Annotated in this window: 49 protein-coding genes and 1 tRNA gene (2 of these 50 cut by a window edge); 21 read left to right on the top strand and 29 right to left on the bottom strand. The window is 69.5% G+C overall.

All coding sequences use genetic code 11. From position 1 onward, the window contains the following. Both B116_RS0105560 and prmC read right to left on the bottom strand, forming a co-directional pair. Nucleotides 1-168 carry the start of an L-threonylcarbamoyladenylate synthase gene (locus B116_RS0105560; RefSeq protein ID WP_018720413.1) on the bottom strand. Its footprint begins 477 nt before the window's first position, so the window shows 168 of its 645 coding nt (coding positions 1-168); it begins with the start codon at nucleotides 166-168; the stop codon falls past the left edge of the window. A 107-nt stretch (nucleotides 169-275) separates the two neighbouring features. Then, nucleotides 276-1,214: a peptide chain release factor N(5)-glutamine methyltransferase gene (gene prmC / locus B116_RS0105555; RefSeq protein ID WP_027659431.1), complete on the bottom strand. Its 939-nt coding sequence runs from the start codon at nucleotides 1,212-1,214 to the stop codon at nucleotides 276-278. 73 nt (nucleotides 1,215-1,287) lie between these two features. Between prmC and B116_RS0105550 the strand changes: the two genes are divergently transcribed. Continuing rightward, nucleotides 1,288-2,838, top strand: coding sequence for a GGDEF domain-containing protein (locus B116_RS0105550; protein ID WP_027659430.1), 1,551 nt, complete (start codon nucleotides 1,288-1,290; stop codon nucleotides 2,836-2,838). 40 nt (nucleotides 2,839-2,878) lie between these two features. On the opposite strand, the gene prfA is transcribed toward B116_RS0105550, so the two are convergent. The 10 genes from prfA to argS form a co-directional block, all read right to left on the bottom strand. Continuing rightward, complete coding sequence (prfA, locus tag B116_RS0105545; protein WP_027659429.1) at nucleotides 2,879-3,967, bottom strand: peptide chain release factor 1; 1,089 nt, start codon at nucleotides 3,965-3,967, stop codon at nucleotides 2,879-2,881. A gap of 112 nt (nucleotides 3,968-4,079) precedes the next feature. Next, nucleotides 4,080-4,304 (bottom strand): 50S ribosomal protein L31, encoded by a 225-nt coding sequence (gene rpmE / locus B116_RS0105540; protein WP_018720417.1) that lies wholly within the window; start codon nucleotides 4,302-4,304, stop codon nucleotides 4,080-4,082. Nucleotides 4,305-4,625: 321 nt separating this feature from the next. After that, complete coding sequence (gene rho / locus B116_RS0105530; RefSeq protein ID WP_033667305.1) at nucleotides 4,626-6,611, bottom strand: transcription termination factor Rho; 1,986 nt, start codon at nucleotides 6,609-6,611, stop codon at nucleotides 4,626-4,628. 292 nt (nucleotides 6,612-6,903) lie between these two features. Continuing rightward, nucleotides 6,904-7,848, bottom strand: coding sequence for a homoserine kinase (gene thrB, locus B116_RS0105525; protein ID WP_027659427.1), 945 nt, complete (start codon nucleotides 7,846-7,848; stop codon nucleotides 6,904-6,906). Nucleotides 7,849-7,932: 84 nt separating this feature from the next. Further along, on the bottom strand, nucleotides 7,933-9,174 hold the full coding sequence (locus B116_RS0105520) for an MFS transporter (RefSeq protein WP_018720420.1): 1,242 nt from the start codon (nucleotides 9,172-9,174) through the stop codon (nucleotides 7,933-7,935). A 113-nt stretch (nucleotides 9,175-9,287) separates the two neighbouring features. Further along, a complete protein-coding gene (locus tag B116_RS0105515) occupies nucleotides 9,288-12,620 on the bottom strand; it encodes an efflux RND transporter permease subunit (RefSeq protein WP_027659426.1) in 3,333 nt (1,110 codons plus the stop codon). 144 nt (nucleotides 12,621-12,764) lie between these two features. Next, nucleotides 12,765-13,814 carry a threonine synthase gene (gene thrC, locus B116_RS0105510; RefSeq protein ID WP_018720422.1) on the bottom strand — a complete coding sequence of 350 codons (1,050 nt, stop codon included), beginning with the start codon at nucleotides 13,812-13,814 and terminating at the stop codon, nucleotides 12,765-12,767. Nucleotides 13,815-13,996: 182 nt separating this feature from the next. Next, entirely contained in the window at nucleotides 13,997-15,310 is a 1,314-nt protein-coding gene (locus B116_RS0105505; RefSeq protein ID WP_018720423.1) for a homoserine dehydrogenase, read from the bottom strand. Nucleotides 15,311-15,318: 8 nt separating this feature from the next. After that, complete coding sequence (lysA, locus tag B116_RS0105500) at nucleotides 15,319-16,731, bottom strand: diaminopimelate decarboxylase (protein WP_018720424.1); 1,413 nt, start codon at nucleotides 16,729-16,731, stop codon at nucleotides 15,319-15,321. A gap of 114 nt (nucleotides 16,732-16,845) precedes the next feature. Further along, entirely contained in the window at nucleotides 16,846-18,510 is a 1,665-nt protein-coding gene (argS, locus tag B116_RS0105495; RefSeq protein WP_018720425.1) for an arginine--tRNA ligase, read from the bottom strand. 100 nt (nucleotides 18,511-18,610) lie between these two features. On the opposite strand from argS, the gene B116_RS0105490 reads away from it, so the two are divergent. The 4 genes from B116_RS0105490 to B116_RS0105475 all read left to right on the top strand — a co-directional run bounded on the left by B116_RS0105490 (nucleotide 18,611) and on the right by B116_RS0105475 (nucleotide 21,260). Further along, the gene (locus B116_RS0105490; protein WP_026321388.1) at nucleotides 18,611-19,462 is read left to right on the top strand and encodes a DUF3105 domain-containing protein; all 852 of its coding nucleotides are present in this window, start codon (nucleotides 18,611-18,613) and stop codon (nucleotides 19,460-19,462) included. Between the two features lie 13 nt (nucleotides 19,463-19,475). Beyond that, nucleotides 19,476-20,144, top strand: a complete 669-nt coding sequence (locus B116_RS0105485) for a DUF305 domain-containing protein (protein WP_018720428.1) — start codon at nucleotides 19,476-19,478, stop codon at nucleotides 20,142-20,144. Between the two features lie 255 nt (nucleotides 20,145-20,399). Further along, the gene (locus B116_RS0105480; protein WP_033665160.1) at nucleotides 20,400-21,092 is read left to right on the top strand and encodes a winged helix-turn-helix domain-containing protein; all 693 of its coding nucleotides are present in this window, start codon (nucleotides 20,400-20,402) and stop codon (nucleotides 21,090-21,092) included. A 96-nt stretch (nucleotides 21,093-21,188) separates the two neighbouring features. Continuing rightward, nucleotides 21,189-21,260, top strand: a tRNA-Arg gene (locus B116_RS0105475). An 895-nt stretch (nucleotides 21,261-22,155) separates the two neighbouring features. On the opposite strand, the gene B116_RS28100 is transcribed toward B116_RS0105475, so the two are convergent. Continuing rightward, the gene (locus tag B116_RS28100) at nucleotides 22,156-22,362 is read right to left on the bottom strand and encodes a glycine zipper domain-containing protein (RefSeq protein ID WP_223874506.1); all 207 of its coding nucleotides are present in this window, start codon (nucleotides 22,360-22,362) and stop codon (nucleotides 22,156-22,158) included. A gap of 618 nt (nucleotides 22,363-22,980) precedes the next feature. Here B116_RS28100 and B116_RS25890 point away from each other — a divergent pair. Beyond that, nucleotides 22,981-23,196 carry a hypothetical protein gene (locus B116_RS25890; protein WP_027659425.1) on the top strand — a complete coding sequence of 72 codons (216 nt, stop codon included), beginning with the start codon at nucleotides 22,981-22,983 and terminating at the stop codon, nucleotides 23,194-23,196. Between the two features lie 183 nt (nucleotides 23,197-23,379). Here B116_RS25890 and B116_RS0105460 read toward each other — a convergent pair whose 3' ends face one another. Beyond that, on the bottom strand, nucleotides 23,380-24,351 hold the full coding sequence (locus B116_RS0105460) for a helix-turn-helix transcriptional regulator (RefSeq protein WP_027659424.1): 972 nt from the start codon (nucleotides 24,349-24,351) through the stop codon (nucleotides 23,380-23,382). A gap of 77 nt (nucleotides 24,352-24,428) precedes the next feature. Between B116_RS0105460 and B116_RS0105455 the strand changes: the two genes are divergently transcribed. Continuing rightward, nucleotides 24,429-25,163 (top strand): alpha/beta fold hydrolase, encoded by a 735-nt coding sequence (locus B116_RS0105455; RefSeq protein WP_027659423.1) that lies wholly within the window; start codon nucleotides 24,429-24,431, stop codon nucleotides 25,161-25,163. 179 nt (nucleotides 25,164-25,342) lie between these two features. Here the strand turns inward: B116_RS0105455 and B116_RS0105450 are convergent, their stop codons facing one another. Continuing rightward, complete coding sequence (locus B116_RS0105450) at nucleotides 25,343-26,302, bottom strand: non-homologous end-joining DNA ligase LigD (protein ID WP_223874505.1); 960 nt, start codon at nucleotides 26,300-26,302, stop codon at nucleotides 25,343-25,345. A 229-nt stretch (nucleotides 26,303-26,531) separates the two neighbouring features. Here B116_RS0105450 and B116_RS0105445 point away from each other — a divergent pair, with 229 nt between their 5' ends. Beyond that, on the top strand, nucleotides 26,532-27,080 hold the full coding sequence (locus B116_RS0105445) for a TetR/AcrR family transcriptional regulator (protein WP_027659421.1): 549 nt from the start codon (nucleotides 26,532-26,534) through the stop codon (nucleotides 27,078-27,080). A gap of 31 nt (nucleotides 27,081-27,111) precedes the next feature. Continuing rightward, nucleotides 27,112-29,310 carry an MMPL family transporter gene (locus B116_RS0105440; protein ID WP_018720435.1) on the top strand — a complete coding sequence of 733 codons (2,199 nt, stop codon included), beginning with the start codon at nucleotides 27,112-27,114 and terminating at the stop codon, nucleotides 29,308-29,310. A 166-nt stretch (nucleotides 29,311-29,476) separates the two neighbouring features. Here B116_RS0105440 and B116_RS0105435 read toward each other — a convergent pair whose 3' ends face one another. Beyond that, nucleotides 29,477-30,733, bottom strand: a complete 1,257-nt coding sequence (locus tag B116_RS0105435) for an erythromycin esterase family protein (protein ID WP_027659420.1) — start codon at nucleotides 30,731-30,733, stop codon at nucleotides 29,477-29,479. A 69-nt stretch (nucleotides 30,734-30,802) separates the two neighbouring features. Here B116_RS0105435 and B116_RS0105430 point away from each other — a divergent pair, with 69 nt between their 5' ends. Beyond that, nucleotides 30,803-30,991, top strand: coding sequence for a DUF2795 domain-containing protein (locus B116_RS0105430; RefSeq protein WP_018720437.1), 189 nt, complete (start codon nucleotides 30,803-30,805; stop codon nucleotides 30,989-30,991). Here the strand turns inward: B116_RS0105430 and erm are convergent. Continuing rightward, entirely contained in the window at nucleotides 30,988-31,782 is a 795-nt protein-coding gene (erm, locus tag B116_RS0105425) for an ErmE/ErmH/ErmO/ErmR family 23S rRNA (adenine(2058)-N(6))-methyltransferase (protein ID WP_027659419.1), read from the bottom strand. The genes B116_RS0105430 and erm overlap by 4 nt on opposite strands. 340 nt (nucleotides 31,783-32,122) lie before the next feature. Further along, on the bottom strand, nucleotides 32,123-33,028 hold the full coding sequence (locus B116_RS0105420; protein WP_027659418.1) for a Gfo/Idh/MocA family protein: 906 nt from the start codon (nucleotides 33,026-33,028) through the stop codon (nucleotides 32,123-32,125). Between the two features lie 104 nt (nucleotides 33,029-33,132). Here B116_RS0105420 and B116_RS0105415 point away from each other — a divergent pair, with 104 nt between their 5' ends. Beyond that, the gene (locus tag B116_RS0105415; RefSeq protein WP_018720440.1) at nucleotides 33,133-33,549 is read left to right on the top strand and encodes a hypothetical protein; all 417 of its coding nucleotides are present in this window, start codon (nucleotides 33,133-33,135) and stop codon (nucleotides 33,547-33,549) included. 121 nt (nucleotides 33,550-33,670) lie between these two features. Beyond that, nucleotides 33,671-34,102: a hypothetical protein gene (locus B116_RS0105410; protein ID WP_050591831.1), complete on the top strand. Its 432-nt coding sequence runs from the start codon at nucleotides 33,671-33,673 to the stop codon at nucleotides 34,100-34,102. On the opposite strand, the gene fabG is transcribed toward B116_RS0105410, so the two are convergent. Both fabG and B116_RS0105400 read right to left on the bottom strand, forming a co-directional pair. Further along, complete coding sequence (gene fabG / locus B116_RS0105405) at nucleotides 34,075-34,830, bottom strand: 3-oxoacyl-ACP reductase FabG (RefSeq protein ID WP_027659416.1); 756 nt, start codon at nucleotides 34,828-34,830, stop codon at nucleotides 34,075-34,077. The genes B116_RS0105410 and fabG overlap by 28 nt on opposite strands. A gap of 210 nt (nucleotides 34,831-35,040) precedes the next feature. After that, a complete protein-coding gene (locus B116_RS0105400; RefSeq protein WP_026321390.1) occupies nucleotides 35,041-36,480 on the bottom strand; it encodes a carbohydrate-binding protein in 1,440 nt (479 codons plus the stop codon). Nucleotides 36,481-36,619: 139 nt separating this feature from the next. On the opposite strand from B116_RS0105400, the gene B116_RS0105395 reads away from it, so the two are divergent. The 3 genes from B116_RS0105395 to rocD all read left to right on the top strand — a co-directional run bounded on the left by B116_RS0105395 (nucleotide 36,620) and on the right by rocD (nucleotide 40,271). Beyond that, entirely contained in the window at nucleotides 36,620-37,990 is a 1,371-nt protein-coding gene (locus B116_RS0105395; RefSeq protein ID WP_027659415.1) for an FAD-dependent oxidoreductase, read from the top strand. Nucleotides 37,991-38,246: 256 nt separating this feature from the next. Further along, entirely contained in the window at nucleotides 38,247-39,056 is an 810-nt protein-coding gene (gene ddaH, locus B116_RS0105390) for a dimethylargininase (protein WP_027659414.1), read from the top strand. Then, nucleotides 39,057-40,271 carry an ornithine--oxo-acid transaminase gene (gene rocD, locus B116_RS0105385; RefSeq protein WP_018720446.1) on the top strand — a complete coding sequence of 405 codons (1,215 nt, stop codon included), beginning with the start codon at nucleotides 39,057-39,059 and terminating at the stop codon, nucleotides 40,269-40,271. A gap of 51 nt (nucleotides 40,272-40,322) precedes the next feature. On the opposite strand, the gene B116_RS0105380 is transcribed toward rocD, so the two are convergent. The 9 genes from B116_RS0105380 to B116_RS0105340 all read right to left on the bottom strand — a co-directional run bounded on the left by B116_RS0105380 (nucleotide 40,323) and on the right by B116_RS0105340 (nucleotide 50,371). Continuing rightward, on the bottom strand, nucleotides 40,323-41,474 hold the full coding sequence (locus tag B116_RS0105380; protein WP_027659413.1) for an FHA domain-containing protein: 1,152 nt from the start codon (nucleotides 41,472-41,474) through the stop codon (nucleotides 40,323-40,325). A gap of 130 nt (nucleotides 41,475-41,604) precedes the next feature. After that, nucleotides 41,605-42,648 (bottom strand): fatty acid desaturase family protein, encoded by a 1,044-nt coding sequence (locus tag B116_RS0105375; protein WP_027659412.1) that lies wholly within the window; start codon nucleotides 42,646-42,648, stop codon nucleotides 41,605-41,607. A gap of 129 nt (nucleotides 42,649-42,777) precedes the next feature. Then, nucleotides 42,778-43,095, bottom strand: coding sequence for a divalent-cation tolerance protein CutA (gene cutA / locus B116_RS0105370; RefSeq protein WP_018720449.1), 318 nt, complete (start codon nucleotides 43,093-43,095; stop codon nucleotides 42,778-42,780). A gap of 9 nt (nucleotides 43,096-43,104) precedes the next feature. After that, nucleotides 43,105-44,121: a 1-acyl-sn-glycerol-3-phosphate acyltransferase gene (locus B116_RS0105365; RefSeq protein WP_027659411.1), complete on the bottom strand. Its 1,017-nt coding sequence runs from the start codon at nucleotides 44,119-44,121 to the stop codon at nucleotides 43,105-43,107. Further along, nucleotides 44,121-44,951, bottom strand: a complete 831-nt coding sequence (locus B116_RS0105360; RefSeq protein ID WP_018720451.1) for a patatin-like phospholipase family protein — start codon at nucleotides 44,949-44,951, stop codon at nucleotides 44,121-44,123. Before B116_RS0105360 ends, B116_RS0105365 begins: the two co-directional genes overlap by 1 nt. Nucleotides 44,952-45,033: 82 nt before the next feature. Continuing rightward, a complete protein-coding gene (locus tag B116_RS0105355) occupies nucleotides 45,034-46,140 on the bottom strand; it encodes a glycosyltransferase family 4 protein (protein WP_027659410.1) in 1,107 nt (368 codons plus the stop codon). A gap of 304 nt (nucleotides 46,141-46,444) precedes the next feature. Continuing rightward, nucleotides 46,445-48,043, bottom strand: coding sequence for a S1C family serine protease (locus tag B116_RS0105350; RefSeq protein ID WP_027659409.1), 1,599 nt, complete (start codon nucleotides 48,041-48,043; stop codon nucleotides 46,445-46,447). 61 nt (nucleotides 48,044-48,104) lie between these two features. Further along, nucleotides 48,105-49,673 carry a sensor histidine kinase gene (locus B116_RS0105345; RefSeq protein WP_018720454.1) on the bottom strand — a complete coding sequence of 523 codons (1,569 nt, stop codon included), beginning with the start codon at nucleotides 49,671-49,673 and terminating at the stop codon, nucleotides 48,105-48,107. Then, nucleotides 49,670-50,371, bottom strand: coding sequence for a response regulator transcription factor (locus tag B116_RS0105340; protein ID WP_018252238.1), 702 nt, complete (start codon nucleotides 50,369-50,371; stop codon nucleotides 49,670-49,672). Before B116_RS0105340 ends, B116_RS0105345 begins: the two co-directional genes overlap by 4 nt. 158 nt (nucleotides 50,372-50,529) lie before the next feature. On the opposite strand from B116_RS0105340, the gene B116_RS0105335 reads away from it, so the two are divergent. The 6 genes from B116_RS0105335 to pta form a co-directional block, all read left to right on the top strand. Then, entirely contained in the window at nucleotides 50,530-51,228 is a 699-nt protein-coding gene (locus B116_RS0105335; protein WP_027659408.1) for a hypothetical protein, read from the top strand. Between the two features lie 104 nt (nucleotides 51,229-51,332). Next, nucleotides 51,333-52,268, top strand: coding sequence for an ABC transporter ATP-binding protein (locus B116_RS0105330; protein ID WP_027659407.1), 936 nt, complete (start codon nucleotides 51,333-51,335; stop codon nucleotides 52,266-52,268). Then, nucleotides 52,265-53,089 carry an ABC transporter permease subunit gene (locus B116_RS0105325; protein ID WP_027659406.1) on the top strand — a complete coding sequence of 275 codons (825 nt, stop codon included), beginning with the start codon at nucleotides 52,265-52,267 and terminating at the stop codon, nucleotides 53,087-53,089. The genes B116_RS0105330 and B116_RS0105325 overlap by 4 nt, the downstream gene beginning before the upstream one ends. Nucleotides 53,090-53,353: 264 nt before the next feature. After that, entirely contained in the window at nucleotides 53,354-57,085 is a 3,732-nt protein-coding gene (locus B116_RS0105320) for a multifunctional oxoglutarate decarboxylase/oxoglutarate dehydrogenase thiamine pyrophosphate-binding subunit/dihydrolipoyllysine-residue succinyltransferase subunit (protein ID WP_027659405.1), read from the top strand. Between the two features lie 63 nt (nucleotides 57,086-57,148). Next, nucleotides 57,149-57,343, top strand: a complete 195-nt coding sequence (locus B116_RS0105315) for a DUF6104 family protein (RefSeq protein WP_018720459.1) — start codon at nucleotides 57,149-57,151, stop codon at nucleotides 57,341-57,343. A gap of 118 nt (nucleotides 57,344-57,461) precedes the next feature. Beyond that, a protein-coding gene (gene pta / locus B116_RS0105310; RefSeq protein ID WP_027659404.1) for a phosphate acetyltransferase crosses the window boundary here: on the top strand, nucleotides 57,462-57,671 show its beginning. It continues 1,866 nt past the right edge of the window; only the first 210 of its 2,076 coding nucleotides appear in the window; its start codon is at nucleotides 57,462-57,464; the stop codon falls past the right edge of the window.

Raw genomic sequence — 57,671 nt, 5'->3', positions numbered from 1 at the left:
GCCCTTGGCGTCGAGCAGGGCTTTGACCGCGTGCGGAGTGAACGCGTCCGCCCCGATCCCATAGACCGTGTCGGTCGGCAGGACGACCAACTCGCCGTCGCGGATCGCCTTGATGGCTGCCGCGATGCCGCGGTCCCGGTCGGCGGGCGACCGGCAGTCGTAGAGCATCACGAGCAGCAGTCTGCCACGCCCGACTTCGGGCGGTGTGCCGGCCGTACCCGGGCAACGGGACACGCGCGCTCCACCCCGCCCCGGAGGTGGGCGAGTTCACCGGCCTACCCGCCAGCGCCACCGGGCACTCGAGGCTCCCCCGCGTCCCGACGCCGGATCGCAGTGGCGAATCGAGGCCGGCCGGCGAGGTCGGCGTGACCGGCGATCGAGTCGTACCGACCATCCCCCGCCAGCAGCCCGGGTACCGCCGCGCCCTGCGTGTCGTCGTGCTCGATCCCGAGCCACCCCCCGGGCCGCAGCAGCACCGCAGCCCGGGTCACTACCGGCCGGATAACGACCAACCCATCCGCGCCGGCGAAGACCGCAGCCGCCGGATCGTGCCGGCTGACCTCCGGCGGCACCACCACATCCGCCGGCACGTACGGCGGGTTACACAACAGCACATCTACCCGCCCCAAGAGGTCGGCGAGCAGGTCCGGCGCCGTGACATCTGCGGCCACCACCTCAACCGGCCGATCACCGGCGTCGGCCCGGCTGGTCGCGTTGCGTCGCAGCCACGACAGCGCCGCCGGGGAACGCTCCACCGCGACCACCCGGGCCGCCGGGACCTCCTGCGCCACCGCCAGGGCGATCGCCCCGGAGCCGCTACACAAGTCCACGACCAACGGCGCCGCCTCCCGGCGTGCCTGCTCAACACCCCACCCGGCGAGCAGCTCCGTCTCCGGACGAGGCACGAAGACGCCCGGGCCGACCGCCAGTTCGAGATGCCGAAAAGGTGCGCTGCCAGTGAGATGCTGCAACGGCTCCCGGCCGGCCCGCCGGGCCACTAACGCGTCGAATCGGCAACGTTGGTCCGGGCTCAGCCCGTCGGCCAGAGCCAGCTGGCCCCGCGGCACCCCCAACACGTACGCGGCCAGCACCTCCGCCTCCCCCCGGGCCCCCTGAACCCCGGCTTCGGCCAGCACCCGGGCGGCCCGGACGACCGCCCTGGTGGGTCGCTCCCGATTCGTCCCTTCGGAGGGCTGTTGCGACAAAGTGCTCACGCCATAATCATGAGGCGTCGCGCAACCGACCACGAGCCGGTGCGGTCAGGCGCACACAGATAGGAGGTCGCGGGTGGGTTGGCTGGACCAGATCGGCGACCAGGTTGACACCCTGACGCGGGCACGCGGGCTGCAGGAGTCGAGCCGCTCCGCCGAGGCGTACCGCATCCTCTCGGACGTGCTCGCCAGCACCAACGACCGGTACGCCCGGGCCGACGCCCTGGTGCAACGTCTCTCCGCGGTGGTCAACCTGGGCCGCACCGCGGAGTACACCCGGGCCATCGAGGAGGCCACCGCCGCCGTCCGGGACCTCGCCGAGCCATACCCGCACGGGCACCTGCACGCGCTCGCCGCGCTCGCCGCCCACCACCAGGGCGCCCTGGACCGCTGTGTCATGCACCTGGTGCGGGCCGCTCGCGCGCTGGGCGCCGTCGAGGACCCTGACCGGGACACCGCCTGGGGCTGGCACGACCTCGCGATGGCCTACTCCTACCTCAGCTTCCACGGATACGCGCTGGGCGCAATCGAGCGGGCACGACAGCTCGGGCTCGCCGCCGGCATCCCGGCAGAAACCTTCGCCGCCCCCGGCATCCGACTACGCAACGCCGTAGCGCTGGACCACACCGGCGACAGCGACGGCTGCCTGCGGGTGCTCCGCGACATCGCCAGCGACCTGACGCAGTTCCTACGCGCCGGACAGGCCGGGCGGCTGCGCCCCAGCAGCATCGCCGCGTACGGCTACGCCACAGCACGACGGGCCGCCCTGGGTGACCGACTGGAGGTGGGAACGGACGGCGCCCCCGCCCGACTGCTGAGCCACGGCGGCGACAGTGCCCGGGCGCGAGACCTGCGCCAACTCGGCGAGGTCTGCCTGGCCATCGCGGCCGACCGCCCAATCGAGGCGGTCACCCGACTGGACACCGTGCAGGTCTCCACCGAGACCCTGGGCGCGGCCGAGCCCGATCGGCTCCGCAGTATCGCGCTGAGCCGGGCGGGTAAACACGTCGACGCGCACCGGGCCGACCGGCGGGCGTTCCGGCTCGCCGCCCAACGCAACGATCGGCTTCGGGACGTCTACATCGACGGAATCGCCGCCCGCATCGACCACGAGGAGATGCGCCGCGAGGCCGCCCGCTTCGAGGGAGAGGCACTCACCGACCCGCTGACCGGGCTACCCAACCGACGCCGGCTGGAGCGGCACATCGCCGCCGTGATGGCCCAGGGGAAACGGGTGGTGATCGGCGTCTGCGACCTGGATGGATTTAAGGCAGTGAACACGCACCACGGGCACCACTCGGGCGACCTGGTCCTGCAACGCGTCGCCGGAGTGGTTAACCGGGTGATGCGGCGCAACGACTTCGTGGCCCGCTACGGCGGCGACGAGTTCGTCGTGGTGCTACCCAGTACGGACATGGCCGAGGCTCAGGAGATGGCGCGCCGGATCAAGTCCGCCGTCCGGACCGAGGACTGGGAATCCCTCGTGCCCGGCACCCCCGTTGGGGTCAGCATCGGCTTCGCTGAGGTGGCCGCCAGCGGGCCCGACGTACCGGACGCCCTGAGCGTCGCCTTCGAAATCGCCGACCGGGAGATGCTGCGGGCCAAGACCCGCCCCCGCGCCTCCTGACGGCCCCACAACACCGTCGACTCGAGCCGGGCCGGCGCTGTCAGCGGCGGCCCAGGTCCACGTTGCCCGCCAGCCGGGCTGCCCGGTCGGCCTCAGCTAGCGCCACCAACACACCGTCCAACTCTCCGGCGAGTGCCAGGTCCAGGTTGTACGCCGTGTAGCCGATCCGGTGGTCAGTGATCCGGTTCTGCGGGAAGTTGTAGGTGCGGATCCGCTCCGAACGGTCCACCGTCCGTACCTGCGCCTTACGCGCGTCGGAGGCCGCGGCGTCGGCCTGCTCCTGCGCCGCTGCCAGGAGTCGGGCCCGCAGGATCCGCATCGCCTGCTCGCGGTTCTGCAACTGGGACTTCTCGTTCTGACAGGAGACGACGATACCGGTCGGCAGGTGGGTGATCCGGACCGCGGAATCGGTGGTGTTTACCGACTGACCACCGGGACCGGACGAGCGGAATACGTCGATCCGAAGCTCGTTCAGGTCGATCGTCACATCGACCTCCTCGGCCTCCGGCAGCACCAGCACGCCGGCCGCGCTGGTGTGAATGCGTCCCTGCGACTCGGTGACCGGCACCCGCTGCACGCGGTGCACGCCGCCCTCCCACTTGAGTCGGGACCACACCCCGTTGCCGCCCTCCGGCACTCCCTTGCTCTTGATGGCCAGCGAGACATCTTTTACGCCGCCCAGGTCCGAATCCTGCGCGTCGATCACCTCAACTAGCCAGCCACAACGCTCGGCGTACCGGGTGTACATCCGCAGCAGGTCGCCGGCGAAGAGCGCCGACTCCTCGCCCCCCTCCCCCGCCTTGATCTCGACGATGACGTCCTTGGCATCGTGCGGGTCCCGCGGGATCAACAGCTCGGCGAGGCACTCCTCCAGCGCCGGCAGGGTCGCCGCGATCGCCTCCGCCTCGGCCGCGAAGGTCGGATCCTCGACCGCCAGTTCCTTCGCCGCCGCCAGGTCGGCTCGGGCCTGCGACAGCTCGGTGGCGGCCTTGTGCAGCGGCACCAGTTCCGCGTACCGGCGGCCAACTCGGCGAGCCAGGTTCTGATCGGCGTGAATCGCCGGGTCGGCCAGCCGCTCTTCCAGCTCCGCGTACTCGTCCAGGAGGGTGGCCAGACGCTCGCTACTCATGGACAGCTACTCCTTCGACAACGGCGCTGGATGGCGACGCCCCGGAGCCGGGGCGGAATACGGACAGCGCCCGCGTCCGGCCAGAAACCGGACACGGGCGCCGAGTTGGGCGTTACTTGCCCTTCTTGGCCTGAACCTTGGCGTACTTCTGCTGGAACTTGGCCACCCGGCCGGCGGTGTCCAGAACGCGCTGCTTGCCGGTGTAGAACGGGTGGCAGGCGCTGCAGGTCTCCACGTGGATGGAACCGCCCTTGGCGGTGCTGCGGGTGGTGAAGGTGTTACCGCAGGAGCAGGCGACCTCCGTGGTCACGTACTCCGGGTGAATGTTGGGCTTCATGTCGCCTCGGTCCTCTCGTTGGTGGTCGCCGGGTCGCCCGGCCGCAGGTGTACGACGGATAGGGCGTGAACCGGAACCGGTGGCCGACTAACCAGTCTGCCACGGGGACAGGTCGGCTCGGCAGGCGGGCCGTGCCGCGGCACTGGCAGCGCAAACGCCGACCCGTACCACCGCATTCCCCGATCGCCGCCGAGCATTCGCCCCGGCGCTTCCGCTCCGGCAGTTCCGCTCCGGCGTGGGGACGATCCGCTGCGGTGTCACCGCTGCTACCCGACGCCGGGGCACGACCTACACGGCCTTGCCCCGGCGCCGACCGGAGGTTCACTCCCCGGGCGTCGACTTCGCGATCTGCATCAGGAACTCGATGTTGGTCCGCGACTGCTTGAGCCGGTCCAGCAGCAGATCCAGCGCGGCCTGTGAGTCCAGCGCGTGCAGCACCTTCCGGAGCTTGTGGACGATAGCCAGCTCCTCCGGCGCGAGCAGGATCTCCTCCTTACGCGTGCCGGACGGGTGAATGTCGATGGCCGGAAAGGTCCGCTTATCGGCGATCTTCCGGTCCAGCTTCAACTCCGCGTTGCCGGTGCCCTTGAACTCCTCGAAGATGACCGTGTCCGCCGTCGAACCGGTCTCCACCAGCGCGGTGGCGAGGATCGTCAGCGAACCGCCGTTTTCGATGTTGCGGGCCGCACCCAGGAACCGCTTGGGCGGGTACAGCGCGGTGGAGTCGATACCACCCGACATGATCCGGCCGCTGGCCGGCGCCGCCAGGTTGTACGACCGGCCGAGCCGGGTCACCGAGTCCAGCAGCACGACCACATCGTGGCCCAGCTCGACCAGCCGCTTCGCCCGCTCGATCGCCAATTCGGCAACGGTGGTGTGGTCCTGCGGCGGACGGTCGAAGGTTGCCGCGACGACCTCACCCTTCACCGACCGTTGCATGTCGGTGACCTCTTCTGGGCGCTCGTCCACCAACACCACCATCAGGTGGCACTCCGGGTTGTTGTGGGTGATCGCGTTCGCGATCGCCTGCAACACCATCGTCTTACCGGCCTTGGGCGGCGAAACGATAAGCGCCCGCTGGCCCTTACCGATCGGCATCACCAGGTCGATCACCCGAGTGGTGAGGATGTGCGGCTCGCTCTCCAACCGCAGCCGCTCCTGCGGGTAGAGCGGGGTGAGTCGATAGAACTCCGGTCGGCGCTTCGCCTCCTCCGGCTCCATCCCGTTGATGGTGTCCAGCCGGACTAGCGGGTTGTACTTGTCCCGCCGCTGCTCGCCCTCCCGCGCCGCGCGGACGGCACCGGTGATCGCGTCACCGCGCCGGAGGCCATACCGCTTGATCTGGGACATAGAGACGTAAACATCATTCGGCCCGGCCAGATAGCCAGTGGTGCGGACGAAAGCGTAGTTGTCAAGCACATCGATAATGCCCGCCACCGGGACGAGGACATCGTCCTCGCTGACCTGGGGCTCCCGGCCACCATCGCTGTCCCGATCGCCGCGGCCGCGCCGACGGTCCCGGAAGCGGCTACGCCGGCCACGCCGACCGCCGCCCTCGTTCTCCTCCTCGCCGTCATTGTCACGCTGGCCGCGCTCGTTCCGGTCGCCACGCTCGCCCCGGTCACCGCGCTCAGCACGGTCGCCACGCTCAGCACGGTCGCCACGCTCAGCACGGTCGCTCCGGTCGCCGCGCTCAGCACGGTCACCCCGATCGCCACGCTCAGCACGCTCGCCACGCTCAGCACGATCGCTCCGGTCAGCACGCTCAGCACGNTCGCCCCGATCGCCACGCTCAGCACGGTCGCCGCGCTCAGCACGATCCCGGCCGCGACCCTCAGCCCGCTCCCGGCGTTCGCCGGCCTCGGTGCCCTCCGGTCGCGTCTCAGCGGGGGCCTCACCGGCCTCGCTGACCGCCCGGCTACGGCGGCCACGGGCACGGCCGGTGGTCGGGGTGGTCGTCGGCGACTCGGCGGGACGCGCCTCAGGCTCCGGCCGCTCGCCCGACTCCCGGACCTCCGCGTGAACCTCCCCCCGGGCGGGGGCCGCAGCAGCCGCAACCTCGGCCCGCGGTCGAGGGGTTCCGGTGGCTGCCCCGCCACTCTGGCGCTCGGTGATCGCGCTGATCAGCTCACCCTTGCGCATGCGAGCCGTGCCCGAGATGCCGAGCGACGCGGCCAGGCTCTGAAGCTCCGGCAGCAGCATCGCCGACAGACCTGTGCCGCTACGCCGACGACGGGTGGGAGCAGCGGTCGTGGCATCGCCAGCGACGTTGGAAACATCCGACGTCACGTCGGTGGTGTCGCTCAATGGAATCCTTCCCTCGATAGGCCGGGACTGCCCGGGATCGACATACAGGTGGCCGGGCGGCCTCGGTGCACCCGCCTCGCATGGACGCGTCGCGGGAGATCGTGACACAGCAGCCGGTCGCCTTCCCGACTCACCGAGTGATGAGGACGGGCTCGCCGTCTGCCGCGACCGGTGCACACTGCGGTGCGGCGTGTCTAGGCAGGGGTGACGGGCAGACCGCCGATAGCTTCGGGGGTGCGCCGACCCGCAGGAAGATCGCGTGCTTCGCGGCTGTGCTAAGTCTAGAGCGTAATCAACTCTTCCGACCTGCGGCAACAGGATCCCGCTCCGCGTGTCCCAGTCTACCCCGACCGACCCGGGCGCCGTGCACCTCTACCGGCAACGACCAAACCTGCCAGTCTGGCCCCGCTACCAGGTCGGCAGGGGGCTCGCGCAGCGCCAGCACAGTCGGGCCAGCCCCAGACACCACCGCTGGCACATCCGCCGCGCGCAGCTCGGCAACCAGAGCGGCCGTTGCCGGCATGCCCTCGGCCCGATAGTCCTGGTGCAATCGGTCAACCGTGGCCGGCAGCAACAGCTCCGGCGCGAGGCTGAGCGCATGGACCAGCAGGGCGGCCCGGCCAGCGTTGTGCGCCGCGTCCTGGTGCGGCACAGTGGCCGGCAGTGCGGCCCGTGCAGCGGCCGTGAGCCCCCGCTCCGTCGGCACGAACACCGTCGGCCGGACCCCGGCGGCGACCGGCAGCGACACCGCCCGGGCGCCCTCCGGTTCGGTCCACGCGACGGTGAACCCACCCAGCAGACAAGGCGCCACATTGTCCGGGTGACCCTCAAGCCGGGCCGCGAGACGGAGCACGGCGGCGTCGTCCAACCGCTGCTGCCCGTCGGGCACCAATGCCCGGGCCAGCAGCACCCCGGCTACGATCGCCGCCGAGGAAGAGCCGAGGCCACGCGCCTGGGGGATTCGGTTGACGCACTCCACCGCCAGCCCCGATGGCTGGCCGCCGCACTCGGCGAAAGCGGCCCGCATCGCGCCCACCACGAGGTGCTGCTCATCGTTGGGTAGGTCACCGGCGCCCTCGCCGACCACCTGCACCGTGACACCGCCAGCGGTAACCTCGGCGCAAACATCGTCATAGAGTCCAAGGGCGAGCCCGACAGCGTCGAACCCCGGCCCCAGATTGGCGCTCGTGGCAGCGACTCGCACCCGGACCGGCCCGGGCATGAAGTTGGTCGACACGCGCTCATGCTAGGACCGCGCACCGACGTTCCGAACCACCGCCCCCGGCCCGACTGCCGGGGAGATACTGGGCGGAGACCCTCGTCAGCGCAGAGCCGACTCCGGCTCGGCAGCTGGCCCGGTCAACGAAAGGCGGCGGGTCGCCACCCGCCAGCCGATCGCGTAGACCAGGGTGACCAGACCGCCACCGGCCAGCACCACTCGTTCGTCCACCACATCGATCACCGAGGCCACCACCAGCTGGCTCACCGAGATGGCGAGGGTCGCCAGCATCATGTCGGTGGCGAAGACTCGCCCCCGCAACCGGTCCGGGACCTCGCCCTGGAGGGCGTAGTTGGACATGACCCAGTTACTGCCCCCGGCGAAGTGCGCCACAAAGACCAACCCGAGCACCAGCGGGAACCAGCTCACCACGGAAGCGCCTAGATAGGCCAGCCCGTACAGCGACATGGACAGTGCCAGGCCCGGCAGCAGCCAGGCCCGGTTCCCCAGGATCCGTCGCATCAGGATCGGACCCACCAGAGCCCCCGCCCCACGTACCGCGAAGAGCAGCCCGGCGCCGATCGGGCCGGCCCCATAGGTCGCTGCCAGCAAGGGAAAGACCGTCAAAACCCCATTGCCGAGACCGACCGCCGACTTCACCGTCACCAACGCCAGTACCCGGGGCCGGTGGCCGATGTAGCCAAGCGCCTCCCGGACCGCCGCCCAGGTCGGCTGCACCGGCCGGTCCTGTTCACGGGGAGCCTGCAACGGCCGACGGATCAGCCCGGCCAGGACGGCCGCCAGGACCAAGCCGCCAGCGGCTGCCCAGAAAGCGACGTACGGCCCGGTAGCGCTGCTCAGAACACCGCCCAGCGATGCCCCGACAATCGTCATCGTGCCCCACGCCGAACCCGCGACCGCATTACCCGCAGCCAGCTCGTCCCGGTCCAGCACGTTCGGCAGAGCGGCCTGCGCGGCCGGCGAGTAGAACGCCTTGGCTACCGCCACCACCCCGATCCCGACCAACGCCAGCCAGGCGGTGCCGGCGTCGCGTACGCCGAGGAGCAGCAGGACGCCGAACAACGCGGCTAGGTTGGCACCGATCATGATCCGGCGACGGTCGAACCGGTCCGCCACCGCCCCGGTGTACGGCAGCAGCAGCGCCACGACGCCGGTATCCATGGCCAGCAGCAACGCACCCCACACACCGCTGCCGGTCAGCGCCGGCAGGAGCACCAACAGCGGCACCATGACGAACCAGTCAACGCCGAAGACCATCAGCTCGGCCAAGAGCAGTTTACGGAAGTTCCGGTTACGACGCAGGACCGAGAGGACGGAGGGCATCACCGAACCCTATCCACCGCAGTGCCACGCTTTAGTCAACGTGTGGACAGCAGCAGCACGCAAAACGGCGCGGACGCCCTCGACCAGCCGTCGAGGGCGTCCGCGGTCAGGTGTTACTCCGCCGGCGGAAGCGGCGAGGTACGGCTTCTGGGCAGTCGCAGCACCTCAAACTGGTCAGTTCCCTCAACCAGTGCCGGCGAAGGCGTCGCCTGGTCGGACGCCTCCCCGGTGGCGGTGGCGGTGGCGGTGGTGGCCGGACCCGCAGGCTCCGCCGCACCCGGTCCGGTGGCAGCCGGGGCGGCCACCGGAGTCCCGGTGGCAACCGGAGTCCCGGTGGCAGCCGGCTCAGCTGCGGTGGACGGGACGACCGATGCCTCGGCCCCGGCCCGTGTCCCCCGCCGACCGGACCACCAATCCCGGATCGACTCCTTGGCGTGCTCGACCATGACGTACAGGGTCGGCACCAGCACCAGGGTGAGCAGCGTCGAGCTGAGCAAACCACCGATCACCACGATCGCCAGCGGTTCCGAGATGAAGCCGCCCTCGCCGGTAAGGCCGAGGGCCATCGGCAGCAGCGCGAAGATGGTCGCGACCGCGGTCATCAGAATCGGGCGCAGCCGGCGCCGGCCGCCCTCGACGACCGCCTCCCGGACCCCCAGGCCCTGCGCCCGGTACTGGTTGACCAGGTCGAGCAGGACGATCGCGTTGGTCACCACGATGCCGACCAACATGAGAACCCCGATCAGCGCCGGTACGCCCAGTGGGGTGCCGGTGGCCAGCAGCAGCCCGACCGCGCCGGTCGCCGCGAACGGCACGGAGACCAGCAGAATCAGTGCCTGAGTCAGGCTACGGAACGTCACGACCATGATCAGGAAGACGATTGCGATCGCGGCGAGCACCGCCAGCCCCAGATCAGCGAAGGCCTCCTCCTGGTCCGCGCTAACACCACCGATGACGAAGGTGGCCCCGGGAACGTCAATCGCGTCCAGCCGCTCCTGCAGCTCCTGGCTGGTGGCGCCGAGGTCGGAGCCGGTGGCCGTGCCGGTCACCGAGACGCTGCGCTCACCGTCGATCCGGGTGATCTGCTGGGGGCCGAGAACCTCACTGACCTCAGCGATGGCACCCAGCGGGACCGCGCCGACCCGCAGTGCCCGCAGCTGCTCGGTCGACACCGGCGGCTGGGCAGTTTGCAGGACCACGTCCCGCTGCTGGCCCTCGATCGTCAGCTGCCCCAGCGGGGCGCCCCGGAATGCCTGCGCGACGAGCTGCCCGATCCTCGCCTCGGTGAGCCCGGCCGCTGCGGCCTTCGCCCGATCGACCTTGACCTCGATCTGCCCGACCTGGGTGGCCACGCTGGTGGTCACATCCTCGACGCCGGGCAGCCCCGTCATCGCCGCCGACGCCTCGTCGATGGCCTGGGTCCGGGTCGCCGGATCCGCGGCCTGCACGATCACCTCGAGTTGATTCGCGGCGGCTCCACCCTGGCCGGCCCCGAACCGGAACTCACCCGCCTCGGCGCCGAACTCGTCGAACTTCTCGCGCAGGACAGCACGCATCTGCTCGGCGTCGGTATCCACGAGGGTGAGCGACCAGGTCGCCACATTGTTGCCGCCGGTACCGGCCCACGGGTTACCCCCCGCGCCGGCCGTCACCTGATAGGTCTCGATGCCCTCGGTCTCGGCCAGCACCTTCTCCACCTGTTGTGCCGCCGCGTCCGTTCCCGCCAACCCGGTGCCCGCCGGCAGTTCCTGGGTGATGGTCATCGTGTCCTGGCCGGAGTCGTCGAGGAAGTTCGTCTCCAGCTGGCGGGAGAGGCCGAACGTGCCGAAGAGGACCAGGACGCCGAGGCCGAGGGTGATCCATCGAGTCGACCGTTCCCGGGTGGCGTAGCCGATGACCGGCAGGTACGCGCGCTGCAGCGGGTTACGCAGCTCCTTCTCCTCGGCTGCCCGGCGCACCGCCGCCTCGCCCGCCGTCTGACCGGCCGGCTGGAGGAACCAATACGCCAGCACCGGAATGAGGGTCAGCGACACCAACAGCGAGGCGAGCAGCGCCACCGTGACGGTGATCGCGAACGGCGCGAAGAGCTGCCCGATGAATCCGCCGACCAGCGCGATCGGGGCGAACACGGCGACCGTGGTGAGGGTGGAGGCGGTCACCGCACCGGCCACCTCGCGGACCGCGGTCCGGATGGCCTCCTGCTTGGACTCGCCGTACTCAAGATGCCGTTTGATGTTCTCCAGCACCACGATCGAGTCGTCGACGACACGGCCGACGGCGATCGTCAACGCACCGAGGGTGAGCAGATTGAGCGAGTAGTCACCGATCCAGAGCGCGATGAGCGCGACCAGCACCGACAACGGAATGGAGACCGCGGTCACGACGGTGGAGCGCACCGAGAGGAGGAAAACTAGGATCACCAAAGCGGCCATCACGAGGCCGATCAGCCCCTTGGTGGCGAGACCCTTGATCGACTTCTCGACGAAGGGGGCCTGGTCGAAGACGACGGTCAGCTCGGCCCCGGAGGCGGTGCGCAGCTCCGCGAGCCGGTCCCGGATCTCCTGGGAGATCTCCACTGCGTTCCCGTCCGGAGTCGCGGTCACGGCGATGCCCAGGCTTTCCTGGCCGTTGGTACGCGTGATCGCGGTGACGGGCGTAAGCCGCTCCTCCACCGTCGCCACGTCGCCGAGGCGCACCGGGGGAGCCGGTGCCACGGTGAGGATGACGCCCCGCAGCTCGTCGAGGGTGCCCAGCGGAGTGCCGACCTGCACCGGGAGCGTCTGCTGGCCGTCCACAACCGCGCCGGCCGGAATGGCGACGCCGTTGGCCCGCAATGCCCCACCGAACGCACTGGGCTGAATCCCGGCCTTCGTGAGCTTCGCCACATCTGGGGTGATCACCACGACCTCATCGCGGGTGCCCGTCAGATCCGCCGCACGAACGCCCTCGATCGCGGCCAGCTCCGGCAGGACCGTACTGCGCAGCCGCTCGCTGAGCGCCCGCTGGTCGGCATCGCCGGAGGCGGCGAGCACTACCGCCGGCAGGTCATCCGTACCGCCGGCGATGACCTGCGGGTCAACCCCCTCCGGCAGCGCGCCGACCCGGTTGATCGCGCTCTGCAGTTGGTTGACCGCCTCGTCCACATCGGTACCGAACTCGTACTCAACCTGAATGGTCGCCGACCCCTCACGCGAGGTGGAGGTGATCTTCTCCAGCCCGGTGACGCCCTGCAGGCTGTTCTCGATCGGCACGGTTACCTGCGACTCAACAGCCTCCGGACCAGCGCCTGGGTAGGCCGCCACGATAAAGGCGGCCGGGAACTCCAGCGACGGTAGGAGTTGTTGCTTCAGCGACGGTACGGCGAACGCTCCGAACACCGTGGTGACCACCGCGACAAGGGCTATCAGCCCTCTATTGGCGAGACTAAATCTGGCGAGCAGCGACATCGGCTGGACTCACTCCTGAGCGGGAGAATTGGGTGCGGGTGAGTCGAGTGTCCCGTACTGGTTCTGCACCGGCGCGGCGGGGTTCACTCGTTGGAGCCCCCGCGAGTTCGCTCGTTGGCACCGCGGGCGAGTCCAGCCCGCCCCTCAGGCGAGATCGAGTGAACGGGCCGCGGCCACGGGGTCATTGGCGATGGTCACCGGAGCGGGGGCGGTCGAGATCGCCCACTCCGGGTCTTTCAGGCCATGACCGGTGACCGTGCAGACGACCGTGGACCCCGGCGGCACCGTACCCGCGGCGGCCTGCTGGAGCAGTCCTGCGACACTCGCGGCGCTGCCCAACTCGACGAAGACCCCGACATCGCGAGCGAGTAGCCGGTACGCGGTCAGGATCTCCCGGTCGGTGACCGCGGCGATCAGACCGCCCGAGGCATCCCGGGCATCCAGTGCTCTCAGCCAACTCGCCGGATTGCCGATCCGAATTGCGGTGGCGATCGTGGCCGGTTCGCGTACCGCCTGGCCGGTGACGATCGGCGCGGCGCCAGCGGCCTGAAAACCATAGAGTTTCGGGGTACGGGTGATATTTCCGGCGGCCTGTTCCTCCGAGTAGCCAAGCCAGTAGGCGGAGATATTCCCCGCGTTACCGACCGGCATGCAATGGATGTCCGGTGCCGCGCCAAGCGCCTCGACGATCTCGAACGCGGCGGTCTTCTGGCCGTGTAGGCGGTCGATGTTCACCGAGTTCACCAGGGCGACCGGATAGTCCTGGGCAAGCTTGGCAGCCAACGACAGGCAGTCGTCGAAGTTGCCGCTGACCTGAAGCAGTCGGGCACCGTGCACCAACGCCTGGGCCAGCTTGCCCAGCGCGATCTTTCCCTGCGGCACCAGTACCGCGCAGGTCAGGCCGGCTCGCGCCGCATAGGCCGCAGCCGAGGCACTGGTGTTGCCGGTCGAGGCACAGATGATCACCTTGTTGTCGGCCTCGACCGCTTTGGAGACCGCGACGGTCATTCCCCGGTCCTTGAAGGAACCGGTCGGGTTGGCGCCCTCGACCTTCAGATAGACCTCGCACCCGGTCCGCTCCGAAAGCACCGGCGCCGGCAGCAGCGGAGTGTTCCCCTCGTGCAGGGTCACGACCGGGGTGGTCGCTGTAACCGGCAGCCGATCTCGGTACGCGTCGATGAGACCCCGCCACATATCGTGCCCTCCACCTCTCCCGGCCCTCAGCTCTCCGGGCCTGCTCATCCTGGCCCGGCCGAAACCACCGGGGCCAGCCTGGACCAGCCAGCCAATCGGACTCCAGCGCACCCGGCCCACAACCCACCAGGCGGGACGCGACCCGGACCACGCTGGACCGGGACCGGTGCAACCGGACTGAGCTATGCGCTGCCCTCGACCCGCAGCACACTGGCTACCGACCGGACCGCATCCAGCCCGCGCAACGCCTGGACCGTCGCGGCGAGCGCGGCGTCCGGCGCGACATGGGTGACGATGACCAGGTCGGCATCCTCGTCCCGACCGGCCGTGCCGCTGCCCGCAGCGCCCTGCCGAACGGTTGCGATCGATACATCGTTCTGCGCGAACACGCCCGCCACCGCCGCCAACACCCCGGGACGGTCGGTCACGTCGAGGCTGATGTGGTAGCGGGTGAGCGCCTCCCCCATCGGCCGCACCGGCAGGTCGGCGTAGGCGGACTCACTGGCGGCCCGGACCCCGGCGAGCCGGTTACGGGAGACCGCCACCACGTCGCCGAGCACCGCGCTGGCAGTCGGCGCCCCACCCGCACCCGGCCCGTAGAACATCAGCTGCCCCGCCGCCTCGGCCTCCACGAACACCGCGTTGAAGGCGTCACCCACGCTGGCGAGGGGATGGGTGAGCGGAATCATCGCCGGATGCACCCGAACGCTGACGGTCTCCCGACCATCCGCGGCGGTGCCCCGCCCCGCGATGCAGAGCAACTTGATGGTGCAGCCCATCGCCTTGGCACTGGCGACATCAGCGGCAGTGACCTCGGTGATGCCCTCCCGGTGCACATCCGCCGCGCCAACCCGGGTGTGGAATGCCAGTGAGGCGAGGATCGCCGCCTTGGCCGCCGCGTCGAAACCCTCCACGTCGGCCGTCGGGTCAGCCTCGGCATACCCCAGCTCAGTCGCCTCTGCCAGCGCCTCGGCGAAGCCGGCGCCAGTGGAATCCATGGCGGAGAGAATGAAGTTAGTGGTGCCGTTGACAATGCCGGTCACCTGAGTGACCCGGTCCCCGTGCAGCGACTCCCGCAGCGGACGCAGCAGGGGAATCGCGCCGGCCACAGCCGCCTCGTAGTAGAGATCGCCCCCACCCTGCGCCGCCGCGTCATGCAGCGACCCGCCGTCCTCGGCGAGCAACGCCTTGTTCGCGGTTACTACGCTTTTACCCGCCCGCAGCGCCTCCACCAGCCAACTCCGAGCCGGTTCGATGCCGCCGACACACTCGACCACCACGTCGATGTCGTCCCGTTTGACCAGGTCAAACGGGTCAGCGGTAAAGACGGTCGGATCGACCGGCAGCTCACCCCGGTCCCGGCCGATCCGCCGGACGGCGATGCCGGCGATCTCCAGCGGAGCACCGATCCGGGCGGCGAGATCGGCGGACTGCGAGTGCAGTAGCCGAACCACCTCGCTGCCGACCGTGCCGCAGCCGAGCAGCGCCAAGCGCACAGGTGATGTCATCCCACATCCAAAGCGAGCAGGTCCTCTTCGGTTTCCCGGCGGACGATCAGGCGAGCCCGGCCGTCACGCACCGCAACCACCGGAGGGCGCGGCACGTGGTTGTAGTTGCTGGCCATGCTCCGGCAGTAGGCACCCGTGCCGGGCACGGCGACAAGATCTCCGGGCTGCACGTCGGCGGGCAGGAATTCATCCTTCACCACGATGTCCCCGGACTCACAGTGCTTTCCCACAACGCGGGCAAGCACCGGGCCGGCGACGCTCGCCCGGGACGCCAAGGTCGCCGAGTACGACGCGTCGTAAAGCGCGGTTCGGATGTTGTCGCTCATGCCGCCGTCAACACTCACATAGCAACGACGCCCATCGGCCGCGTCACCACCGGCGCCGACCGGCACCGACTTGACCGTGCCCACCTCGTAGAGCGTGAACATGGCCGGACCGACAATCGCCCGACCCGGCTCGATCGACAGGTGCGGTACAGCCAACCGCTCGGCGGCGCACTCCCCGTCAACGATTTTGCGTAGCCGCTTCGCCAAGTCGGCCGGCGTGGCCGGGTCGTCCTGCGAGGTGTACGCGATGCCGAAGCCACCGCCCAGGTCCAGCTCTGGTAGCTGCACCCCCCGCGCGTCGCGGATCTGCGCCTGGAGCCCCAGCACCCGGCGGGCGGAGACCTCGAACCCGCTCGCGTCGAAAATCTGCGACCCGATATGCGAGTGCAGACCGCGCAACTCCAGCACGTCCTCGTCGAGGATGCGCAGCACGGCGGCGATCGCCGCGCCGTCCGCCAGCGAGAAGCCGAACTTCTGGTCCTCGTGCGCGGTGGCGATGAACTCGTGGGTGTGCGCCTCCACGCCGACGGTGACCCGCACCAACACCCGCGGACGGACGCCCCGCTCGCGAGCCAGCCCGGTGAGCCGGTCGATCTCGTGGGACGAATCAACGATGATTCGCCCGACCCCGACCTCCAACGCCCGGCTCAGCTCGGCGACCGACTTGTTGTTGCCGTGGAAGCCGATCCGCTCCGGCGGCATCCCGGCAGCCAACGCGGTAGCCAACTCGCCACCGCTACACACGTCCAGGTACAGGCCCTCCTCGGCGACCATCCGGGCCACCGCCCGGCAGAGGAACGCCTTACCGGCGTAGTAGACATCCTCGGTCGGGAAGGCGGCACGGAAATCTCGGCAGCGGCTCCGCAGGTCCTCCTCGTCCAGCAGATACACCGCGGTGCCGAACTCGGCCGCGAGCTCCCGCACCGAGCGGCCCGCGACGGCGAGCGCGCCGTCCGCCGCCCGACTGACGGTACGCGGCCACAGTCCGGGCAGCAGGGCGTTCACGTCCCGCGGGGCACGCAGCCACGCCGTACCCTGGCTGCCGATCTCCCCATGCAGGGCGCCGGCCTCGTGTGCACGCATTACATATCTCCGCTTCCCGACTGCGGGGCTCGCAAGCTCACTCCTCGCGCTCGCACTTACCCATCTCCGCTTCCCGACTGCGGGGCTCGCAAGCTCACTCCTCGCGCTCGCACGTCACATCCGCTCTGGGGCCGTGACGCCGAGCAGCCGCAGGCCGTTGGCGATGACCACACGGGTGGCGTCGTTGAGCCAGAGCCGGGCGCGGTGCAGGTCGGTGATCTCCTCGTCGCCCCGCGGCAGCACCCGGCAGTTGTCATAGAAGCGGTGGTACGCCCCGGCCAGGTCCTCCAGGTACCGGGCAATCCGGTGCGGCTCCCGCAACTCGGCGGCGGTGGCCACCACGGCGGGGAACTCGGCCAGCGCCTTCAACAGCTCGTTTTCCTTGTCATGGTCGAGCAGTTCGGGGTGGAAGTCCGCCGAGCCGCCCCGGGCCAGCCCGACCTCCGCGGCGTTGCGCCCGACACTCGCCGTACGCGCCGCCACGTACTGCACGTAGTAGACCGGGTTGTCGCGGGTGGCCCGGGTCCACAGCTCGATGTCGATGTCGATCGGCGAGTCGGTGGAGTAGCGCGCCAGCGCGTACCGGGCGGCGTCCACACCGATCGCCTCAACCAGGTCCTCCAGGCTCACCACGGTGCCGGCCCGCTTACTCATCCGCACCGGGGCCCCGTCGCGGACCAGGTTGACCATCTGCCCGATAAGGATCTCCAGGTTGCGGCTCGGGTCATCACCGAAGCAGGCGACCATCGCCTTCATCCGACCCAGGTAGCCGTGGTGGTCCGCGCCGAGCATCAGCACGACCCGCTCGAAGCCGCGCTCCCGCTTGTCCAGGTAGTAGGCGCAGTCCGCGGCGAAGTACGTCCACTCGCCGTCGGACTTGCGCAGTACCCGGTCCTTGTCGTCGCCGAAGTCGGTGGTGCGTAGCCAGGTGGCCCCGTCGGCTTCGAAGATGTGGCCCTGCTGCCGTAGCCGCTCCAGGGCGAGCTCCAACTCGCCCCGGTCGTGCAGGTCCTTCTCATTGAAGTAGGTGTCGAACTCCACGCCGAAGTCACGCAGCGACGACTTGATCTCGGCGAACATCAACTCGACGCCCTCGACCCGGAACACCTCCTGGGCGGCGGCGGCGTCAAGCGCCAGCACGTCCGGCCGCCGGGACTGAACCTGCTGCGCGATCTCCGCGAGGTACGCGCCGGCGTACCCGTCCTCCGGCGGCGGCTCCCCCTTCGCAGCGGCCAGCAGCGAGCGGGCGAACCGGTCGATCTGTGAACCGGCATCGTTGAAGTAGTACTCGGTGGCGACCGCGGCGCCGGTGGCGCGCAGCAACCGGCTCAACGCGTCACCGACCGCCGCCCACCGGACGCCGCCGATGTGCACTGGGCCGGTCGGATTGGCCGAGACGAACTCGAGGTTGATCGACTGACCGGCGAGCCGCCCACTACGGCCGTACTCCGCGCCGGTCTCGACGATCACCTGGGCCAGTTGGCCCGCGGCGGCTGCGTCCAGGCGGATGTTCAGGAAGCCCGGGCCGGCGATCTCCACCGACTTGACTCCCACGGCCTGGCCGAGCTGCTCGGCCAGCGCAGCGGCGAGCTCCCGAGGCGGGACTCCCACCTTCTTGCTGAGCTGGAGGGCCAGTGTCGAGGCGTAGTCCCCGTGCTCGACGTTGCGGGGTCGCTCCACCGCGGTCTGCTCCGGGAGCACGGAGCGGTCCAGGCCCCGTTCGGTGAAGACGGCGTGGGCTGCGGTGAGGACGACCTCGGCGAGTTCTGCGGGAGTCACCGAACCATGCTATCGGGGGTAGACTCAGTCCCCGCGGCGGCGACCCAGCATGTGACCCCAGCCCGCCAGATCCCCCGACCGACCGACCTGACGAGGCACGATGAGCATCAGCACCCCGGGCGGCCCGGAACGCCACCCGACCGTTGCCAGCACCGCGAAGAAGTCAGCCGGGGGCAGGCCGGCCAGCGGCAAGTCCGGATCCGGCAAACCAGCGGGCGGCAGACCGGGATCCGGCAAACCAGCGGGGGGCAGACCGGGGTCCGGCAAACCAGCGGGCGGCCAGCGCGGCGGCAAGAAGCCACGCAAGCCGATCACCCCGGTCAAGGTGACCCAGGAACGCAACTGGGGACCGATCGCACTCTTCGTCGCCGTCGGCGTGCTCGCCGTCGCGATCGTCGGCTACGGCGGCTGGGCGACGTTCCAGGGCTCCAAGCCGTGGGATGAGCGGGCGAACGAGATCGCCGGCATCGTCAACTACCGCGAGAAGGACCCGGAGCTGGTCGCGGGCGGCAACCACCAGCAGGGCTCGATCCAGTACTCCGTCCTGCCCCCGGTCGCCGGCCCACACAACGACGCCTGGCAGAACTGCATGGGCGACATCTACGACGCCCCGATCGCCAGCGAGCACGCCGTACACAGCCTGGAGCACGGCGCGGTGTGGATCACTTACCAGCCCGACCTCGACGCCGGCCAGGTCGAGAAGCTGGCCGAGCGGGTGCGCGGCAACGAGAAGCTCTTCCTCAGCCCCTTCGAAGGACTGGACAAGGCGATCTCGCTCCAGGCCTGGGGCTACCAACTCAAGGTCGACAACGCCGACGACGGCCGAATCGACGACTTCATCAAGACGCTGAAGGTCAACGCATCCGTCGAGGGCCCCACCGCCCTCTGCGCCCAGGGCGTCACCGCCACCGGCACCACACCGCGGGAGCTCGGCCCGCAGATGCCGCAGTAGTAAAGGAGCCGGGATGACCGCCCTCACGACCCTCGAAGAAAAGCCGGACGGGGCTCCGCCCGCCGACAGTGCCGCCCGTCGCCCCGCTACCCAGTTCGGCACGGCGGCGATGGCGATCGCCATCGTGATCGGCCTCCTGCTCGGATACGCGGGCGGCCTACTCACCCCCGACTTCAATCGGCCGGGGGACACCTCTGCCGAGGCGGGCTTCGCTCGGGACATGACCACCCACCACGCCCAGGCGGTGGAGATGGGGCTGATCGCCTTCAAGAACGGCACGGACCGGGAGGTCCAGACGATCGGCAGCGACATCGCCCTCGGTCAGCAGGGGGACATCGGCATCATGCAGGCCTGGCTGCGGTCGTGGGAGCTGGACCCGACCGGCTCCGAACCGCGGATGGCGTGGCTGCCGGACGGCACCGAGATGATCCGCGACGGGCTGATGCCGGGGATGGCCACTGCGGAGCAGATGACACAGCTTCGGGAGGCCCGGGGCACGGAGTTGGATGTCCTCTTTCTCGAGCTGATGATCACGCACCACATCGGCGGCATTCACATGGTTGATGCGCTGCTTGACCAGAGCGACGAGGAGGACGTGGTCCAGACCGCGCAGACCATGAAGAACACCCAGCAGACAGATCTGACCAACCTGCGCAACGCACTCGAGCGCATTCAGGGCTGATTGGGCGGCTGGGCCGTCCCGCGACCCGCACCACCACCGGGTGGTGCGGGTCGTTTGTCATGGTCAGAGGCGCGCTCCGCGGGCACGGCTTCCGGGCCCACCGAGTCCGTCTCACTCTCACGGGCAGGGTGGCCACCCAGCTGAGGCGTTAAGTCCGATTCGAGAGTTTGATCCCTCTCCGGGCGAATACATCTCAAAGAGAAGTTTCTCCCCACATATCGTGACCAGTTGCGATTCGAGCTCGTTGCGTAGGACGTGGGTGTTGCACTGAGAGACGCACGGCGCTCGGTCACCAGTTGGTGTCGGCGCCACACAATCGGCGGTGACGGGGCGGTGGCGGCCGTCCGTCGCGGAGTGCGGCAGAGCGAGCCGGGAGCGCTCAGCCGCGAACAGGAACTCGAGCTGATCGACACCTTGCGGGGCAGCTACCCCGACGCGTTCGGCTTGGACGAGGAGCTCTGGACGCGACAGGGGCTCCACACCCTCATCCAGAACCAGTTCGGGTTGCCGCTCGACCCCGGCGCCGTCGGGGCGTACTTGCGGGCGTGGGGGCTCGGCCCACGGGAGCCGCGCGAGCGCGCCTGTGGGCTCTGCGTTGGCGCGGTGGAGCGCTGGGTACGCACCGAATACCCAGCGATCATTCGGGCCGCTCAGGAGCACCTGGCCGACGTGCATTGGATCGGCCGGATCCGGCTGCGCGGCACGATGCCGGCGGCCGACATCATCTCCGCGGTGTCATCTCGGGGACGGGTCCAATTCATGATCACTACACCGTCGGTGGACCCCCCACTCCCCCGCGACTTCGTACTCCGACTCAGCGGGGCGGAGCAACGCGCCGTCCACCTGATCGTGGACGGCTCCTGGCCCCGCAATGAGTGGCCACGTCGGCTACCCCGCCGCATCGCGCTACACCCGTTGCCGAGCTGCGGTCGCGCCGTCGCCGCGTGACCCCGAGTTCGGCCGGACGCGGGGCGACTGGAGCGTATCCGTGCATACCGATTCGGTGATCGCGGCAAGGGTTTGCTACTCTTCTCCAGTCGCTGAGCCCCCGTAGCTCAGGGGATAGAGCACCGCCCTCCGGAGGCGGGAGCGCAGGTTCGAATCCTGCCGGGGGCACCTCACAGAATTGTCTCGCACCAGTGGGCTCATTAGTCATCGAAGCAACCTACGGGCTGGCGCGATCACGCAACGACCAGTGGTAGGTGCCCACGAACTCGACGGCGACTAAGCCGGCGGGCTCATTTGCTGTCCAGATGACGTCATTTCTGGCCGTCATACCATCCAGAGTTGAGTCACAAACAGGCGGCGAAAGCCCAATGGTCCGCGGTCAGGCCAGAGGGTCGGTCTATGCCCGTCGTCCGCCCTGCGGGTCATACGTCGGCCAACTGTAGCTGGGACAGGCGGTGTTGCTGTGGCTGATGGCGCAGGCGCGGTGCCGAAGACAGCTTCGGTGGCGGCTCACGCGAGAGCAGACTGGGCCGCGGTGGGCAGCCCGAGCCGGTTCCAGCGGAAGTCACGTGTAGGGCGATCACGGCACGACGACCCGGGTGAGCTGGCCACGTCGCCGGGCCAGTGTTGGAATACCCAAATCCCACATCGCCGACGAACTGGGCCGTAAGATCACCACGGTCATCACTCTTCCACCGAACTAAATAGACTTGCTTGCCCTCGCCGTCTCGCACGGATGACCCGAACGGCTTGGATGACGAGCCGCTACGCCCAGCAACGTGCTCGACGTGTACTCGGATAGAGGCACCGTTCGAGTGTCCGACGGGCGTCACCGATACGTTCGATTCGGTCTATCGTCCACGCCGTACGGCCCGATCGGCCCACCGGCCGCGATCATTACGATAGCGGGCAGGAACCAGAAAGCGAGGTCGGTTGAACCAGTAAATTGTCGCGGCCGACAACGCCGATAGCAGCGTAAGTGCTACGAACCCCTTTTGGATGACGTCAACTAATGCGAATTCAGGAACCTCGATTGAGGCTTCCACCCCAGCAACCACCGCTGTCACGCTTCCTCCGCTTCGTCGGATCCAAGGAGTTCAGGGAACAAGAACCATGAACTGACTTCCCTCCCGAACCCCTTGCCGAGCTCGCTTGCTATAATTCCTCCGGCCAAGGCACCTACTGCACTGCCTACGAGAGTGCCCACCGGCCCGCCGACGGCAGCGCCAATTGCAGCGCCCGCTTGTGCGCCCACCCAAGCACCGGTCATTCCTCCAACTGCACCAGCACCTGCCACAGTAGCTGCAGCAGCTTCAGACGCACCATCGCTGCGCTCATCACTAGAAGTGAAGACACCGTCGACAGCCATCGAGACAAAACCAGTCCGACTAAAGTACCGTGCACTGGTTACCCGGTCGAGCACACGAACCCTGCCACCCTCCCCGAATCGCGTCTGCACAGCGCATGCATTCCGTCGCCGCGAGTCGGGCGGTATTCCCGAATCCTCGGAGATTCATAGCCCGGCTCTTTTACATACTGGAGGCCGGATCTCACATTGCTGGCAACATCAATAGCACTAAAATCGAATCCTTTCTTTTCATCAGGTTGATCCGCCTTAACATATAGCAGCTTTAACAACTTTCTGAATCTTGCGTAACGCCCGATAGGCACTGTGGAAACGGTGGTCGAAGCTAAGCACTCGGCCGCTTTATTGGCTTACCGGTAGTCTTTATCTTCTTTTTGGAGCGATAGGCGCGTCGGCCATTGCGGGAGATCTCCACCACGTACACAGCCGCCGCCGAGGCCCGCTTCGAGGCGTTCGCCGCCGAGTTCAGCGACCGCTACCCGGCCGTGATCCGGCTGTGACGCACCTCGTGGGCCACAGTTCGTGCCGTTCCTGGACTACGACCACGAGGTCCGCAAGATCTTCTTCTTCTTCTTCTTCATCATCATCATCATCATCGAGAGCCTGAACGCCCGGTTCCGGCAAGCCGCCCGCCGGCGCGGGCACTGCCCAACGGAACAGGCCGCGACGAAGGTTCTGCACCTCATCGTCGGGCAGAGACACAAGAGTGGGAGCATCACCGGCCGGGTCCACGGTTGAGGCAAGGCCCTCAACGCCCTGATCCCGCCTACAAAGACCGGACCACCATCTAACAACCTCGATCACACCCAACGGCCAAACATGAAAATCGCCGCACTCCCCAGCCCCCGACCGACGGCCACACCGGAATCCCGAACGGACACGTCCGATGCCGACGGCATCGCGACGGGTCGCGTTATCCCGCTACGACGGCTTGTTCGCCACCCGGTCTGCGGCTGCCGTGAGCTGGTCAGCCAGGCTCCTCAGCGCCGGCCGTAACTCGTCGGGGCGGCGGATGGTGAAGGGCCATTCCAGCGCGGCCAGCAGGCGGGCCATGCCGTCCAGGCGCTCGGCCCGCGCGTGCATCACGACACCGGCGACATCTGCCTCGAGGGTCACGGCGGAGCGCGGCAGTCGGCGGGCGACGTCGTCCAGCGGTCCGTGGATGAGGACTTCGACCTCCCAGCGGTACGGAACACGAGCAAGCGCCGACGTCAGATGGGTGACGGGGTCAAAACCGTCCGGCACCGTGAAGGTCTGCGTACCAGTTGCAAGCGAAACGATCCGGTCGATCCGAAAGGTTCTCAGGCTGTCGTACCGGTGGTCGCGTCCGACCACATACCAGCGGCCGCGATGGAAGACGACACCGTAGGGATCGAGGTCGCGTTCGGTCTGCTCCTGTTGCCAGGACAGGTAGCTCATGCGGACAGCCGTGTGGGCGCGCGACGCCTGGGCCAGGGCCAGCAGCACGCCCGCCTCGGGAGCCTGTGCGGTCACCGCATTCGTCGTGAAGGACAGGGTCTCCCGGATGGCGGCCAGCGGCTCCCGCAGGCCATGCGGAAGGACCCGTTCGACCTTGGCCAGGGCGCCCGAGTGCGCCGGGGTGGTCATGCTCATGCCCAGCCGCTCCGCGGCGAGCAGTCCCACGACAACGGCGAGGGCCTCGTCGTTGGTGAGGACCAAGGGCGGCATCCGATAGCCGCAGGCTAGGTAGTAGCCGCCGTGGCGTCCCCGTTCGGCCTCTACCGGGATCCCGAGATCGCGCAGGTGCGCGGCGTAGCGACGGACCGTGCGAACGTCAGTGCCGAGCCGATCGGCCAGTTCCCGACCGGCTAGCCGCGGGTGCGACTGCAGGAGTTCCAGCAGGGTCAAGATGCGGGTGAGCGGATGAGACATGGGTCACTCAACATATCCGGGCGAGATCTGTCCTGTATTGATCCTACGCTTACGACACTTCACCTCAGGGAGATCACATGGCCACCTTCGTCCTCGTTCCCGGCGCCTGGCTCGGCGCATGGGCCTGGAAAGACACCGCGCACGCTCTAGCCGAGCGCGGGCACACGACGCTTCCGCTGACGCTGACCGGCCTCGGCGAGTACGCCGACCGGGGCACCCCGGAGACAAACCTAGAAACCCACATCACAGACATAGTCGACTTCATCGAGCGACGTGACCTGCACGACGTCACCCTGGTCGCCCATAGCTACGCGGGCGCTCCCGTCACCGGAGCAGCCGCACAACTCGGTGAACGGCTGAAGCGTTTGGTGTACGTGGACAGCGCTCCGTTCGCCACGGGCATGCGCATGCTCGACCTGATGCCACCGGAGGCTGCCGACCAGCTGCGCCAACAGGTCGCAGCGGATGGCGGGGGGTGGCTACTACCGATGCCCCCCTTTGAAGTCCTGGGAATGTCCAGCAGTCTCGACGGACTCGACCAAAGCAACCGGGAGCTGCTGCGGGCACGTGCTACCGCCCAGCCATTCGGGACCTACGAGCAACGGCTCGCTGGCCCAGCCGAACCCCACCCCGACGTCGACCGCGTCCTCGTCACGTGCAACGACTTCCGGGAGTTGTTGCACGCTGGAATACCGATCCTGGCATCCCTCAACCAGCCGCCGTGGCGGCGTTTCGACCTGCACACGGGGCACTGGCCGATGTTGTCCGCCCCGGCTGATCTCGCGGACGTCCTCGATGCGGCGGTCAGCTGAGCTGCGACGAACGGAACGGGGTACGGCATCCGAACGGCATCGAACGCCCGGCGGTCACCACGACGGGCATTTAGCCAGCGGCCCCGGTGGTCACCACGACGGGCATTTAGCCGGCGGCCCCGGTGGTCACCACGACCGGCACTCAGCCGGCGGCCCGCCATTCACCACGACCGGCACACTCAGCCGGCGGCCCGGCGGGCACGGGCCCGACGCTTCCCCTCCTGCATCGCCTGCACCCGAGCCACCGGGATGGTGCGCCCCTCGGCGACGAGGTCGGCCGGGAGCCGTTGCGCCGTGGGCATTCCGTCCGCCCATCGGTCCCCCGCGGCGACCAGGGCGGGCACGGTCTGAATCGTGAAGTCGGCGGGCGTGACCGACGGCAGGGTGTCCCAGGGCACCGGGAACGAAACCGGCACGCCCGGCCGTAGCCGCGGGCTGTAGGCGGCCACCACCGTCGCCCCACCCGCTCGGGTGGAGTCGATGAAGACCTTCCCACTCCGGTCCTCCCGGATGAAGGCGGTCGTCGCGAGGTCCGGGTCGAGGCGTGCCGCCCGAAGCGCGAGCGCGCGGGTGGCGGCGGCCAGTTCCTCCGCCGTCGCCTCCGCCGTCACCGGCACGAACACGTGTACCCCCTTGGCGCCGCTGGTCTTCACCGCCCCGGCCAGCCCGGCACCGGCGAGCGCCCGCCGGACCAGAAGGGCCGCGGCCACCGCCACCTCGAACGGGGCGCCCTCCGGCGGGTCCAGGTCGAGCACGAGATGGGTCGGGCACTGCAGGGCAGCGACCGTGGCGAGGGTGGGGTGGAACTCCACCGCCCGCTGGTTGGCGAGCCAGAGCAACGTACGTCGGTCGCCGCAGAGGGCGTACGAGATCTCGCGGTGCGATGCTGCCGCCCACACCCCCGTACGAGGAACCCAGTCCGGGGTGTACTTCGGCAGGTTCTTCTGCATGAACGGGGGCTGCCCGGGGCGTACCCGCATGACCGACAGCGGCCGTTCCCGCAGGTGCGGCAGGATTCGATCGCGCACTGCATCCAGGTAGTTCACCAGGTCACGCTTTGTCGCGCCCGCCCCGTCGAAGAGCGGCTGATTCAGGTTAGTCAGTGCGACCCCGTCCCGGGTCTCCTCGACCTTGCCCATCTGATCACCCTGCCGGCAGCCGAGACGGCGGTCAACACGCCCGGCCGTCAACACGAACATGTCGGCCAGCCCCTCGGCCCGGAACCGGCAGCCACCGCCAGAGCATCGCCCGAAGTTCCTTCGACACGGCCAAACGGACCTACCTGCGTGTGGCGAACGCCACTGGTTTGCCCATCAGTCGGCATCTGACCGATCGGTCAGGCATGCTGTTCGAGGAGGTGGGACCGACATGACACGGGCAGCGCCCGAGCGGCACGACGATATTCTCGCGGCGGCGGGGCGACGGTTTGCGCAATCCGGCTACCGGGGCACGTCGTTGCAGGACATCGCGGCAGACGTGGGCTGTTCGAAGGCGGCGGTGCTCTACCATTTCACCGACAAGAAGGCCATTCTTGCCGAACTGGTAGCCCGGCCGATCGACCAGCTACGGGCCCTCGACGAGCGCATCGCCGCCGTGAGCAGCCCGGCCGAGGCGCAACGGGTCGCGGCCGAGGGCTTCGTCGACCTGGCCGTCCAGTTCCGCCGCGAGACCGCGTTCCTCCGCGGTGAGTTCCCCGGCCTGCTCCAGCAACCACCCTTCAGCCACCTACAACACATCCCGGATCGGCTCGTCCGCGCCTTTGCCGGACACTCCGACCGCCCGGCTGCCCGGGTCGCGGCGCTGGTGATCCTCGCCGGCATCGCCGAGACGTGCGGGGAATTCATCGACCTCCCCGAGGCGGAACTACGTCCGGCGCTGCTCGCGCTGGTCCGCCGGGCACTCGAACCGGTCACCTGACCCAACCAATCACGACGGAGGACACCGACCCATGTCGACCCTGCTCTACCGGCTCGGCCGCGGCGCGATGCGCAAAAGACGCCTCGTCGCCACGATCTGGCTCGTCGTGCTCGTCGGTCTCGGCCTGGCGGCCCTGACCCTGCGCGGCCCGACGGCGAGCGACTTCAGCATGCCCGGCACTGAGTCGCAGCAGGCGAAGGACCTGCTCGATGAGCAGTTCTCGGCGGCCAGCGGCGCCACCGGCACGATCGCAATCAAGGCTCCACAGCCGGGGCTGCTCGGCACGCCACAGGGCCAGGCGGTGGCCACCGAGGTGACCCAGGAGGCCGCGACGCTGCCCGGCGTGGTCGGCGCGGTTGACCCGCTCACGGCCCAGGCCATCAGCCCCGACGGCCAGTACGGGCTGATCCAGGTCCAGTTCGCTGAGGGCGCCGACAAGGTCACCGACGAGGAGCGGGAGGCGTACGAGCAGGTCGGCGCCGCGGCCAAGGCGCAGGGCTGGCAGGTAGCCCCCGGCGGTGAGGTACTCAACGCCGAACCGGAGCTCGGCTCGTCCGAGGCGATCGGCGTGGTGATCGCGGCGATCGTCCTGGTCATCACCTTCGGCTCACTGGTGGCGGCGGGCATGACCATGCTGAACGCGCTGATCGGGGTCGGCGTCGGCATGGCCGCGCTGTTCGCACTCAGCAGCGTGGTCGAGTTGACCAGCACCGCGCCGATCCTCGCCCTGATGCTCGGTCTCGCGGTCGGCATCGACTACTCGCTCTTCATCACCTCCCGCTACCGACAGAACCTGCTCGAGGGGCTGCCGCCGGACGAGGCAGTCGGCCGCGCGGTCGGCACCGCCGGCTCTGCTGTGCTCTTCGCCGGTGCCACCGTGGTCATCGCGCTCTCCGGCCTGGCGGTAGTGAACGTCCCATTCCTGACCGTGATGGGTCTGGCCGCCGCCGGAACGGTCGTCGTCGCCGTGCTGGTCGCCCTCACCCTGCAGCCGGCGCTGCTCGGCTTCGCCGGCCGGCGGGTGCTCCGCCGCAAGCAACGGCACCAGTACGGAGTCGCCCCGACCGAGCCGGGAACAGACACATCCGTGCCGACCGAGGACCGTTCCACGTTCGGCTTCCGCTGGGCCCGGTTGGCTATCCGATTCCGGGTGCCGGTGATCCTGGTGGGCCTGCTCGGGCTGGGCGCGCTCGCGCTGCCCACCTCCGACATGCGGCTGGCCCTCCCGGACCAGGGGACCGCGCCGGTCGGCTCACCGGCCCGGGTCTCCTACGACCTGATCAGTGAGGGCTTCGGGCCGGGCTTCACCGGTCGGCTGGCGATCGTGGTGGCCGGGGACAGCCCGGAGGCGACGGCGGCGGCCATACCCCAGGTCACGGCCCTGGTTCAGGACACCGACAACGTCCTGGCCGTGACGCCGCCGCAGCTGAGTCCGGACGGGCAGACCGCCCTGCTCGGCGTGATCCCGGAGACCGGGCCCACCGACCCGGCGACCGAGCAGGTGGTGGACGACATCCGCGGCTCGGTCGACGGCATCCAGGGCGTGGACGTGCTTCTCACCGGAGTGACCGCGATCGGCATCGACGTCTCGGAGAAGCTCGCCGACGCCCTGCCGATCTATCTGCTCCTGGTGGTCGGGCTGTCGATCGTGCTGTTGATGCTGGTGTTCCGCTCGCTGCTGGTGCCGGTGAAGGCCGCGCTGGGCTTCCTGCTCACCGTGGCGGCCACCTTCGGACTCACCGTCGCGGTCTTCCAGCAGGGCCACCTCGCCGAGTTGGTCGGTCTGGACACACCGGGGCCGCTGATCAGCTTCCTGCCGATCCTGCTCATCGGTATCCTCTTCGGCCTGGCGATGGACTACGAGGTCTTCCTCGTCTCCCGGATGCGGGAGGACTTCGTCCACGGTGACACCGCCCGGCAGGCCACCATCAACGGGATGGGGCACGGTGCCCGGGTGGTCACCGCGGCCGCGCTCATCATGATCGCCGTCTTCGGTGGCTTCATCTTCATGGAAGACCCGGTCATCAAGTCGATGGGCTTCGCGCTGGCGGTCGGCGTCGCCATCGATGCATTCGTGGTCCGGATGACGATCGTGCCGGCGGTCATGTCCCTGCTCGGCGACGCCGGTTGGTGGCTGCCGCGCTGGCTGAACCGGGTCCTGCCCAACGTGGACGTGGAGGGTGAGGGACTGCGTAACCACCTGGCGGAGCAGGAGCCCGCCCGCACCTGAGGTCCGTGCAGCGGCCCCTTGCCCGGCGCATCCTGCGCCGGGCAAGGGGCCTTCCCGTGCTACGCGGGCCCGGGGGCCTTCCCGTGCTACGCGGGGGTCTCGGAGGCCTTCCCGTGCTACGCCGGGACCAGAGGCCCTGCACGCCGCCCGTCGGCATACGTCCCCGCTACACCCCGGCCGGGTACGTCTCCAGCTCACCACGGGTGCCCCGAGCGGGGAGCGGGTCCAGGGCGGTCGCCTCGTCGCACCAGACAAACCCGTCGTACCGCTCGCCCAGCCGCGTCGGCTGATAGTTACCCCAGGACTCGAACGAGGGGTTGTAGACCACCCCGATCGCGCGGTGGTCCAGCGGCTCGGTCACCCAACCGGGCTGGTCGGCGCCGCCGAAGATCAGTACTGCCTGTTCCGGCAGCAGTTCATGTAGCCGCCGTTCCAACGACCCCTCCCGGGCCGGCGGAACGTTCATCTTCTCGGCCGGCGAGCCCCAGTGCGGCGCGGCGACCACCGTGCCCAGATGGCTGCCGAACCCGACCAGGACGACACCGGCCCGGCCGTGCCGGTCCCGGGCCAGTTGGCCGAGGCTCACCATGCCGTCCGCAACCATGTCGGTTGCCCGTGCGTCCCCGACGTGGGTGTTATGGGCCCACACCACCCCACGCGCCCCCGGGCCGTAACGCTCCAGCAGCCGATCCAGCGTGTCGGCCATGTGGTTGTCCCGGATGTTCCACGACTGCGGTCCGCCGCCGACCATGGCCCGGTAGTACCGCTCCGCGCCGGAGACGACCTCCGCGTTCTGCCAGGCCGAGAAGGCGTCCGCGCCGTCGGTCGCCGCGCGTTCCCGAATCCGCGCCAGCAGGCAGACCACCTCGTCCTCACAGCGCGCGGAGACGAACCGGCTCGCTGTGCCGTACTCCTCGATCCGCCGCCCGTACGGCTCGAAGCACCGATAGGCGTCCTGCACGGCGTCCAGTGCTCCGGGCTCCTCCTCCCCCAGGTAGTCGAAGATGGCCTGCATCGACTCCCACAGGCTGTAGACGTCCAACCCGTGGAAGCCGACCCGTTCCGGCGCGGGCCGTTGCCCGTTCCACTCCCGCAGCCAGCGGCAGAAGCGGGCTACCTCCGCGTTCGCCCACATCCAGGTGGGCCACCGCTCGAACCGCTCGAGGGCGGCCTGCGGTTCGACGGCGGCGTCGGGGGCGGCCGTGACCGAGCGATGCACCCGGTCGCAGTCCGGCCAGTCCCCCTCCACCGCGACGAAGGAGAAGCCCCCCTCGGCAATCAACCGCCGGGTCAGCTCCCCACGCAGCCGGTAGTAGTCATGGCTGCCGTGGGTCGCCTCCCCGAGCATCACGATCCGGGCGTCCCGGGCGCGCTCCAACAACGGGTCAAAATCACTCGGGGCGCCGAGCCGCTGCACCAGCATGCCGGGCGGCTACCCGGCGCCCCGGGTGCCAAACCGGTGTGCCGGCACGCGGAGCGGGAATCCAGGCACATGACCGTCTCCGGCGCACAGTTGCAGGACTACATCGCCGCCCTCGACTACCCCGTCTCCCGCGAGGACCTAGTCCGGTGGGGCCAGGAGAACGGGGTGAGCTCGGAGATGTTGCAGGCGCTGCGGCTGCTGCCAGAGGCGAGTTTCGACTCCCCGGGCGAGCTAGCTGCGGCGCTGAACATGCGCTAGGGCCGCAGCAGGCGGAACAGCACCAGCCACTGCTCCGGCCAGACCTGACCCACCGGGGTCGCCGGATCGAGTCGGGTCGCGCGCAGCGCCGCCGCCAGCCGCGCCCGCGGGTAGCGGCGACCCAACGACGCCGCGAGCGAGCCGCCGACGCCGTCGAAGCCCAACTCGACCAACCGGCGGTACGCGGGCAACGCCGCCACCGGCAGCAGCGGCTCCCGGCGGCGCTCGATCCGCAGGATGCCGGCGTCCACCCGCGGGATCGGACGAAACGCCGTCCGGGGTACCCGCCCGGCCAACCGCCAGCTGAACTCCGGCCAGCTGTCCACGGTCAACCGCGTCCACCGCCCGTAGTCACCGCTGCGCTTGCGGGCGTACTCGAGTTGGGTGAGCAGGGTGGCCACGCGCAGGCCCGGCGCGGCCAGACACCAGCGGACCACGGCGGAGGTCAGCGACCACGGAATGTTGCCGACCACGTCGAACGGTGCCCCTGGTGGCGGGGCGGTCAGGAAGTCGGCCTGCCGACAGGTCACGGAGGGCAGATCCGCACAGCTTCGGACCAGTTCCGCGGCGGCGACCGGGTCCACCTCGTAGGCGATGAGGCGACGGCTGCGGGCGGCGAGCAGCCGGGTCAACTGGCCCCGCCCGGCACCCACCTCCAGCAGGAGGCGGTCCGGGTCGGGCTGGGCCGCCCGGGTCAGCCGGTTGATCGCGGCCGGATCAACGAGAAAGTTCTGGGAGAGTACGCGACGGGACCGGTCGCGTTCGGTTGCGCGGGTACGGCGGGGCGCCATGGATCGTCGTCCTGTCTGTCGCCCGGTGGCGACGCTGGACAGGCAGCCGGAATCGGGGCCTGTCCGGGTGGATCGGGACTCGGACGGCCCTCGGCGCTGGCGCGCGGTGCGCAGTTGGGTCAGGCGCGGCGGGCGCCGGCCGGGGCCGGACGCCGAACGCGCGGGCGGGCCACCAATAGCGGCCCGTGGGCAGCCGGCACGGCGGCCCACTCAGTCAGGGGGTACGCGGACATGGCCCGGACTGTAGTCGCCCGGGTCATCCCGATCAACAGATTTCGCCATACCGGCGGCGGCACTGATTTTCGCCGTAACGGCGGCGGTCAGGACGCGCTGGGCGGCGCTACGCGGGCACCTCAACGGTGCGGGATTCGGCGCGGGCCGTCTCCGCCGCCGACAGGATGGCCACCACCTCACGACCGAACCGGACGTCGAGGCGGTGATCCCGGGTCCCCGAGTCGATCTCCGCCAGGAGCTGATCGATCGCCGTCCCGAATGCCCCGGCCAGGGTGCCGTTGCCGTGGGGAGCAGCCTCGATGCCGCTCTCGCCGTAGAAGACGATTTCCTGGCGGACCACTCCGCTGGGGGCATCCAGGGTGAGCGACAGTCTGCTCGTGGCGCCGTTGTCATGGGAAAGCAGCAGGTGCACCAGACCCCGGGGGCCGTCCATCGCCGCGACCCGGGTGACTCGCCCCATGACCGGCAGGATCAGGGACAGCGCGTGCGGGCCAATATCCCAGAGCCCGCCGTGCTCACGCCGCCAGGTAGAGCCCGCGTATGGGCTGTCGGGCCCGAAAATCGAGGTGAAGAGGGTCGCCTCGGCGTGCTGCCAGCCGCCGTCCGCGGCGGTGGCGGCGAGGAAGGAGGTGACGTTCTGGTGATAACGCTGGGTGAAGAAGACCAGCGAGGCGACATTGGCAGCCTGGGCCGTGGCGACGAGGCGATCGGCGTCCGCGAGGGTCAACGCGAGCGGCTTGTCGAGTAGCAGGTGCCGTCCCGCTGCGGCGGCCCGGGTCGCCAGCTCGACCTGCACATCTGGCGGCAGGGCTATTGCCACGGCCTCGCACGCCTCAATGAGCGCGTCGGCGTCGTCAAACGCCGGCACCCCGTACTGTTTGGCGAGCGCCACGGCCTTGGCCGGATCCCGTCCCCAGACCCCGACCAACTCGGTACGGGGATGGGCAGCCAGGCCTGCTCCGTGCGCCTCGCCCGCCCAGTGCCCGGTACCAAACAACCCGAACCGCATCACGAACCTCCAACTGTCGGCACCGCGACCCACCGCAGCGTCGCAGACAACGCTATCGGGCGGGGAAAGGACGCCACCGGCGGGTGTACTACCCGGATTAGTAGAGTGTGCCGGTGACCGAAGCGAGCGCGACCACCAGCGCTGCGGCCGACCTTCCAGTCGACGGACCCCTCGCCACCATCCCGATCGTGCTCTCCCTCCTCGTCGCGGGTTGGGCCCTCGTGGCGACGCTGCGGCACCGTGCCCCCGACCGGGCGCAGTTCGCCGGCCTAGCCGTGCTGGAAGCGGCTCTGCTCGTGCTCACCGTCGTCACCCTGATCGCCCTCGGCGATGGCCAGCGGCCGGACGAACCGGGATCCTTCTTCGGCTACCTAGCCACCCTGGTCTGCCTGCCCCCGCTGGCCTGGGTGCTGGCCCGGATGGAGCCCACCCGGTGGGGGTCGGCCATCGTCTGCACAATCTGCCTGGTCACCCCGGTGGTTCTGGTCCGGCTCCAGCAGACCTGGACGGTGCTCGGTGCCTGACCCACGGCCTGCCGAGCGCCCGCAACCCGCTGAGCGGACGCAACGCACTGAGCGGACGCAACGCACTGAGCGGACGCAACCCGCTGAGCGGACGCGGACCAATACCGGACCCGGCCGCCTCCTGATCGCGGTCTACCTGCTCTTCGCTATCGCCGCCACCAGCCGGGCCGGCCTCCAGATCGTCACCAGGTTCGAGGCGGCACCGATGGCGTACCTCCTCTCCGCCTTCGCCGCGACGGTCTACATCGTGGCGGCGGTGGGGCTGGGTCGGGCCGGGCGCACCGGCCGACTGATCGCACTGGCCTGCTGCACGGTCGAGTTGGTCGGGGTGCTGGGTGTCGGTGCGGTCAGCCAGGCCCGGCCGGAGTGGTTCCCGGACGAGACGGTCTGGTCCGGCTTCGGCAGCGGGTACGGCTACATCCCGCTGGTGCTGCCGGTGCTCGGTCTGCTCTGGCTCTGGCGTACCCGCCACGACCTCGACCGGGCTGCGGCCAGCCGGCCGAGGCCGTCCCAGTTCGCGCCGGATCAGTCCTTCGGCCCGCCGGCCACGTAGAGGACCTGCCCGGAGACGAACGACGCGCCCGCACTGGCCAGGAACGAGATGGTGTGCGCGATGTCCTCCGGGCGGCCCACCCGGCGGACCGGGATCTCCGCCTCCGCGTGTTTCTGCAGCGCCTCGAAGTCGACCTTCATCCGGGCAGCGGTCGCCGCGGTCATGTCAGTGACGATGAAACCCGGAGCGACCGCGTTGACCGTCACCCCGAACGGGCCCAACTCGATCGCGAGGGTCTTCGTGAAGCCTTGCAGACCGGCCTTGGCCGCGGCGTAGTTCGCCTGCCCCCGGTTACCGAGCGCGGAGGTGCTGGAAAGGTTGATGATCCGGCCCCACCGCTGCTCGACCATGTGCTGCTGGGTGGCCTGGCTAAACAGAAAGGCACCCCGCAGGTGCACGCCCAGCACCATGTCCCAGTCCGCGTCGGACATCTTGAAGAGCAGATTGTCCCGCAGCACACCGGCGTTGTTGACCAGGACGGTGGGCGCGCCAAGATCGGCGGCGATCCGCTCGACGGCCGCCTCCACCTGGGACCGATCCGACACGTCCGCGCCGACGCCGAGCGCCCGCCCACCCGCCTCCGCGATGGCGGCGACGGTGGCACCGGTCGCGGACTCGTCGATGTCCACCACCGCGACGGCCAACCCGTCGACGGCCAACCGCCGAGCGGTGGCCGCCCCAATGCCCCGCGCCGCGCCGGTCACGATCGCGACCCGCTGCTCCGACATGCTACCTCCCAGTAACCTCGATCGATCGAAGGAGCTTAACCCATTCGAGTCGACCCGTTACCCGCCCAGGAAGCGGTCGCGCTCGCGTGCTCAACCGGCTCTCCGCGGCGACGCGGTGGGCGCGCCGATCCTGGTCGGGCCGCCCAGGGGAGGAGCCGGCGAGCGGCCCTGGTCGAGGCCGACGGGAGCCAACCAGGGCCGCTCGCACCACTAGCGGCGGAAGGTGAACCAGTTGACGTTGACGAAGTCGTTCGGCTGGCCGCTGGTGAAGGTCAGGTAGACCGTGTGGCGACCGGTGGGGCCGGCGACGTTGCCGGGCACCGAACGCCAGCTCTGCCAGCCGCCGGTGGTACCGATCGCGAAGCTGCCGATCGGTGGACTGGTCGGGCTGTCCAGGCGCACCTCGACCAACCCGCTCACCCCATTACCGGCACCGGAGGCGACCCGAGCGACGAAGTCCCGGGGTCCGGTGGACCCGAACTCGACGTTGTCGTACCGGGCCCAGTCACCGTTGCGCAGATAGCCGATGTTCTCCCCGCCCTCGGTGGCGTCCTCCACCTGAACGCCGTACTGACCGTCGAACGACTCGGCTTCAATCGTCGCGTACGCGTCCCGCGCCCCACCCGGCGGTGGGGTGGTCGGCGGGGCGGTGGTGGGCGGGGCGGTGGTCGGCGGGGCGGTGCCGGCGCCCCGGCTGTAGACCGCGACGTAGTCGACGAGCATCGGCCGCCCCGGCACCGTGGCGGCGGTCGGGGTGGTGCCCCCGGCGACACCGTTCGGGAAGGCGCCGCCCATCGCCACGTTGAGCAGCAGGAAGTAGCCGTCGTGGCTGGTCATCTGCGACCAGGCCGGTTCACCGACCCGGGTCTGCGTCACCGTGTGGTACTGCTCGCCGTCGACGTACCAGCGCAGCTCCTGCGGGCTAACCGAAGCGTCCCACTCGAACCGGTAGGTGTGGAACGCCGACTGACAGGTGGCTCCCGGGCAGGTTCGGGAGGCACCGATGCCGTTGAACTCGTCGCACGGCCCGCCCGGCGCAAAGCCGCAGTGCAGCACGCCCCAGACCGAGTTGATCCCGTTGACGTTCTCCATCACGTCAAACTCGCCGACGCTCGGCCAGTTCTGGTAGTTACCCCGGTACGGCGACCCGAGCGCCCAGAACGCCGGCCAGTAGCCGGCCGCCGGAGCCCCGGTCACATTCGGCACCTGGAGCCGGCCCTCGATCGCGAGGACACCTCCGGCCGGTGGCTTGAAGTCGGTCCGTACGGTCTCGATCCGGGCCGAGGTCCACCCGCCGGCTGAGTCGCGCAAGGGAGTGATTCGTAGGTTGCCCGCACCATCGTGACTGAGGTTGGCGGTGCTGTTGGTATATGTCTGGATCTCGCCGGTGCCCCAGTTGGGCGGGCCGCCGGGGTAGCTGGTGCCGAGATCGATGATCCAGTTGGCCGAGGAGGGCAAGGTGCCGGCCGCGCCGTCGAAGTCGTCGCTCCAGACCAGACTCCAGCCAGGAGCCGGCGCTGGCACGGCGGCATTCGCGGTGACCGCGACACCGGCCAGGGCCGTGGTGGTGAGAGCGGTGAACAGCGCCAACGCCAGTCGCTTCCGGCGTCTCGCGGGCAGGGCGGCAGGCGCCCCGGGTGGGGTGTGCATGAACGTGCCTCTCTGGGGGACGGGTCGAGAGAGCGCTCTCTCCGAGTTGTACGTGCCCACCCCGCAGTTGTCAATGTCGATCTCTCAAACCTCCGCTCAGCGCACCCGGGCCCGGGTCAATCCGTGACAGGATGAGCTGGTGGCAGAACGGTTGATCGTCATCGGCGGCGATGCCGCCGGGATGGCGGCGGCGTCCCAGGCCCGCCGCCGCCGCGGCCCGGACGACCTGGAGATCATTGCCTTCGAGCGGGGCCGGTTCACGTCCTACTCGGCGTGCGGCATCCCGTACTGGATCAGCGGTCTGGTGCCGCAGCGCGACCAGCTGATCGCCCGTGATCCGACGACCTTCCGCGAGCGGTTCGACATCAGAGTCCGGCTACGGCACGAGGTCACCGCGGTCGACCTCGACCGGCGCGAAGTGGTCGCCCGGGACCTGGCCAACGGCGGTGAGGTCCGCGAGCGATTCGACACCCTGGTCTACGCCACCGGCGCCCACCCGCTACGGCCCGGCTGGGCACGCACCGGGGTGGAGGGCGTCTTTGGCGTGCAGACCCTCGAGGACGGCGCTGCCCTCCGGGACTGGCTGGACAGCGATCCACGACCCCGCCAGGCGGTCGTGGTCGGTGGAGGCTACATCGGGGTCGAAATGGCCGAGGCGCTGATCCAACGCGGGCTGGCGGTCACCCTGGTCGAGAAGGCCAGTCAACCGATGTCGACGGTGGACCCGGACATGGCCAAGCTGGTCAACGACGCCATGCACGGGGTGGGGGTGCAGATCCGCACCGACCTGGAGGTGACCGGCCTACAGGAGCGAGACGGGCGGGTCTGCGCGGTGCTCACCTCCGACGGGCCGATCCCCGCCGACCTGGTCGTACTCGGCCTCGGTGTCCGCCCCAACGTTGCGCTCGCCGAGGCCGCCGGGCTGCCGATCGGGCCCAGCGGGGCGCTGCGGGTGGACCGGCGCATGCGGGTACCCGGAGTTGACGACGTGTGGGCTGCCGGCGACTGCGTGGAGTGCCTGCACCGGGTCAGCGGAATGCCCGTCCACATCCCGCTGGGCACACACGCCAACAAGCAGGGCCGGGTCGCCGGCGTCAACATCGGCGGCGGGTACGCGACCTTCCCCGGGGTGATCGGCACCGCGGTGATCAAGGTTTGTGATCTGGAGGTCGGCCGCACCGGGCTCCGGGAGCAGGACGCCGCGGCGGCGGGCTTCGAGTTCGTCTCGGTGATCACCGAGTCCACCAACCGAGCCGGCTACTTTCCCGGCTCCCGCCCGATGACCGTCAAACTCATCGCCGAACGGCCTACCGGGCGGCTCCTCGGCGCACAGATCGTGGGCTGGTCAGAGGCGGCGAAGCGAATCGATGCCCTGGCCGTGGCGCTCTGGAACGGCATGACGGTGGATGACATGACCGCCCTCGACCTCGGGTACGCCCCGCCGTACTCCCCGGTCTGGGATCCGGTGCTGATCGCCGCGCGTAAGGCCGTCGGCGCCCTCGGACGGTGACGCGGGGGCACCTCCCCTTCCGGGCCGGAGTAGCCGGGGGCGCCCACGCTGCACGTCGGTGCGGCGGCCGACGCCCCTCCGGAGCGTACCCGCAATGAAACGCCGCCAATGAGCTGCCAAACGCAATGATCCGACGGCCAAAGCAACTTCCTACGGTGGATCCTGCTGACCTGCCCCACATACCGTGGAGCAACGGCGCCAGCCCACGGGCCACGGTGGCCGGGGCGCGCCCAACCCTGGGAGCAGGACAATGCCGATGGACGCCACCCGCCAGCACTTCCTCATGTGCCGGCCGACATACTTCGCCGTCGACTACGCGATCAATCCGTGGATGGATCCGACCGCACCGGTCGACGTCGACCTGGCGATCCAGCAGTGGGAGCAGCTACGCCAGACCTACCGGGACCTTGGCCACACCGTCGAGGAGATCACTCCGCTGCCGGGCCTACCCGACATGGTCTTCGCCGCGAACGGCGGCACGGTCCTCGGTGACCGGGCCATGGCCGTACAGTTTCGGGACCCGCAGCGCGCCGACGAGGCACCCGCCTACCGTGCCTGGTTCGAAGCCGCCGGCCTCGAGGTGCACGATCCGAAGCACATCAACGAGGGAGAAGGCGACATCCTGCTCGCCGGTGGCTACCTCCTCGCCGGCACCGGATTCCGGACCGCACACCCCGCCCATGCGCAGTTGCAGGAGGTCTTCGGCTACCCAGTCCTCACCATGCAGCTGGTGGACCCCCGCTTCTACCACCTGGACACCGCGCTGACCGTGCTGGACGAGCGCACCATCGCGTACCTCCCCGAGGCCTTCTCCCCCGGTAGCCAGGCGGTGCTGCGCCGGCTCTTCCCGGACGCCATACCCGCCAGCATGGCCGACGCCACGGTCCTGGGCCTCAACGCGGTCAGCGACGGCCAGCACGTCGTACTGCCGGTGCAGGCCACCGGCTTGGCGGCGAAGCTGCGGGAGCGGGGCTACCAGACGATCGGGGTCGACCTGTCCGAGCTGCGTAAGGCCGGCGGTGGCCCGAAGTGCTGCACGTTGCGACTCCGACAGGGAGGCGAGTAGATGATCAAGGACGAGGTGCGGACGCCCACAGCCGTGCGCGACGCGCAACGATGGACTGCGCACAACTACCATCCGCTACCGGTGGTCATCTCCTCGGGTGAGGGCGCCTGGGTGACCGACGTGGACGGCCGCCGCTACCTGGACTGCCTGGCCGGCTACTCGGCGCTCAACTTCGGGCACCGCCACCCGAAGCTGGTCGAGGCCGCCCACGCCCAACTGGACCGGCTCACCCTGACCAGCCGCGCCTTCATCCACGACCAGTTCGCCGACTTCTGTCGGGAACTATCCCAGCTCTGCGGCAAGGAGCTGGTGCTGCCGATGAACACCGGGGCCGAGGCCGTCGAGACCGGCATCAAGGTGGCCCGCAAATGGGGCTACCGGGTCAAGGGGGTCGCGGCGGAGCAGGCGAACATTGTGGTGGCCAAGGGCAACTTCCACGGTCGCACCACCACCATCGTCAGCTTCTCCACCGACGAAGATGCCCGCGCCGACTTCGGGCCATACACGCCGGGCTTCCGCCTCGTCGCCTACGGCGACCTGACAGCGCTGACCGCCGCCATCGACGAGAACACCGTCGCGGTGCTACTCGAACCAATCCAGGGCGAGCAGGGGGTCATCGTGCCGCCGGCCGGCTACCTGCCGGACGTACGGCGGGTCTGCACCGACCGGAACGTGCTCCTCCTCGCCGACGAGATCCAGTCCGGCCTCGGCCGCACCGGCACCACGTTCGCCTGCGAACACGAAGGTGTCGTGCCGGACATGTACCTGCTCGGCAAGGCGCTCGGCGGCGGCATCGTGCCGGTCTCGGCGGTCGCGGCGGATGCCGGCGTGCTCGGCGTGCTCCAGCCGGGCCAGCACGGCTCCACCTTCGGCGGGAACCCCCTCGCCGCCGCGGTGGCCACCGAGGTCGTCCGGCTGCTGGCCACCGGCGAGTTCCAGCGCCGCTCCGCCGAGCTCGGCGCCCGATTGCACACCGGGCTCCAGGCACTGGTCGGCAAGGGCCTGCTCGCGGTCCGGGGCCGCGGGCTCTGGGCCGGCCTGGACATCGACCCGGACCTGATGACCGGGCGGGAGGCGAGCGAACGGCTGATGCGCCGCGGTGTCCTCGCCAAGGACACCCACGGCTCCACCATCCGCCTAGCCCCACCCCTGGTTATCACCGAGGAAGAGACCGACTACGCGGTGGCTCAGCTCGCTGCAATCCTCGCCGAATAGCCCTCGTACTGCCGCAGCGTGCCGGGCCGGAAGCCCGGCACGCTGCCGGGGTCAGCGTGGCAGGCGCATCGCCATCGTCGGCGCCTCGGCCATCACCGAGGCCGGGGTGTACGGCGCGCCAGCCGGCAGTTCGTCCGGGCGCCCGACCTGCACGCCCGGGTACAACTCCACCATGTACCCCTCGGCCAGCACCCGAGACTGCTGCGGTGCCAGCGGGACACGCTCCGCCTCAACCATCGACCCGTTCGGCCGGATCCCCGAGCCGTTGGTGCTCACGTCGGTGACGATGATCTCGCCGACGCGCAACTCCAGTCGCAGGTGACTGCGGCTGATCCACCGGCGGGCCTCGTCGTTGAGCCACTGGCCGAGGACGATCCCGTCGTCAGCCTCCGGGGCACGTCCGACCAGCACGGGTTCGGAGTCGGTGAGCACGAACCGACGCCGAATCAGGCCACCGATCCGGACCGCCAACACCGCCGACCGAGGACGCGGACCCGCGTCGCTGAGCCGAGCGCCGTGCCGAGGGCAGGTCGGCGCTCCGCCGCGCAGACTGGGCGGCGGCTGCGTCACCGGGCTGCGATCGCTGACCGCGGCCAGGTCGGCGAAAGCCCCGCCCCCACCGCCCTGACCGAAGAGCGCGCACGGGGACTCTGGGCACCGCCAGTGCCGTGCCAACAGCTTGTTACCAGCCACGGACCGGTCCCCGGCGGCGGGAGCGCCCCCACCACCGACGTGCGCGACGAAGGCCGGCCCGCTCTGCGCGGGTACCGGGGCGACCACCCTGCCGGGCTGGTCGGCCACCCAGGGGTAGCGTCCCCGCAACCCGTCGAACCGGGCCCGGCTCAGCACCGGAAGCCCGAGCAGGTCGGCGACCTCCAGCATCCGACCACCGGGATTGTCGAGCACCTCCACCAGGCCGTCGTCGGCCCAGCGCCGCACCACCATCCGCTCGTTCGACGTCAGGTCGGCGTCGGAGAGCACGCCCCGGTGTACCACCGCGTAGACCGGGACGCTGTCCTCCTCCAGGTGACGCGCCAGGGCGTCGATCACCATCCCGAGGCGGAGCAGACTGGCCGGCCGGCCGCCGTCAATATCCTGGTATCGGATCACCTCGGCCAGGTCGAGCACCGCGCGGGTCAGCCAGGGATCGGTGGATACCCGACCCTCAATGGCGTCCAGCACCTTACTGATCTCGAATCTCATCGGACCTCCCCCACGAAGGTCACCCTCCGCCCGGTGAGCGCGTCTGCCATGAGCCGACCCTACCGGCACCGCCAGCCCGAAGCTGACCAGCGGTATCGACGCCACCTCGCCATCGAGACTCGTTGCTCACTCAACGTAATGGGCGGCCAACCGCATGCAGATGCACGAGCGCCTGCCGGTACGACTCCACCAGTCCCACCTCGACGTACGAGACGCCCCGCTGCGCGCAGAAGGCCCGGACGATCGGTCGCGCCCGGCGCAGGTTGCCGCGGGGCATGCTCGGGAACAGGTGATGCTCGATCTGTTGGTTCAACCCACCCAACGCGACATCGACAAACCAACCGCCTCGCACGTTACGTGAAGTGATCACCTGCTTCCGCAGGAAGTCCAGCTGGTCAACGGCGGTCGGCATCGGCATGCCCTTGTGATTCGGAGCGAACGAACACCCCATGTACAGCCCCCACAGCCCCTGGTGCACCACCGCGAAGACCAACGCCTTCCCCGGTGACATCACCAGCAGCAGGCCGCCAACGTAAAGGACGGTGTGCGCGGCGAGCAGGACCGCCTCGGCACCCCGGTGCCGCATCGGCGTCTGGAACCGTCCATCCGGCCCCCGACTAACGATGGCTCGCAGGCTCGACAGATGCAGGTTCAGCCCTTCCAACAGCAGCATCGGGAAGAAGAGGAACGCCTGCCGGCGTGCCAGCCACCGAGCGAACCCCCGGGTCGCCCGGGCCTGCTCCACCGACCAGACCAACGCGCCCGCCCCCACGTCCGGATCCTCGTCGGCGTGGTTGGGGTTGGCGTGGTGCCGGTTGTGCTTCTCCACCCACCAGCCGTAGCTGAGCCCGACCGCCAGGTTCCCGGCGAGCAGACCGACCAGTTCGCTGGGCCCCCGCCGCCGGAACATCTGCCGGTGCCCGGCGTCGTGGCCGAGGAAGGCCACCTGGGTGCTGGCCACCGCCATCAGTGCCGCGACCACCGCCTGCCCCCAGGAGTCGCCGACGAGGACGACCAGCGCCCAGACCGCGCCGAAGAACGCGGTGGTTGACGCGATCCGAACCGCGTACCAGCCGGGCCGGCGCTCCAGCAGCCCCGCCGCCCTAATCCGCCGGGACAACTCGGCGTAGTCACTGCCCCGTACTGGCGGATCCGCCACCAGCTGCCGCATCATCGCCCACCCCCTCCTCAGCTAGGTCGCGCCGGTCAGCTCGACCATCGACACCGAGTCTTCCGAGGACGGTTGCGCTGAGTAAGCCGGTACGCCCCCGACTGAAGGTGGGGTACGCCCTACCGGGACGGGTTACGGATGGGTCTGCTCGTGGATCCAGGCGGCGTAGTCGGAGTTGCTCTCCACCCGGTTCACCAGAATCTCCGGTACGTCGTACGGGTGGTTGGCCTGGATCTGCTCGACCAACGCGCCGACCCGGTCCGGAGCGGTCTTGAACTGCACCGACCATTCGGAATTGGTCTCGACGCGCTGTTGCCACCAGTACGTACTCTCCACCTGGCCGCCCACCTGTGCGCAGGCCGCCAGATGACTGGCCACCGCCGCGTCCGCGAGCCCCCCGGCGACCGTGTGCTCATCCACCACCGTAGTCACCACACAGATCTCCTCCATATGATCACCCTACGTGACCCCGTTCTGATTCTTGGCGATCCATACGTCCATCCGCCCCCACCAGTCGAAGAGCCAGTCGATCCGTGCCTGCGTACCGACCGGCACCTCCTCCGGGGGCACAGACCAGAAACGCATCACGATCCGCTTGTCCATCGGGAGTTCCCGCCACACGTCGGCAATAGTCAGCATCCGGTCCAGACCGGTGTGGGCGACAAAGATGACGCCAGCATCGGGGGCGGCGTCCAGCGCAGCCAGCAGCCCGCCCGGCTGCGGGGCGAGCACGTGGCGCATCCGTTCGGCCCGCGACGCCATCAACTCGTGGCCCAGTTCCCGCAGCCGAGCGATCGCCCGCAGGCGACGCTTCGGCGTGAAGTTGCCGCCCTCGGGAAAGAGCACGAAGGCACTGTCATCGTCCAGGCCGGCGGCGAGCTGCCCGATCTGCGCGGTCAATGTGGCGCGACCGTCTGGTCCGGGCGCGAGAAAGCGGTTCGGTAGCCGGTTGAGCAGCACGTCAATCGCCGGATCCCACTGCAGGGTGTGCTTGAGCACGATCCGCGGCTCCCGACGGAACCAGTTGACCAGGGCATGGATCAGGATGAACGAGTCACCTGGGCCGGCGTGCCGACACAACACCAGCTCCGGCCGTCCGGCCAGGGCCGTGTCCGGATCCGCGCCAGCCACCTCAATGGAGAGCCGCAGGGTCCACCGGGCCTGCCAGAACAGCGCCCGCAGAAACCAGCCAGCGAGCCGGTAGTGAGTCTGTTCGAACGCCGGGGACCGGACCCGCCAGCCGAACCCGGAGGCGACCCAGAGCAGGAAGAGCGCGATCAGCGCTGCCGCGTCCCACACCAGATAGACGAGGCCGATCCAGAGCAGCCGCAGCGGACGCAGCCGACCCGGCACGAACGGCGAGGCGGCCAGAGCGAGCAGGGCCCACACCGGCACGGTCGTCACCACGATGACCGCCAACACAACCACACCCGGAGCCAGGAGCAGCCGGCGCAGCCACCGGGGTGGTAGGCGCATCAGCGATCCAGTTGGGCCAGGTAGTGCCGCGAGGCCGTGTAGGCCCGACTAATCCGCCGCCCCACCGCCGCCATGTCCCGGTACGCCCACGGCGAGTCATCCCGAGGCTGAATGCCTCCGGTCGGCAGCACGTGCACCTGGACCCCGTCGGGCACGGCGGCCAACTCGCGGGCGAACCGATGCCGGCGGGCGATCTCGAACGCGACCTGGGCAATCTCCCAGGGTCGCCGCGGCGGGCTGAGCTCGCGTTCGATCCGCCCCACCTGAAGCACGAAGATCCGGGTGGCTCCAGCCGCCACCGCCTCGCCGATCGGGATCGAGTTGACCACGCCCCCGTCGATGTAGTGCTGGCCATCGATCTCGGCCGGGGGAAGAAGACCCGGCACGGAGGCGCTGGCGAGGACGGCCGGCACCACCGGTCCGGTGTCAAACCAATGCTCGGCGGCCCGCTCGATGTTCGCCGCGCAGCAGCGGAAGGGCACCCGCAGGTCCGCGAAGGTGGTGTCGGCGCCGAGTTCCCGCTCCAACAGTTTGCGCAGCGGCCGTGGCGAGTGCAGGTGGGTACGGGCGGCGAACCGGCGTAGCTGCCGGGCCACCGAGTCGCCGTACACCTCGCTCGCCTCGGGGGAGGACCAGAGCCGGACCAGCCGGTCGGTGACCGCAGCGGACGGATCGGCGGCCACCAACACCCCGTTGACCGCACCAATCGATGTACCGAACACCAGGTCGGGCCGGATGTCGGCGCGGAACAGCGCGCGCAACATACCGACCTCGACCGCACCGAGGATGCCGCCGCCACCGAGCACGAACGCCACCGGACCCCGAGCCATGGCTGCCATCCTGGCATGGCTGTGCCGCCCGCCCGCCAGCCCATCACCCAGCTCCCCCGCGCGGACTGATCCGGCCACCGCCTCAGCGGAACGTGATGGGGGCGGGTTCTCGGGCGGGGACCACCGCCGAGACGAACCGCTGCAGCACCGCCTCGTAGCCGTCAACCAGCCGGGGGGTGGAGAAGTTCTCCTCCACGTGCGCGACGCAGACCGCCGGCTCCAGTCGGCCCGCCGCCCGCAGCGCCCCCGGCAACTCGTCCGCGCTCTCGCAGATCAGACCGGTACGGCCCGGCACGATCAACTCCGGCACCGCACCTCGACGTAGCGCCACGACCGGGGTTCCGGTCGCCATCGCCTCCAGCATGACGATGCCGAACGGCTCCTCCCACTGGATCGGCAGCACCAGGCAGCGGGCGTCGAGGAGCAGGCGGAACGAGTCCCGCCGGTCGGCATCGAGGACGACGGTGACATCGTCGCCCAGCATCGGCCGGACCACCTCGTCGAAGTAGCGACGTTCGGCCGGTTCGTTGCACTTGCCGGCGAGGATCAGTGGCAGGCCGGCCGCCCGGCAGGCACGGATGGCGAGATCGGGCCCCTTGTCCGGACTGAACCGAGCCAGCCAGAGCACCGGCCCCCGACCTGGTGTCAGTTTGTGTGGGATGTCTTCGATGTCCAGCGCGTTGTGCACGGTGCCGACCCACGGCAGCTGCAGGTTGAGCCGCCGTTGGGCGTGGGAGATGGCCACCAGACCGACACCTCGGTCAATGTCCCCGATTACGGTGCCGTACTCCCCGACCGGGTTGCCGTGCACGGTCGCGACGGTGGGCACTGACCGGCGTCCGGCCAACAGGGGACCGATCGTGGTGTGGTCGTGCACCACGTCGAAGTGTTCCGGAGTGACGAACTGATTCACCTGAACGAGGTGAGCCAGTTCGGGCAGGGCCTCACCCATCCGGTGAAACTGCAGCTCGGCGTCGGTCGAGACGTAGCGGGCGGCGGTCCCGGTCTGCTTTCCGGCACCGAAGAGGGTCACCGGGTGCCCTCGGGCGATCAGCCCGTCCACCAGGGCAGCGACGACGTGCTCCAGGCCGCCGTAGCCGGCTGGCGGCACCGATAGCCACGGCGGGACCACCATCGCGATCCGTAGTGGCCGCCCGGCTGAGCTGCCGTCCCCGCGGTTGCGCGCCACGAGTCCCCCCTCCGGCCGCTGGTGAGCACCGCCAGACCACCCCCGGCACGGCTACCAGTCGGGGGCGGATTCCCGGTTACCACTCGACTAAACCGGACAAGCCGGGCACACTGCTACTCCGGCCGGCCCTGGTTCACCCGACGATGCCTCGAACCGAGGTGACGATGGTCCACCCCGCCCAGGGTGAACCACCATCACCAAAGACGCGGCGGGTGGTGGAGCCAACCCCCTTGGCTCCACCACCCGCCGCAGGAGGGAGGAGGAAAGTCCCGATCGCAGTGACGCCCTGGATGGGCATCACTTCTTAGGACGCTTCAGCGAGCGTCACGGTTGCCGTTGCTTCAACATTGTTTCGCTTGTATGTCACATCCACCCGGTCGCCCACCTTGCCGGCCTGTACCACGGCGACCAGATCGCTGGAGTCGCTGATCACCTTGTCGCCGAACCGGATGATGACGTCGCCCCGCTGGAAGCCCGCCCGCTCGGCAGCGCTGTCGGGGCTGACCGCGTCCACCAGGGCACCGCCGCCCTCCGCGGCCCTGACGCTGACGCCGAGGGTGGGGTGGCTGACCTTCTCACCCCGTTGCAGCTTCTCGGCGACGTCCGCGGCCTTGTTACTCGGGATGGCGAAGCCCACCCCGATGTTGCCGGTGCTGCCTTGGCCGCTGGTGGCGATCGCGGTGTTGATCCCGATCACCTCACCCCGGGTGTTGACCAGCGCCCCACCGGAGTTACCCGGGTTGATCGGCGCGTCGGTCTGCAACAGCCCCGAGATCGAGGTGACCCCCACCGTCGGGTCCTGCTCCGAACTGCCGGCCTGGATGGTGCGGTCCCGCGCGCTCAGGATGCCGGCGGTCACCGACCCCTGCAGGCCCAGTGGACTACCGAGGGCGAGAACCTGATCGCCGACCTGCATCGCGTCGCTGTCGCCGAACTCCGCCGGCGTCAGGTCGCTGACCCCAGCGGCCTTCACCACCGCCAGGTCGGTCTTGGGGTCGGTGCCGGTGATCTCCGCCGACACCGTCTCGCCGTCGGCGAAGGTCACCAGCACGGTGCCGCCGCTGGCCGTGGCGATCACGTGGTTGTTGGTCAGCACGTATCCGTCGGCGGTGAGGATCACGCCCGAGCCCCCGCCACTGTCGGTGCCGATCGACACCACGCTGGGCTGCACCGCGGCGGCGATCCGCGGCAGGTCGGCGCTGTCAATGATCGGGGCCGCGGAGTAGGTACGCGTGACGCCGGAGCCATCGCTCAGGGCGAGTGCGAGCGCGCCACCGGCGACACCGGAGCCGAACATCAGGGCGAGCACCGCGACGCCGGCGCCGATGAACTTCGCCACCCGGCTGCCCGGGTTCGGCCCGGTTCGCGGCGCCACCCACGGTGGTGTGGGCTGCCCGGCCAGCTGCGCTGGCTGACCCGGGTAGAACGGGGCTCCGTACCCGCCCGGCTGCCCCCCGCTCCAGGCGGTGGACTGCGGCCCGTACCAGGGAACACCGGGGTGTTGTGGCGAGTAGCCGGATGGATAGGGGTGCCCACCGGCAGGCCCGGCGACGGGCGTGGCGCCGGGCCGGGGGCCAAACGGCACAGCGGGGTCGGCCGACGGCGGGCCGTCCGGGGCCGAGGGCGGCAACACCTCAGTCGGATCAGCCGACAGCGGACCCGCCGAAACCGAGGGCGGCAACACCTCAGTCGGATCAACCAACAACGGACCCGCCGAAGCCGGCAACACGTCGGTTCGGTCGGCCGGGACGTCGGGGAGCGCGGCGCTACTGTCCGCGCCGGGGGTAGCGGCCGAGGAGTCGGACTGGGTGCGCTCGAGGCGGGACAGGTCGGCAGTGGGATGCGACGGCTCGGCGTCCCCGGGGGTCTGCCGACGCTGCGGGTCGGACTCGTAGTCGGTCATGGAACCACCTTCTCCCCTACCACTTCGATCAGCCTGAAGCCCAGCTGTGGATTGGCTGAAATTACACCTCGTCACCGGTCGGTGCCGGCGCCAGGGGCAGCCGGACCCGAAACGTCGCGCCTCCGCCCGGAGTCTGTGCCACCTCGACCGTGCCCTGGTGGGCGGCGACCAGGGCGGCGACGATCGCCAGGCCCAGCCCGGTCCCGGTGTTACCACCGGCCCGGCGGGTCCGGGCCGCGTCCACTCGGTAGAAGCGCTCGAACACCCGCTCGGCCTGCTCACCGGAGAGCCCCGGCCCAGTGTCGGCGACCTCCACCACCGCCAGCTGACCCGGCTCGGAACTCAGCCGTAGCGTCACCGACGCCCCCGGTGGGGTGTGCGTCAGGGCATTGGTCATCAGGTTGCCGATCACCTGCCGCAGACGAGCGTCGTCGCCGTACACCACCAGCGGCCCGGAGCCCGCGACAATGTCCAGTTCGATCCGCCGGTCCGGCGCCACCGCCCGGGCTGCCGCCACCGCGTCGGCGGCCAGCACCGGCAGCTCCACCGGGGCCGGCGACAGCGGACGCTCCCGGTCCAGCCGGGCGAGCAGCAGCAGATCCTCCACCAGCAGCCCCATCCGGGCCGCCTCGTCCTCGATCCGACGCAGCAGGTCGCCGGTCTGCTCGGGATCCCGCGCAGCGCCCTGCCGGTACAGCTCGGCGAAGCCCCGAATGGTGGTCAGTGGCGTCCGCAGCTCGTGCGAGGCGTCCGCGACGAACTGCCGCATCCGCTCCTCGGAACGCCGAGCGCGGGACTCGGACGCCTGCGCGTGCGCCGCGGCGTCCCGCGCGGTGGCTTCGGCGGCGCGGGCGGCGGTCTCCGAGGCGGCGCGGGCGGCGAAGGCCGCCTCAATCTGGGTGAGCATCATATTGAGCGCCCGGGACAGCCGCCCCAACTCCGACGTCGGCTGGGGACTACCCGCCTCCGGGTCCGGCACCCGGCGGGTCAGGTCGCCACCGGCGATCGCGGCAGCGGTCTGCTCGATCTCGTCGAGGGGCTTCAGGCTGGCGCGGACGATGCCCGCGCCGATCGAGGCGAGCAGAAGCAACACCGACGTGCCCACCATCAGGTCGATCCAGACCAGCCGCTTGACGGCCTGATCCACCTCGGTCAGGTGCTGCCCGACGGCCAGCCACTCTCCGGTCGGCAGCTCCGTGTAGAGCATTCGCCAGTGCACATCGTTGCCCTCCGCGCGGACAGTGAACGGCTCACCGGCCAGGCGTTTAAACCCCGCGGCGTCCGCCGGCACCGCGGGCAGGTCCCGACTCTCGAACCGGTCTTCGTCGTACCCCACGCCGTTGATCAGCCCGGTTCTGGCGCTCGTCACGACGATCAGATAGTCCGTCGGAAAGACAGTCAGCCGATCCGACGCGTTGAACTCGCCGGCCTGGTACCGAGATTCGACGTTTCCGGTCGTGACCTTCAACCCCTCGTCCACCTGGTTGATCAGGTAGCTCCGGAGGAAAACGGTGGTCAACGTGCTGATCACCAGGAGCGCGACCGCCACCAGGGTGAGGACCGCGGCGATCAGCTTGACCCGGAGCGGAATCCTGCGCAGCCCGGCCTTCGCCTGTGAAACGGCGTTCACGCTGCCGGCTTGCGGAGCACGTACCCGACCCCGCGGAGGGTGTGGATCAACCGGGGCTGGGTGTTGTCGACCTTGCGCCGAAGATACGAGATGTACGACTCGACGATGTTGTCGTCGCCCCGGAAGTCGTAGTTCCAGACGTGATCGAGGATCTGCGCCTTGGAGAGCACCCGGTTGGCGTTCAGCATCAGGTACCGCAGCAGCTTGAACTCCGTCGGGGAGAGCTGCACCCGCTGCCCCGCCCGGTGCACCTCGTGGGCCTCCTCGTCGAGTTCGAGGTCGGCAAAGGTGAGCCGGGCCGGGGCCTGCTCACCGCTGGCACTACGGCGCAGCACCGCCCGGATCCGAGCGGTCAACTCCTCCAGGCTAAATGGCTTGGTCACGTAGTCGTCGCCGCCCAGGGTCAGACCGCGGATCTTGTCGTCGGTGGCGTCCCGCGCGGTCAGGAAGACGACCGGAGTGCGGGTGCCCCCCTCGCGCAGCAACCGGATGACCTCAAACCCGTCCAGGTCCGGCAGCATGATGTCCAACACGACCAGATCGGGGCGGTGTGTCTTCGCCGCGCTCAGCGCGGCGCTACCGCTGGTCGCGGTCGCCACGTCGAAACCAGCGAAGCGCAGGCTCGCGGAGAGCAACTCGAGAATATTCGGGTCGTCCTCGACGACGAGCAGTCGGGCCTCGGTCTGGGTAGCCGCCATGCGGCCATCATCCGCGTCCCGGCTGCGATGTGGCTGGGTGATTCCTGAAAAGACTCTGTGAACGGAGGCTCGGGCCACCCCTGGGCGGCTGCGGCATGCCCATGGGAGGCTGCCAGGCGGACCGGCGACCGGGCCGGCGCCGACCGGAGGTGGACAGCATGATCATCGGCTCGCGGTACAACGGCCCGCCGGGCTCGGGGAACGGCGGGTGGAGCGCGGGTACGTTCGCGGTGGCGGCTCAGGGCACCCGGCTATCCTCGCCCGGCAGTCACTCCCCCGACCGCCCTCGACCCCACGCGGAGCCGGTCGAGGTGACCCTGCGCCGGCCGCCACCGCTGGAGACGCCGTTGACCCTCGACGCGGGCGAGGTCCGCGACCCCGCCGGCCACCTCGTCGCCGAGATCGCGACGGTCGCCGCCTTCGACCCGGTGGCGGAGCCGGTGGACCTGGCGACCGCCCGGGCTGCCGCAGCCGGCTACCCTGGGCTGGTCAACCACCCGTTTCCCAGCTGCTACGTGTGCGGCCCGGAGCACACCGACGGGCTACGGATCTTCCCTGGTCCGCTCTCCGCCGGGCGCACCGCCGCCCCGTTCCGGGTTCCAGCGGGAGCGGACGTGGTCACCACCTGGGCGGCGCTGGACTGCCCCGGGGGCTGGTCGGTGATCGCCCCGGGCCGGCCATACCTGCTGGGTCGGATGTCCACGGTGGTACTGGCCACACCGCGCCCCAATGACGAGTGCGTGGTGACCGGGGTGCTGACCCGCACCCAGGGCCGCAAGGCCGAGGTGCACAGCAGCTTGTTCGACCCGGACGGCAACCTCCTCGGCTACGCGCGCGCCACCTGGATCGCCGGGTAGCCGACCGGCATTGGTCCGGGCAGAACGCCCGGACCGCTGGTGGGCTTGCACCGCCCGGCCAAAGCTGGCGATGGTGATCCCGACATACAAACCTTGGGAGAAGAATGACGGACGGACGGTCGAGCCCCGATGCCACCGGTGAGATCCGGGTCTCCGGGCTGACAAAGATCTACGGCAACGTTCGTGCGGTCAACAACCTCTCCTTCCGGGTGGAGCCGGGTCGGGTCACCGGGTTCCTGGGCCCGAACGGCGCCGGCAAGACCACCACGCTACGCATGCTGCTGAGCCTGGTCACCCCGACAGCTGGCCAGGCGACCATCGGCGGGCGACGGTACGCCGACCTGACCGCCCCGCTACGGCACGTCGGCGCAGTGCTGGAGGCCTCCAGCGCGCACAAGGGGCGCACCGGCATCAACCACCTGCGGATGATCTGCACGGCTGCCGGGCTGCCCCGCTCCCGGGCCGACGAGGTGCTTGCCCAGGTCGGTCTGGCGCCAGCAGCCCGGCGCAAGTTCAAGGGCTACTCGCTGGGCATGAAGCAGCGCCTGGGCATCGCCGCGGCGATGCTCGGCGACCCGCGGGTGCTGATTCTGGATGAGCCGGCCAACGGGCTTGACCCGGAGGGCATTCGGTGGATGCGCGGCTTCCTGAAGAGTCTGGCCGCCGAGGGGCGCACGGTGCTGGTCTCCAGCCATCTGCTGTCGGAGATGCAGCTTCTCGCGGACGATGTCGTCATCATCGCCGCGGGGCAGTTGGTCCGGCAGGGGCCGGTGGATCAGGTCATCGGCTCGATGGCGCAGACCGCCCGGGTCCGGGTGCGCACCCCACAGGCCGAGACGCTGCGCACCGCGCTGGAGAAGGCGTCGGCGACGGTGGAGGTGGACGACCAGGGAGCGCTGTTGGTCGGCGGCGTGGACGGGGCGACGGTCGGCCGGGCGGCCCTGGCCGCCGGCGTGGAGCTGCACGAGCTCGCCACCGAACGCCCCGACCTGGAGGGCGTCTTCCTGGAGCTGACGGCCGGAAAGGCAGGCATCCGATGAGCAACCTGATCCGCGCCGAGCTGTTCAAGATCCGTACGACCAGTATGTGGTGGATCATGGCTCTGATCTACCTGCCACTGTGGGGCATCACGTTGCTCATCAACTGGGGGCAGACCGACCTGCTCGCCCAGGACCGGTTCGGCGATGTGTCGGCGGAGCAGGCCGAGGCGGTGGGGGCGGTGTCCCAGCCGGATGCGCTGGCGGCCAACCTCTACACCAACGGCCAGTTCTTCGGCCTGCTGATGGTGATGCTGCTCGGCATCGTCGTGGTAACCGGTGAGTTCTTCCACCAGACCGTGACCACCACCTTCCTGACCACTCCGCGGCGCAGCGCGGTCGTCCTGGCCAAGCTCGCCGCGACCGCCTGCCTGGCGCTGATTTTCTGGCTCGGAACGACCGGGGCGAACCTGCTCGCCGGGATGGCGATCCTGGAGCAGGTCGGGGTGGGCGCCCAGTGGGGCAGCGCCGTCTGGGAGGCCGTTGCCCTCAACGGGCTGGCCTACCTGCTCTGGGTGTTCTTCGGGGTTGGTCTGGGGACGCTTATCCGTAGCCAAATCGGCGCCACTGTCACCGGAATTCTGCTGTACCTGGGGGGCACGATCGGGGCGCTGACCGTGCTCGCCATCGCGGCGAGCCGGTTCGGCGACTGGATCAACAACCTGCAACTGCTGGTGCCGTCGCTGGCCTCCTCACTCATGATCACCGGTGTCGACATTCCAGGGGAGCCGCCGCGCTGGGCCGGCGCCGCCGTACTCATCGGGTACGGGCTGATCTCCGGGCTGATCGGCATCCTCATCATGCGTCGGCGGGACATCTCCTGACGGATCCATCAGGTGGGCGGCGTACCTGCTCTTCGGGCAGGTACGCCCGTCCGCGGCCAACAGATCCGGGCCGGGTAACCAGGAGCTGACGGGAGGCACAGCAACCGGCGAACCTCTGGCGTTTTCTGTGAAACGCCCCACGGAGCCGAGTCGGAAACTCCTAACGGTTTAGTACGGCGTAGCCTGGAACCTGACTCGTGTGTCCGGGAGCTCCCGGCGTTCGGCATAACCCACAAACTTGCGTGAAAGAGGCGATTACCGGCCGTGTCGACCCAGCAGACCTCGCAGGAGAACCCACTGGCGGGTTTCGGCCCAAACGAGTGGATCGTCGAAGAGATGTACCAGCGGTACCTCACCGACCCCACCAGCGTCGACCCGGCCTGGCACGACTTTTTCGCCGACTACCGGCCCACACCGGGCCCGGGAGACACGCGGGATGGCGAGCCGGCCGCGAAACCGGAGCCCGACGGCCAGCCCGAACCCGCTGCTGCCCCGCCCGCTGCCACCCCGGAGCGCAAATCCGTGTCGACCAAGGCCGCCCCCAGCAAGCCCGCCGCCAAGCCGGCGGACGCGAAGCCGGCGGCCGCGAAGCCGGCCACTAAACCGGCCCCCTCGAAGCCGGCCGCCACGCCGACCTCATCCGGCCCACAGACCGCACCGCTACGCGGAGTCGCTGCCAAGATCGTCCAGAACATGGACGCCTCGTTGAGCGTGCCGACCGCGACCAGTGTGCGGGCCGTACCGGCCAAGCTGCTGGTGGACAACCGCATCGTGATCAACAACCACCTCGCCCGGGGCCGCGGCGGGAAGGTCAGCTTCACCCACCTGGTCGGGTACGCGCTGGTCCGTGCACTGGCGATGCACCCGGAGATGAACAACTCCTTCGCCGTCACGGATGGCAAGCCGACGCTGGTCCGCCCCGAGCACGTCAACCTCGGAATCGCGATCGACCTGGTCAAGCCGGACGGCAGCCGCAACCTGGTGGTGCCCTCCATCAAGGCCTGCGAGCAGCTGGACTTCCGACAGTTCTGGCAGGCCTACGAGGACGTGGTCCGGCGGGCTCGGAAGAACGAGCTGACCATGGAGGACTACGGCGGCACCACCATCTCGCTGACCAACCCCGGCGGCATCGGCACCGTGCACTCGATGCCACGGCTCATGACCGGCCAGAGCGCGATCATCGGCGTTGGCGCGATGGAGTACCCGGCGCCGTACCAGGGCATGAGCGAAGCCACCCTCGCCGAATTGGCGGTCAGTAAGGTCATCACGCTGACCAGCACCTACGACCACCGGATCATCCAGGGCGCGCAGTCCGGCGAGTTCCTCAAGGTGATGCATGAGGTACTCCTCGGCGAGCACGGCTTCTACGACCAGATCTTCACCTCGCTCCGGATCCCGTACGAGCCGGTGCGCTGGATGCGCGACGTCGCGATCGACGGCGAAGGTCAGATCAACAAAACTGCCCGGGTCCACGAGCTGATCCACGCCTACCGGGTGCGGGGCCACCTGATGGCCGACACCGACCCGCTGGAATTCAAGATCCGCAAGCACCCGGATCTGGACGTCCTCCAGCACGGGCTCACCCTGTGGGACCTGGACCGCCAGTTCCCGGTGAACGGTTTCGCCAACCGACAGCGGATGAAGTTGCGCGATGTCCTCGGCGTGCTCCGGGACACCTACTGCCGCCGGGTCGGCATCGAGTACATGCACATCCAGGACCCGGAGGAGCGGCGCTGGATCCAGCAGCGGGTCGAGCGCAAGTACGAGAAGCCGGCGGTCAACGAGCAGAAGCACGTCCTCAACCGGCTGAACGCCGCGGAGGCCTTCGAGACCTTCCTGCAGACCAAGTACGTCGGCCAGAAGCGCTTCTCGCTGGAGGGGGGCGAGTCGCTGATCCCGCTGCTCGGTGAGGTGTTGGAGGCCTCCGCCGAAGGTGGGCTGGACGAGGTCGTCATCGGCATGGCACACCGGGGCCGGCTGAACGTGCTGGCCAACATCGTCGGCAAGCCGTACGAGAAGATCTTCTCCGAGTTCGAGGGGCACCTGGACCCGCGCTCCACGCAGGGCTCCGGCGATGTGAAGTACCACCTCGGGCAGAACGGCAAGTTCACCACCCCGGACGGCGAACACTCGGTCAAGGTCTCGGTGGTGGCGAACCCGTCACACCTGGAGGCCGTTGACCCGGTGCTGGAGGGCATCGTCCGGGCCAAGCAGGACCGGATCGACCTCAAGCTGGAGGGCTACACCGTGCTGCCGCTGGCGGTGCACGGGGACGCGGCCTTCGCCGGCCAGGGGGTCGTCGCCGAGACGCTGAACCTGTCCCAGCTACGCGGCTACCGCACCGGCGGCACGGTGCACGTGGTGGTCAACAACCAGGTCGGCTTCACCACCGCACCGGAGTACAGCCGCTCCAGCCTCTACAGTACCGACGTGGCCCGGATGATCCAGGCGCCGATCTTCCACGTCAACGGCGATGACCCGGAGGCCGTGGTGCGCGTCGCGCAGCTGGCCTTCGAGTACCGGCAGACGTTCAACAAGGATGTCGTCATCGACCTGGTCTGCTACCGGCGCCGCGGGCACAACGAGGGCGACGACCCGTCGATGTCGAACCCGGAGATGTACCGGATCATCGACTCAAAGCGATCGGTGCGCAAGCTCTACACCGAGGAGCTGATCGGGCGCGGCGACATCACCGTGGAGGACGCGGAGGAGCTGCTGCGCGACTACCAGGCGCAGCTGGAGCGGGTCTTCAAGGCCACCCGAGACGCCGCCACCGCGCCCCGTCAGCTCAGCCGCCCGAAGCGGGAGGACGAGCCCGAGCCATCGGTGGAGACCGCCACTGACGCCGATGTCATCCGGGCGATCGGCGAGGCGCACCTCAACCTGCCGGAGGCCTTCACCCCGCACAAGCGAATCCAGCAGCTGCTCGACCGGCGGGCCAAGATGGCCAACGAGGGCAACATCGACTGGGGTTTCGGCGAGATCATCGCCTTCGGCGCGCTGCTGCACGACGGGGTCACCATCCGGCTCGCCGGTCAGGACTCGCGCCGCGGCACGTTCGTGCAGCGGCACGCCTCCGTCGTCGACGCCGAGACCGGCGACGACCACCTGCCCCTGGAGTCACTAACCGCCGGCGGCGAGCGGTCCCGGTTCTTCGTGCACGACTCGCTGCTGTCCGAGTACGCGGCGATGGGCTTCGAGTACGGCTACTCGGTGGAGAACGTCAACGCGCTGGTCTGCTGGGAAGCCCAGTTCGGTGACTTCGTCAACGGCGCCCAGTCGGTGATCGACGAGTTCATCTCCTCCGGCGAAGTGAAGTGGGGTCAACGCTCCGCGGTCACGCTGCTGCTGCCGCACGGCCACGAGGGCCAGGGGCCGGACCACACTTCCGGCCGCCCGGAACGGTTCCTCCAGCTCTGCGCCGAGGACAACATGCGGGTGGCTATCCCGACCACCCCGGCGAACTACTTCCACCTGCTACGTCGCCAGGCCATGTCGCCGAAGCGCAAGCCCCTCATCGTCTTCACCCCGAAGTCCCTGCTGCGGCACCGGCTCTGCGTCTCGCAGGTCGAGGACTTCACCAACGGCACCTTCCAGTCGGTGCTATCCGACGGTGGCGCCCCCGCCCCGGAGCAGGTGAAGCGGGTACTGCTCTGCTCGGGCAAGGTCTACTACGACCTGTTCCAGGCCCGGCAGGATCGCGGTATCACTGACACGGCGATCATCCGGGTCGAACAGCTCTACCCGATGCCGATCGAGGAGATCCGGACGGCGCTCGCGGCGTACCCGAACGCGGTGGACTTCGCCTGGGTCCAGGAGGAGCCGGCCAACCAGGGTGCCTGGTCGTTTGTCGCCCTCAACATGCTGGAGCACCTGGACGGGGTACGGCTGCGCCGCATCTCCCGCCCAGCGGCTGCCGCCCCGGCGGTCGGCTCGGCCAAGATGCACGACGTCGAGCTCTCCGCTCTGCTCGACGCAGCACTCCCCCGCCCGTAGGTATCACCCAACCCGTGCTGGTGGTGGGGGCCGGACAACCGTCCCGGCCCCCACCACCACGATGTGACCGAGGAACACATGTACTTCACCGACCGAGGGATCGAGGAACTGACCGAGCGCCGCGGCGACGAGCAGGTCAGCATCGAATGGCTCGCCGAGCGCCTACGCGACTTCGTCGACCAGAACCCCGAATTCGAGACCCCGATCGAGCGCTTCGCCACCTACCTGGCTCGGCTGGACGACGAGGACGACGAGTAGGGCCAGGACTCCCCGGGAGCAGCGAGCTCCCGGGGAGTTGCGCGCAGCGAACACCCCGGCCCCCGGGCCGGATGACCAGGCCGAAGGACCCAGGCGGACAGCCCGGCGAGCTCCTAGAGTGGATCTCGTGGCGCGGAGTGTGTATCTGACCAGCGTGAGTTCCGGCGGCGGCAAGTCCACCGTCGCCCTGGGACTGGCGGAGCTGTTGTCCCGGCAGGTTGGCCGAATCGGTATCTTCCGGCCGTTGGTCCGTGGCGACCAACCGGACCCGATCCTCGCTCTGCTCAGCGAACGCTACCGGGTCGAACTGCCGATCGAGGACCTCACC

The sequence above is a fragment of the Salinispora fenicalii genome (genome assembly GCF_000514815.1).
GTDB classification, from domain to species: Bacteria; Actinomycetota; Actinomycetes; order Mycobacteriales; family Micromonosporaceae; genus Micromonospora; species Micromonospora fenicalii.
Note: the sequence above shows the minus strand (reverse complement) of the source record. Positions and strands in the feature narration are given on the sequence as shown.

Coding starts and splice junctions, on each gene's coding strand:
- B116_RS0105450 (WP_223874505.1), bottom strand. CDS start 26,302: ATGGGCAAGGTCGAGGAGACCCGGGACGGGGTCGCACTGACTAACCTG.
- B116_RS0105455 (WP_027659423.1), top strand. CDS start 24,429: ATGGCCACCTTCGTCCTCGTTCCCGGCGCCTGGCTCGGCGCATGGGCC.
- B116_RS0105365 (WP_027659411.1), bottom strand. CDS start 44,121: ATGCGCCTACCACCCCGGTGGCTGCGCCGGCTGCTCCTGGCTCCGGGT.
- B116_RS0105350 (WP_027659409.1), bottom strand. CDS start 48,043: ATGACCGACTACGAGTCCGACCCGCAGCGTCGGCAGACCCCCGGGGAC.
- B116_RS0105430 (WP_018720437.1), top strand. CDS start 30,803: ATGACCGTCTCCGGCGCACAGTTGCAGGACTACATCGCCGCCCTCGAC.
- prfA (WP_027659429.1), bottom strand. CDS start 3,967: ATGAGTAGCGAGCGTCTGGCCACCCTCCTGGACGAGTACGCGGAGCTG.
- B116_RS0105360 (WP_018720451.1), bottom strand. CDS start 44,951: ATGGCTCGGGGTCCGGTGGCGTTCGTGCTCGGTGGCGGCGGCATCCTC.
- B116_RS0105485 (WP_018720428.1), top strand. CDS start 19,476: ATGACCGCCCTCACGACCCTCGAAGAAAAGCCGGACGGGGCTCCGCCC.
- B116_RS0105460 (WP_027659424.1), bottom strand. CDS start 24,351: ATGTCTCATCCGCTCACCCGCATCTTGACCCTGCTGGAACTCCTGCAG.
- B116_RS0105340 (WP_018252238.1), bottom strand. CDS start 50,371: ATGGCGGCTACCCAGACCGAGGCCCGACTGCTCGTCGTCGAGGACGAC.
- B116_RS0105400 (WP_026321390.1), bottom strand. CDS start 36,480: ATGCACACCCCACCCGGGGCGCCTGCCGCCCTGCCCGCGAGACGCCGG.
- B116_RS0105440 (WP_018720435.1), top strand. CDS start 27,112: ATGTCGACCCTGCTCTACCGGCTCGGCCGCGGCGCGATGCGCAAAAGA.
- B116_RS0105325 (WP_027659406.1), top strand. CDS start 52,265: ATGAGCAACCTGATCCGCGCCGAGCTGTTCAAGATCCGTACGACCAGT.
- B116_RS0105435 (WP_027659420.1), bottom strand. CDS start 30,733: ATGCTGGTGCAGCGGCTCGGCGCCCCGAGTGATTTTGACCCGTTGTTG.
- B116_RS0105375 (WP_027659412.1), bottom strand. CDS start 42,648: ATGATGCGGCAGCTGGTGGCGGATCCGCCAGTACGGGGCAGTGACTAC.
- rpmE (WP_018720417.1), bottom strand. CDS start 4,304: ATGAAGCCCAACATTCACCCGGAGTACGTGACCACGGAGGTCGCCTGC.
- lysA (WP_018720424.1), bottom strand. CDS start 16,731: ATGCGTGCACACGAGGCCGGCGCCCTGCATGGGGAGATCGGCAGCCAG.
- B116_RS0105445 (WP_027659421.1), top strand. CDS start 26,532: ATGACACGGGCAGCGCCCGAGCGGCACGACGATATTCTCGCGGCGGCG.
- thrC (WP_018720422.1), bottom strand. CDS start 13,814: ATGTGGCGGGGTCTCATCGACGCGTACCGAGATCGGCTGCCGGTTACA.
- B116_RS0105515 (WP_027659426.1), bottom strand. CDS start 12,620: ATGTCGCTGCTCGCCAGATTTAGTCTCGCCAATAGAGGGCTGATAGCC.
- fabG (WP_027659416.1), bottom strand. CDS start 34,830: ATGTCGGAGCAGCGGGTCGCGATCGTGACCGGCGCGGCGCGGGGCATT.
- B116_RS28100 (WP_223874506.1), bottom strand. CDS start 22,362: ATGACCGGTGCTTGGGTGGGCGCACAAGCGGGCGCTGCAATTGGCGCT.
- rocD (WP_018720446.1), top strand. CDS start 39,057: ATGATCAAGGACGAGGTGCGGACGCCCACAGCCGTGCGCGACGCGCAA.
- ddaH (WP_027659414.1), top strand. CDS start 38,247: ATGGACGCCACCCGCCAGCACTTCCTCATGTGCCGGCCGACATACTTC.
- B116_RS0105335 (WP_027659408.1), top strand. CDS start 50,530: ATGATCATCGGCTCGCGGTACAACGGCCCGCCGGGCTCGGGGAACGGC.
- cutA (WP_018720449.1), bottom strand. CDS start 43,095: ATGGAGGAGATCTGTGTGGTGACTACGGTGGTGGATGAGCACACGGTC.
- B116_RS0105330 (WP_027659407.1), top strand. CDS start 51,333: ATGACGGACGGACGGTCGAGCCCCGATGCCACCGGTGAGATCCGGGTC.
- erm (WP_027659419.1), bottom strand. CDS start 31,782: ATGGCGCCCCGCCGTACCCGCGCAACCGAACGCGACCGGTCCCGTCGC.
- B116_RS0105490 (WP_026321388.1), top strand. CDS start 18,611: ATGAGCATCAGCACCCCGGGCGGCCCGGAACGCCACCCGACCGTTGCC.
- B116_RS0105380 (WP_027659413.1), bottom strand. CDS start 41,474: ATGAGATTCGAGATCAGTAAGGTGCTGGACGCCATTGAGGGTCGGGTA.
- B116_RS0105520 (WP_018720420.1), bottom strand. CDS start 9,174: ATGCCCTCCGTCCTCTCGGTCCTGCGTCGTAACCGGAACTTCCGTAAA.